At 42.1% G+C, this 57,671-nt stretch carries 51 protein-coding genes and 2 tRNA genes (2 of these 53 only partly in view); 31 read left to right on the top strand and 22 right to left on the bottom strand.

The window, feature by feature from the left end; all coding sequences use genetic code 11:
* Nucleotides 1-778: the 5' portion of a sulfate ABC transporter substrate-binding protein gene (locus D1367_RS21955; protein ID WP_118168241.1), read on the bottom strand. 380 nt of this gene lie to the left of the window's left edge; 778 of the gene's 1,158 nt are visible here — the first part of the coding sequence; it begins with the start codon at nucleotides 776-778; the stop codon falls past the left edge of the window.
* Nucleotides 779-1,280: 502 nt separating this feature from the next.
* Here D1367_RS21955 and D1367_RS21950 point away from each other — a divergent pair.
* The 8 genes from D1367_RS21950 (at nucleotide 1,281) to D1367_RS21915 (ending at nucleotide 8,756) form a co-directional block, all read left to right on the top strand.
* On the top strand, nucleotides 1,281-1,496 hold the full coding sequence (locus D1367_RS21950; RefSeq protein ID WP_118168240.1) for an antitoxin family protein: 216 nt from the start codon (nucleotides 1,281-1,283) through the stop codon (nucleotides 1,494-1,496).
* Nucleotides 1,497-1,503: 7 nt separating this feature from the next.
* Entirely contained in the window at nucleotides 1,504-1,929 is a 426-nt protein-coding gene (locus D1367_RS21945) for a type II toxin-antitoxin system VapC family toxin (protein WP_118168239.1), read from the top strand.
* A gap of 248 nt (nucleotides 1,930-2,177) precedes the next feature.
* The gene (locus D1367_RS21940) at nucleotides 2,178-2,774 is read left to right on the top strand and encodes a cytochrome b/b6 domain-containing protein (RefSeq protein ID WP_118168238.1); all 597 of its coding nucleotides are present in this window, start codon (nucleotides 2,178-2,180) and stop codon (nucleotides 2,772-2,774) included.
* Between the two features lie 62 nt (nucleotides 2,775-2,836).
* Nucleotides 2,837-4,273, top strand: coding sequence for a bifunctional orotidine-5'-phosphate decarboxylase/orotate phosphoribosyltransferase (locus D1367_RS21935; RefSeq protein WP_118168237.1), 1,437 nt, complete (start codon nucleotides 2,837-2,839; stop codon nucleotides 4,271-4,273).
* A 416-nt stretch (nucleotides 4,274-4,689) separates the two neighbouring features.
* Entirely contained in the window at nucleotides 4,690-5,775 is a 1,086-nt protein-coding gene (locus D1367_RS21930; protein ID WP_118168236.1) for an AI-2E family transporter, read from the top strand.
* 46 nt (nucleotides 5,776-5,821) lie between these two features.
* The gene (locus tag D1367_RS21925) at nucleotides 5,822-6,010 is read left to right on the top strand and encodes a hypothetical protein (RefSeq protein WP_118168235.1); all 189 of its coding nucleotides are present in this window, start codon (nucleotides 5,822-5,824) and stop codon (nucleotides 6,008-6,010) included.
* Between the two features lie 115 nt (nucleotides 6,011-6,125).
* Entirely contained in the window at nucleotides 6,126-6,488 is a 363-nt protein-coding gene (locus D1367_RS21920; protein ID WP_194198606.1) for a hypothetical protein, read from the top strand.
* A 567-nt stretch (nucleotides 6,489-7,055) separates the two neighbouring features.
* A complete protein-coding gene (locus D1367_RS21915; RefSeq protein WP_118168234.1) occupies nucleotides 7,056-8,756 on the top strand; it encodes a DUF1565 domain-containing protein in 1,701 nt (566 codons plus the stop codon).
* A 180-nt stretch (nucleotides 8,757-8,936) separates the two neighbouring features.
* On the opposite strand, the gene D1367_RS21910 is transcribed toward D1367_RS21915, so the two are convergent.
* Complete coding sequence (locus tag D1367_RS21910; RefSeq protein ID WP_118168233.1) at nucleotides 8,937-9,230, bottom strand: DUF3493 domain-containing protein; 294 nt, start codon at nucleotides 9,228-9,230, stop codon at nucleotides 8,937-8,939.
* Between the two features lie 33 nt (nucleotides 9,231-9,263).
* Between D1367_RS21910 and D1367_RS21905 the strand changes: the two genes are divergently transcribed.
* Nucleotides 9,264-9,335 (top strand) — tRNA-Thr (locus D1367_RS21905).
* Between the two features lie 495 nt (nucleotides 9,336-9,830).
* Here D1367_RS21905 and hpnH read toward each other — a convergent pair.
* Genes hpnH through D1367_RS21890 form a run of 3 tightly spaced genes read right to left on the bottom strand, consistent with a single transcriptional unit; the run spans nucleotide 9,831 to nucleotide 14,629 of the window.
* Nucleotides 9,831-10,850 carry an adenosyl-hopene transferase HpnH gene (gene hpnH / locus D1367_RS21900; RefSeq protein WP_118168232.1) on the bottom strand — a complete coding sequence of 340 codons (1,020 nt, stop codon included), beginning with the start codon at nucleotides 10,848-10,850 and terminating at the stop codon, nucleotides 9,831-9,833.
* A gap of 42 nt (nucleotides 10,851-10,892) precedes the next feature.
* The gene (hpnA, locus tag D1367_RS21895; protein ID WP_118168231.1) at nucleotides 10,893-11,924 is read right to left on the bottom strand and encodes a hopanoid-associated sugar epimerase; all 1,032 of its coding nucleotides are present in this window, start codon (nucleotides 11,922-11,924) and stop codon (nucleotides 10,893-10,895) included.
* Nucleotides 11,924-14,629, bottom strand: coding sequence for an efflux RND transporter permease subunit (locus tag D1367_RS21890; protein WP_118168230.1), 2,706 nt, complete (start codon nucleotides 14,627-14,629; stop codon nucleotides 11,924-11,926). Before D1367_RS21890 ends, hpnA begins: the two co-directional genes overlap by 1 nt.
* A 150-nt stretch (nucleotides 14,630-14,779) precedes the next feature.
* Here D1367_RS21890 and D1367_RS21885 point away from each other — a divergent pair, with 150 nt between their 5' ends.
* Together D1367_RS21885 and D1367_RS21880 are read left to right on the top strand one after the other, a co-directional pair.
* Complete coding sequence (locus D1367_RS21885; protein WP_118171618.1) at nucleotides 14,780-15,634, top strand: ferritin-like domain-containing protein; 855 nt, start codon at nucleotides 14,780-14,782, stop codon at nucleotides 15,632-15,634.
* Nucleotides 15,627-16,307 (top strand): 5'-methylthioadenosine/S-adenosylhomocysteine nucleosidase family protein, encoded by a 681-nt coding sequence (locus tag D1367_RS21880; protein WP_118168229.1) that lies wholly within the window; start codon nucleotides 15,627-15,629, stop codon nucleotides 16,305-16,307. Before D1367_RS21885 ends, D1367_RS21880 begins: the two co-directional genes overlap by 8 nt.
* 233 nt (nucleotides 16,308-16,540) lie before the next feature.
* Here D1367_RS21880 and D1367_RS21875 read toward each other — a convergent pair whose 3' ends face one another.
* Nucleotides 16,541-17,212, bottom strand: coding sequence for a SnoaL-like polyketide cyclase (locus D1367_RS21875; protein ID WP_118168228.1), 672 nt, complete (start codon nucleotides 17,210-17,212; stop codon nucleotides 16,541-16,543).
* A gap of 550 nt (nucleotides 17,213-17,762) precedes the next feature.
* Between D1367_RS21875 and D1367_RS21870 the strand changes: the two genes are divergently transcribed.
* A complete protein-coding gene (locus D1367_RS21870; RefSeq protein ID WP_118168227.1) occupies nucleotides 17,763-19,475 on the top strand; it encodes a putative bifunctional diguanylate cyclase/phosphodiesterase in 1,713 nt (570 codons plus the stop codon).
* Nucleotides 19,476-19,563: 88 nt separating this feature from the next.
* Here the strand turns inward: D1367_RS21870 and D1367_RS31870 are convergent, their stop codons facing one another.
* Entirely contained in the window at nucleotides 19,564-19,716 is a 153-nt protein-coding gene (locus tag D1367_RS31870; RefSeq protein WP_220450972.1) for a hypothetical protein, read from the bottom strand.
* A 207-nt stretch (nucleotides 19,717-19,923) separates the two neighbouring features.
* On the opposite strand from D1367_RS31870, the gene D1367_RS21865 reads away from it, so the two are divergent.
* The 8 genes from D1367_RS21865 to D1367_RS21830 all read left to right on the top strand — a co-directional run bounded on the left by D1367_RS21865 (nucleotide 19,924) and on the right by D1367_RS21830 (nucleotide 27,143).
* Nucleotides 19,924-21,069: a site-2 protease family protein gene (locus tag D1367_RS21865; RefSeq protein WP_118168226.1), complete on the top strand. Its 1,146-nt coding sequence runs from the start codon at nucleotides 19,924-19,926 to the stop codon at nucleotides 21,067-21,069.
* Between the two features lie 862 nt (nucleotides 21,070-21,931).
* Entirely contained in the window at nucleotides 21,932-22,453 is a 522-nt protein-coding gene (locus D1367_RS21860) for a phycocyanin subunit beta (protein WP_118168225.1), read from the top strand.
* 89 nt (nucleotides 22,454-22,542) lie between these two features.
* A complete protein-coding gene (cpcA, locus tag D1367_RS21855; protein ID WP_118168224.1) occupies nucleotides 22,543-23,034 on the top strand; it encodes a phycocyanin subunit alpha in 492 nt (163 codons plus the stop codon).
* A gap of 162 nt (nucleotides 23,035-23,196) precedes the next feature.
* Nucleotides 23,197-24,009: a phycobilisome linker polypeptide gene (locus D1367_RS21850; protein ID WP_118168223.1), complete on the top strand. Its 813-nt coding sequence runs from the start codon at nucleotides 23,197-23,199 to the stop codon at nucleotides 24,007-24,009.
* A gap of 158 nt (nucleotides 24,010-24,167) precedes the next feature.
* Nucleotides 24,168-25,037, top strand: a complete 870-nt coding sequence (locus D1367_RS21845; protein WP_118168222.1) for a phycobilisome linker polypeptide — start codon at nucleotides 24,168-24,170, stop codon at nucleotides 25,035-25,037.
* A gap of 123 nt (nucleotides 25,038-25,160) precedes the next feature.
* A complete protein-coding gene (locus D1367_RS21840) occupies nucleotides 25,161-25,424 on the top strand; it encodes a phycobilisome linker polypeptide (protein WP_118168221.1) in 264 nt (87 codons plus the stop codon).
* Nucleotides 25,399-26,244, top strand: a complete 846-nt coding sequence (locus tag D1367_RS21835) for a HEAT repeat domain-containing protein (RefSeq protein ID WP_118168220.1) — start codon at nucleotides 25,399-25,401, stop codon at nucleotides 26,242-26,244. Before D1367_RS21840 ends, D1367_RS21835 begins: the two co-directional genes overlap by 26 nt.
* A gap of 104 nt (nucleotides 26,245-26,348) precedes the next feature.
* Nucleotides 26,349-27,143 (top strand): HEAT repeat domain-containing protein, encoded by a 795-nt coding sequence (locus D1367_RS21830; RefSeq protein WP_323808674.1) that lies wholly within the window; start codon nucleotides 26,349-26,351, stop codon nucleotides 27,141-27,143.
* A 1,012-nt stretch (nucleotides 27,144-28,155) separates the two neighbouring features.
* Here the strand turns inward: D1367_RS21830 and D1367_RS21825 are convergent.
* Nucleotides 28,156-28,812, bottom strand: coding sequence for an HD domain-containing protein (locus D1367_RS21825; RefSeq protein WP_118168219.1), 657 nt, complete (start codon nucleotides 28,810-28,812; stop codon nucleotides 28,156-28,158).
* Between the two features lie 413 nt (nucleotides 28,813-29,225).
* On the opposite strand from D1367_RS21825, the gene pruA reads away from it, so the two are divergent.
* Both pruA and D1367_RS21815 read left to right on the top strand, forming a co-directional pair.
* Nucleotides 29,226-32,237 carry an L-glutamate gamma-semialdehyde dehydrogenase gene (gene pruA, locus D1367_RS21820; RefSeq protein WP_118168218.1) on the top strand — a complete coding sequence of 1,004 codons (3,012 nt, stop codon included), beginning with the start codon at nucleotides 29,226-29,228 and terminating at the stop codon, nucleotides 32,235-32,237.
* Nucleotides 32,238-32,295: 58 nt separating this feature from the next.
* Nucleotides 32,296-32,739 (top strand): GNAT family N-acetyltransferase, encoded by a 444-nt coding sequence (locus D1367_RS21815; protein WP_118168217.1) that lies wholly within the window; start codon nucleotides 32,296-32,298, stop codon nucleotides 32,737-32,739.
* A 522-nt stretch (nucleotides 32,740-33,261) separates the two neighbouring features.
* Here the strand turns inward: D1367_RS21815 and D1367_RS21810 are convergent.
* Together D1367_RS21810 and D1367_RS21805 are read right to left on the bottom strand one after the other, a co-directional pair.
* Entirely contained in the window at nucleotides 33,262-35,595 is a 2,334-nt protein-coding gene (locus D1367_RS21810) for a calcium-binding protein (RefSeq protein ID WP_118168216.1), read from the bottom strand.
* Between the two features lie 343 nt (nucleotides 35,596-35,938).
* Entirely contained in the window at nucleotides 35,939-37,741 is a 1,803-nt protein-coding gene (locus D1367_RS21805) for a GAF domain-containing sensor histidine kinase (protein ID WP_118168215.1), read from the bottom strand.
* A 502-nt stretch (nucleotides 37,742-38,243) separates the two neighbouring features.
* On the opposite strand from D1367_RS21805, the gene D1367_RS21800 reads away from it, so the two are divergent.
* Entirely contained in the window at nucleotides 38,244-39,170 is a 927-nt protein-coding gene (locus D1367_RS21800) for a cobalamin-binding protein (RefSeq protein ID WP_118168214.1), read from the top strand.
* A 481-nt stretch (nucleotides 39,171-39,651) separates the two neighbouring features.
* On the opposite strand, the gene D1367_RS21795 is transcribed toward D1367_RS21800, so the two are convergent.
* The 3 genes from D1367_RS21795 to D1367_RS21785 all read right to left on the bottom strand — a co-directional run bounded on the left by D1367_RS21795 (nucleotide 39,652) and on the right by D1367_RS21785 (nucleotide 40,944).
* Nucleotides 39,652-39,954, bottom strand: a complete 303-nt coding sequence (locus tag D1367_RS21795) for a TMEM165/GDT1 family protein (RefSeq protein WP_118168213.1) — start codon at nucleotides 39,952-39,954, stop codon at nucleotides 39,652-39,654.
* A gap of 110 nt (nucleotides 39,955-40,064) precedes the next feature.
* Complete coding sequence (locus tag D1367_RS21790) at nucleotides 40,065-40,493, bottom strand: TMEM165/GDT1 family protein (RefSeq protein ID WP_118168212.1); 429 nt, start codon at nucleotides 40,491-40,493, stop codon at nucleotides 40,065-40,067.
* A 100-nt stretch (nucleotides 40,494-40,593) separates the two neighbouring features.
* On the bottom strand, nucleotides 40,594-40,944 hold the full coding sequence (locus D1367_RS21785; RefSeq protein WP_118168211.1) for a YkgJ family cysteine cluster protein: 351 nt from the start codon (nucleotides 40,942-40,944) through the stop codon (nucleotides 40,594-40,596).
* A 262-nt stretch (nucleotides 40,945-41,206) separates the two neighbouring features.
* Between D1367_RS21785 and psb30 the strand changes: the two genes are divergently transcribed.
* Nucleotides 41,207-41,338: a photosystem II reaction center protein Ycf12/Psb30 gene (psb30, locus tag D1367_RS21780; RefSeq protein WP_100902773.1), complete on the top strand. Its 132-nt coding sequence runs from the start codon at nucleotides 41,207-41,209 to the stop codon at nucleotides 41,336-41,338.
* Between the two features lie 356 nt (nucleotides 41,339-41,694).
* Here psb30 and recJ read toward each other — a convergent pair whose 3' ends face one another.
* From recJ to D1367_RS31105, 5 genes are all read right to left on the bottom strand, one after another.
* Nucleotides 41,695-43,785, bottom strand: a complete 2,091-nt coding sequence (gene recJ, locus D1367_RS21775) for a single-stranded-DNA-specific exonuclease RecJ (RefSeq protein WP_118168210.1) — start codon at nucleotides 43,783-43,785, stop codon at nucleotides 41,695-41,697.
* Between the two features lie 202 nt (nucleotides 43,786-43,987).
* The gene (locus D1367_RS21770) at nucleotides 43,988-44,413 is read right to left on the bottom strand and encodes a hypothetical protein (protein WP_118168209.1); all 426 of its coding nucleotides are present in this window, start codon (nucleotides 44,411-44,413) and stop codon (nucleotides 43,988-43,990) included.
* A 277-nt stretch (nucleotides 44,414-44,690) separates the two neighbouring features.
* Nucleotides 44,691-45,422, bottom strand: coding sequence for a RadC family protein (gene radC / locus D1367_RS21765; protein WP_118168208.1), 732 nt, complete (start codon nucleotides 45,420-45,422; stop codon nucleotides 44,691-44,693).
* 278 nt (nucleotides 45,423-45,700) lie between these two features.
* Nucleotides 45,701-46,639, bottom strand: a complete 939-nt coding sequence (locus D1367_RS21760; RefSeq protein WP_118168207.1) for a phosphoribulokinase — start codon at nucleotides 46,637-46,639, stop codon at nucleotides 45,701-45,703.
* A 580-nt stretch (nucleotides 46,640-47,219) separates the two neighbouring features.
* Nucleotides 47,220-47,549 (bottom strand): hypothetical protein, encoded by a 330-nt coding sequence (locus D1367_RS31105; protein ID WP_181984917.1) that lies wholly within the window; start codon nucleotides 47,547-47,549, stop codon nucleotides 47,220-47,222.
* 55 nt (nucleotides 47,550-47,604) lie between these two features.
* Here D1367_RS31105 and D1367_RS21750 point away from each other — a divergent pair, with 55 nt between their 5' ends.
* The 4 genes from D1367_RS21750 (at nucleotide 47,605) to D1367_RS21735 (ending at nucleotide 51,712) form a co-directional block, all read left to right on the top strand.
* Nucleotides 47,605-48,267: a class I SAM-dependent methyltransferase gene (locus tag D1367_RS21750; RefSeq protein ID WP_118168206.1), complete on the top strand. Its 663-nt coding sequence runs from the start codon at nucleotides 47,605-47,607 to the stop codon at nucleotides 48,265-48,267.
* Nucleotides 48,268-48,422: 155 nt separating this feature from the next.
* Nucleotides 48,423-49,799, top strand: coding sequence for an AAA-like domain-containing protein (locus D1367_RS21745; RefSeq protein ID WP_244944955.1), 1,377 nt, complete (start codon nucleotides 48,423-48,425; stop codon nucleotides 49,797-49,799).
* 132 nt (nucleotides 49,800-49,931) lie between these two features.
* Nucleotides 49,932-51,455, top strand: coding sequence for an AAA-like domain-containing protein (locus D1367_RS21740; RefSeq protein WP_118168205.1), 1,524 nt, complete (start codon nucleotides 49,932-49,934; stop codon nucleotides 51,453-51,455).
* A 23-nt stretch (nucleotides 51,456-51,478) separates the two neighbouring features.
* Nucleotides 51,479-51,712, top strand: coding sequence for a hypothetical protein (locus D1367_RS21735; protein WP_118168204.1), 234 nt, complete (start codon nucleotides 51,479-51,481; stop codon nucleotides 51,710-51,712).
* A gap of 251 nt (nucleotides 51,713-51,963) precedes the next feature.
* Here D1367_RS21735 and D1367_RS21730 read toward each other — a convergent pair.
* The 3 genes from D1367_RS21730 to D1367_RS21720 form a co-directional block, all read right to left on the bottom strand.
* A tRNA-Ala gene (locus D1367_RS21730) sits at nucleotides 51,964-52,036 on the bottom strand.
* Nucleotides 52,037-52,101: 65 nt separating this feature from the next.
* Entirely contained in the window at nucleotides 52,102-52,830 is a 729-nt protein-coding gene (locus tag D1367_RS21725) for an HAD family hydrolase (RefSeq protein WP_118168203.1), read from the bottom strand.
* Complete coding sequence (locus tag D1367_RS21720) at nucleotides 52,827-53,714, bottom strand: class I SAM-dependent methyltransferase (RefSeq protein ID WP_118168202.1); 888 nt, start codon at nucleotides 53,712-53,714, stop codon at nucleotides 52,827-52,829. Before D1367_RS21720 ends, D1367_RS21725 begins: the two co-directional genes overlap by 4 nt.
* A 508-nt stretch (nucleotides 53,715-54,222) precedes the next feature.
* On the opposite strand from D1367_RS21720, the gene D1367_RS21715 reads away from it, so the two are divergent.
* Both D1367_RS21715 and D1367_RS21710 read left to right on the top strand, forming a co-directional pair.
* Nucleotides 54,223-55,404, top strand: coding sequence for an RtcB family protein (locus D1367_RS21715; protein ID WP_118168201.1), 1,182 nt, complete (start codon nucleotides 54,223-54,225; stop codon nucleotides 55,402-55,404).
* 86 nt (nucleotides 55,405-55,490) lie between these two features.
* The gene (locus D1367_RS21710; RefSeq protein WP_118168200.1) at nucleotides 55,491-55,790 is read left to right on the top strand and encodes a hypothetical protein; all 300 of its coding nucleotides are present in this window, start codon (nucleotides 55,491-55,493) and stop codon (nucleotides 55,788-55,790) included.
* A gap of 19 nt (nucleotides 55,791-55,809) precedes the next feature.
* Here the strand turns inward: D1367_RS21710 and D1367_RS21705 are convergent, their stop codons facing one another.
* Complete coding sequence (locus D1367_RS21705; RefSeq protein WP_118168199.1) at nucleotides 55,810-57,111, bottom strand: dihydrolipoamide acetyltransferase family protein; 1,302 nt, start codon at nucleotides 57,109-57,111, stop codon at nucleotides 55,810-55,812.
* A 442-nt stretch (nucleotides 57,112-57,553) separates the two neighbouring features.
* On the opposite strand from D1367_RS21705, the gene D1367_RS21700 reads away from it, so the two are divergent.
* Nucleotides 57,554-57,671, top strand: partial view of a hypothetical protein gene (locus D1367_RS21700; RefSeq protein ID WP_118168198.1) — the start only. The gene runs 353 nt beyond the window's last position; the window shows 118 of its 471 coding nt (coding positions 1-118); its start codon is at nucleotides 57,554-57,556; its stop codon lies off the right edge, out of view.

Below are 57,671 nucleotides of genomic sequence, written 5' to 3'. Positions count from 1 at the left end.
CCTCGCCTTTTTGGAAAAATGAATCGCTAGCTTCGCGGGCATCTTTCGTTAATACAGGGATGTTCTTATAAACTTTGGTGACATAATCTAATGCTGCGGTTTCGTCACCACCTGTTAAACTCACAGAACTCCATAAAGCTAAGAATTCCCAGATAGCAATACCAGAAGTTTTTGGGTTTGCTGCAATTATTTTCACATCATCTTTTGCCAAGTCTGACCAAGTCTTAATATTTTTGGGATTACCTTCACGAGTAACGATCGCAGCTACAGATTTACTGACAATACCATTTCTCGGATATCTGGTTTCCCAACCTGATTTAATCAAACCTGCTTGCTGAATTTTGATTACATCTAGGGGAAGTGCCAAATGTACTATATCTGCTTCTTGCGAACCGTCAATGACTGTAGCCGTTTGAGCGCCAGAACCCCCATAAGTCGCCTCAATCGTGACGTTTTGGTTGTGTTCTTTCTTCCAGCTTTCGACAAATTTGGGAATTATCTGGTCATGTGCAGCTTTGGTGACAGAGAAAGATACAAGTTTTAGCTTAACATCATTTTTGCTGGCTGAACTACTTCCCGAACAGGAGGCAACTGCTATACTCAAAAAAGTACCTATTAGAAACAGGCTGACAAAGCTTTGTACAGTACGTTTATTCAACCAATTTCTAATTGTGTGTTGATATGAGAGTTGTATAATCTGCAAAGCTTTCATGACATAAGACTGCATTCTCTCAGTTAGCAATTTACTTAAATGTGTGTATTGTTGCACCTTGCTCATCAGAATCACCCCTAAATCTACGGCATTTCTAAACAGATACCGTATTAGAGATTATAGGGTATATAGAATAATATTTATCATCTGGCTTCGATTTTTTTTACAAGTATCAATAGTAGGGTCTAAACTTTGCGTTCTGCCAAACTTCAAAAGCTGATTTGTTTACAGCATACATACATTATTTTTGTATAGAATTACCACAATAATTTATTGTGAAGAATTGGGGAAAAGCTTAAAAAGTTTCTCCCTTTTGTCCATAAAAGACCTCTCCCTGGTTTTACTACCCAAAATCTGTCCCTCTGCAAAGCGGAGAGCGAGAGAATTGAACTTTAAAGAAGTTCGTCGCACTTACGTAACATTAGTTCAGTTGGTGGCTGAGGCAATTATCAAAAATCGATATAATTCGTAAGATTGATATAAGTATCTTCACTAGTAATTCAGCCGTAGACTCTACTCGTATTGTTACAACCAGCTTAGGATAGACTAAAAGCAATTTTTGCAAACAATGGTAGAAAAAATCACAGCTGTCTTTAATGGCAAAGTGTTCTATCCGGCTGAACCGATCGCACTGCCAATCAATACCCGCGTGCGAATCAGTATTGAAATTTTACCGCCAAGTGAACATGAAACGGTATCATTTTTGCAAACGGCGCGATCGCTCAACTTAGATGGGCCACCTGATTGGTGTACCAATATAGATAAATATTTATCCGGTAAATAAAGTCTCCATGCATTCTGAAGTCTTTCTTGATACATCATTTGCCATTGCCTTATCAGCACCGAGCGATCGCTTACATGACCGAGCGTTACATCTGGCTAAAATGTTACAAGCGGCAGAAACTCGTTTAGTGACAACACAGGCGGTGATGTTGGAAATTGGCAATGCCTTATCCCAACAACCTTATCGTCAAGCGGCAATCATATTATTAAATTCTTTAGTAGCAGACTCCAAAGTAGAAATTATCCCCCTCTCCCAAGAACTCTACGAACGTGCTTTCGAGCTATATCAGGAACAAACAGAGAAAGAATGGGGATTTGGGGATTGCGTATCTTTTATTGTGATGCAGTATAGCGGAATCACGGAAGCCCTGACTGCTGATGAGCATTTTCAACAGGCAGGTTTTCGAGCATTACTACGAGAAAATTTGCCTTAAAGATTGGGGATTAGTCATTAGTCATTGGGGATGGGGAAGAGGGCTTGGGGACAAGGATAATTTCAATTTTAAAGCTGACAGACTACTAGGCATACCTAAACTGACAGTTAAAACAGCAGATGGTAAACCATCAATGTCAGAATACTGAGTCATAGAATGGGAAAATAAAGGTGAGTAATGCCTACCCCCAAACTTCCTAGGCCATTTACCCAAGACAGATAAACAGCAAATTTTATCAGTCAAAATCTATGACTTTGAACCCCTCCCAAACTCGAAAGCCACCCAACCAAGCGATCGCAGCCAAAATTTTTCACTGGTGTAACATCATTAGTCTATTTATCATGCTCACCAGTGGACTACAAATTTACAACGCCAACCCTGTTTTTGGGGGACGTGCAGGTTTGCACATTCCTCCGATATTTACTTTAGGAGGTTGGCTTGCAGGAGGTAGACACTGGCATTTTGCAGCAATGTGGATATTTTCGCTGAATCTCCTGTGGTATGGAATTTACATTTTAATTACTCGGCGCTGGCGACATCGGTTTGTAGGTGCTAATGACTTCAAAGCATTACAAAAAAGTCAAAATTCCAAACGTCTAATTTATGCTTGGCATCGGATTGTTTATACAGCAATTATTCCTATTTTGCTGCTGGCGTTATTTACAGGAATAGGAATGTATAAACCTGCTCAATTTCCCTGGATTGTCGATTTCTTTGGCGATTGGCAAGCATTGCGAATTGTTCACTTTGCCTCCGTGCCAATGGTTATCTTATTTGTAGTAATTCACTCTCAATTAGGGCGGAAAGCTGGCGGTACTGAATTAACAGAATCAATGTTTTGGTAAACAAACTATGGTCATGGAGATAGGAAAACACGGAAAATTGACTCTTTTTTTAAACTAAAAATATGAACTTTTTTGATAAATTGAATCGGAATATATTGCAAAATCAAAGCTTACTATTTGTAGGACTTGATCCAAATCCAGAGATGATGCCTGTGCGTTATGAATCGGAAGAACTCATCACTGGTTTGTGGAAGTGGTTGCAATTCATTATTGCTGAAACTTCTGATTTCGTTTGTGCTTATAAACCGACGCTTGGTTTCTACGAAGCATTAGGTATTCCCGGTTTAGAATTACTGTACAAAACTTTAGCAGCTATTCCAGCCCATATTCCAGTAATTTTAGATGCCAAACATAGCGACTTAAATACTAGTACCATTTTTGCCCAAACTGTGTTTAGACAATGGCAAGTGGATGCAATCACTCTGAGTCCCTATACAGGACAAGATCATGTAGCACCTTTTTTGGTCTATCAGGGTAAAGCGGTGTTTATTTTATGTTGTACTTCTAATCCAGGTGCAGAAGCTTTACAGCAATATCCTACAAACGAGTCACCCCTTTATTTACAGGTGGTAAAAGAATCAAAAACTTGGGGAACTCCAGAACAATTGGGTTTGGAAGTGGGAACTACAAATCCTGAGATTTTAGCACTTATTCGAGCGATCGCGCCTGAACGAATTATTATGGCGCGTAGCATCTGGGCGGAAGGCGCAAACCTGAAGCAAATTTTAGAAGCAGGTTTGAATGCTAACGGTGATGGTTTACTAATTCCTGTTCCTCAAGATATGTTGGGAAACACCCAACTATCTGAAGAAATCCAGTCTCTACGCACAGAAATTAATCAAATAAAAGCTGAAATTATTCACGAAAATTCCACATGTCCTGTGTGGTTTCCTGATGTTTGTTTCCTAAATCAGCACCCCCACCAGGATTTGATTTTACAACTTTATGATATTGACTGCATTATGTTTGGCAGCTTTGTCCAAGCATCAGGAGCTATATTTCCTTATTACATCGACTTACGCAAAATTATTTCCAATCCCCAAGTTTTTAATCAAGTTCTCACAGCTTATGAGGATATTTTGAAGAATCTAATTTTTGATAGATTAGCAGGTATTCCCTATGGTTCTTTACCTACTGCGACTGGTTTAGCTTTGCGCCTTCATTGTCCGATGATTTTCCCTCGAAAAGAGGTAAAAGCACATGGAACTCGGAGAGTCATTGAGGGTAACTTTCATCCTGGTGAAACAGTTGTAGTGGTTGACGATATTCTCATCAGTGGTAAAAGTGTCATGGAAGGGGCAGGAAAGTTGGAATCAGCAGGATTAAAAGTTGATGATATTGTAGTATTTATCGACCATGAACAAGGGGTGAAAGATAGGTTACAGCAAAATGGTTATCGCAGCCACTCAGTTTTAACTATTTCGGAAATTACTAATACTCTGTATCAAGCAGGCCGAATAAATGAGGAACAATTTTTAGCTTTCGCTGAAAGTTACTAATTGGAATAATGGGGAGTGGGGAATGGGAAATAGGGAATGGGGAAAGATTTTTATTGTCTAAGTAAGTAGGCGAGAATAAATCAAAGTAATACCAATTTGAAAAAAGAATGCGACAAATACACCATTTGTAGAGACGCGATTCATCGCGTCTTTACCCAAGGATGTATTGCAATCATTAATTGAATTGGTATAAGTTAAGTAATGTAAAAAATATTGAAATTAGTTTGTAGTGAGGACTTTAGTCCTAAAATAAGGACTAAAGTCCTCTCTACGAGACGCTGGGCGTAGCTTGCTTCCCCGCAGGGGTACACTACGAACCTTTAATTATTTACACCGCTCTACTTACTTTCTCTGGAGCAGATTTAATTACTCGGTTCAATCTAGTAACTAGAATCATTTTAGCTTTTAAATTAATTATGAATTTTTCACTGAATCAACTGCTTAGATGGTTAATTTTTACGCTGTTATTTCCTCTAGTCTTTCTCAATGGTTGGCTAGCATTTTTGCTTGTTAAAAATTTTCAACCTGTCGTAACAATTCTTTTATTAGCTACTTTGCTTGCATTCGTTTTAAACTATCCTGTTACCATTCTCCAAAAGCGAGGAGTGAAACGTGGTTATGCAGTAGCATTAGTTTTTATATCAGCAGTGATAATTATTGTTGCTCTGGGTATCACTTTGGTTCCCATTGTTTTAGAGCAATTTAATGAGATGGTGAAAGTCCTTCCCCAATGGATTAATTCTAGCGAAGAAAAACTTCAGATTTTAAATGATTGGTTTTTTAGGCACAAATTAAATGTGAATTTAAGTCAGTTATTAAGCCGATTAACTGAGCAATTACCTAGTGAATTAGAGTTTCTTTCAGATAAACTTTTAAGTATTATCATAGATACGATTGATAGTATCTCTGAGGCATTAATCACAATAGTACTGACTTTCTATCTGTTGTTAGATGGCCCAAGGATTTGGGAGGGGATATTTAAAAAGTTACCTGGAAATTTTGCTCAGAAGGTAAGCCAATCTATTCAACAAAACTTTCAAAATTACTTGATTGGTCAGGGAAGTTTAGCTTTGCTGATGGGAGTTTCATTAACATTATTGTTTTTGGCTTTTCAAATCCAGTTTGCTTTACTTTTTGGTTTGGGGGTTGGGTTTTTGAGTTTAATTCCCTTTGGCGATGTCGTCAGTCTTGTTGTAATAACTTTAATAATAGCCACACATGACTTTTGGCTAGCAGTGAAGATTTTTGCGGTAGCTGTTGTCATTGATCAGGTAATTGATCAGGCGATCGCACCTCGTCTTTTAGGTAAATTTACTGGACTAAGACCAATATGGGTGTTAATTGCTTTGCTTGTAGGAACCAATGCTGGCGGAGTCTTAGGTTTGCTAGTTGCGGTACCTGTAGCTGGTTTTATCAAAGATATAGCAGATGGTTTTAACTCTAGTTATTCTGAGAATCAAGAATCACCAGAGATGTTAACCGAAAAATCAATATTGCCATAAAATTATCCAATATTATCGGCGAACACGGCGACAGTGAGGTTCCTGTTTGGAGCAAGGTGAATATATTGTCACCACAGATAGAGGGCTTTATGCTGAGTGGCTGTATCAACAAATCTTGAACTGTGGTTGGCATCCTTTTATGCGGATTAACCTTCAGGGGCAGTTTAAAATTAAAGGTACTGTTTCTTGGCTACCTCTAAATCAATACGGTTCAGTTAAGGATTTTTGGTACTAATTTTAGACCTGTAGAGACGCGAAATTTCGCGTCTTTACCAAGGTTTTTGGGCTTAACTGAACTGTATTGACCTCTAAATACTCTTGTTCCAGAAGTTGGTGAGTCATTTGAGTCATTGGTAACTTGTTTCAAAAGTAACCCGATTGAATGTACATTGTTAGCCCGTCATGACGAGGGCTATACCGAACCTTGGTTAATTCTCACCGATTTACATCCCGAAATTGCGGATGCTTGTTGGTATTCGATGCGCTCTTGGATTGAATGTCTATTTAAAGACGGTAAAAGAGGTGGTTTTGCTTGGCATCAAACTAAAATGACAGATACCAAACGAGCCGAGAGACATTGGTTAGCGATCGCAATCGCTACTTTATGGCAGGTTAGTGTTGGAGGTGCTATTGATGCCAATTTGCCTATTAGTAGTTTAGACGAATTACCACAAACCAATCAATTAGTCCACTTAAGTGGACTTCAGCTATGAGCCGCTGAACTTTAGTTCTGGGCGGGATTGCCTGTCTGTATGACAATTTAACTCTGACAAAAATGTGGGTAAAAGAGTTGAAACGTATGTGGACAAAACTTGTGTATACACCGTAGCCCACAGTGAGAGAGGCTTTGATTCTTGCTCCCCTTCCCTTGTAGGGAAGGGGTTGGGGGTTAGGTCTGAGAGAAAGTTGCACACGGCGTTAATTTAGTAGACAGAATGAGCGCTTATACAAGGCAGCGAGGGGCTTATTGACACATTCGCTTCTCCCGAAAGTGCTTAGTAGAGCTTGGCTGAGATACAGCTACCATCTCAATTAATAAGACTTGGGGTAATATCCCATCGTCACAGCTAGGCAAACTTTGGCTATAGCGTACTAGTAGAATTTTCTAAATAAAATAATATAACTAATGTATAAGTTCTGTGATCTATCTAAGGAATTTAGCGGAATCAATGCTAATCATCCAGTATAGTTTTGCATGGGTTTGATAGCAGCTACAAGGCTGCTTGCTACCTTCAACCTTGTCCGACACACAGTAATTCAGCACATCATAGACTCAAAAAATGAAATACCGGGGTTTTCACATTTCTCTAGCGAAAAATTTTCGCCTTCTTTCTAAGAGCTATCTCAGAGATACTTTTACTTTACGCGTGGGAGCCGGACTAACAGCCTTGCTAGTTGTTTCTAGTGGGTCAATAATACTACCTGGTGAGGTTAATGCTGGTGCGAGTCACCTAGAAGGTATTGCCCCGACTTTGACAGCGCAAGCCCCTGCAACAGCCGCAGTAATTTACGTGAATCCAGCGACTGGTGCAGATAGTGCTGGTGCTGGTACAACGTCATCTGCACCCTACAAAAGCATAAGTTTCGCTCTAAGTCAAGCCCAACCAGGTGCAGTTATTCAATTAGCACCTGGGAACTATAACCAAGAAAGTGGCGAAACCTTCCCACTGTTGCTTAAACCAGGGGTAACACTGCGGGGTGATGAAGCTACTAAAGGTCAGGGGATATTAATTACAGGTGGAGGCTTTTACACTAGTCGCAGCTTTGCCAGACAGGATATTACCATCCTTGCAGACCAAGATACCACGATCGCAGGTGTCACCGTCACCAACCCAAATAGCCGGGGTACGGCTGTGTGGGTGGAGTCAACTAATCCGAGTATCAAAAACAGTACTTTTACTAACAGTGTCAGAGAGGGTGTTTTTGTTACGGGTACAGCCAATCCCAAAATCGAAGGTAATGTCTTTGTGCAAAACAAAGGCAATGGAATTTCCATTACTAGAGCTGCTCAAGGAGAAATTCGGAATAACTTATTTCAGGATACTGGTTTTGGTCTAGCGATCGGTGGCACTTCCACACCCCAAATTGTGGAAAACCAAATTGTCCAAAACCAAGACGGTCTTTATATCTCCGAATCAGCAAAGCCCGTATTGCGTAAGAATGTTATTCAGAACAATAAACGGGATGGTGTAGTAGCGACTGTCAACGCTTTACCCGACCTTGGCACCAACGAAAATCCTGGTGGTAATCTTATTCGCAATAACACTCGTTATGATGTGAACAATGCCACTAAAACCGGTCAAATTGTCGCTGTTGGCAATGATATCGATCAGAAAAAGATTTTCGGCTCAGTAGATTTTGTTGCCGCAACTGTTAACCCACCCCCTGGAGGGGCTGTTGCATTTAAAGATGTACCAGCAAATTACTGGGCAAAAACTTACATCGAAGCTTTAGCCTCCCAAAATATTATTGCTGGCTTTCCTGATGGCAGCTTTAAACCCAATGATCCTGTAACCCGCGCTCAATTCGCCACTATTGTCACTAAAGCCCTAACACCACCAACCAAACGCGCAGCAATCAAATTTAAGGATGTAGCAAGCAATTTCTGGGCTAACGCTGCAATTCAATCTGCTTACCAAAGTGAATTTGTTTCTGGTTATCCCGATGGCACTTTTAAGCCACAACAGGAAATTCCTAGAGTTCAAGCATTAGTATCTTTAGCTAATGGTTTGGGCTTAACTGCGAGTAATCAGAATGTCCTTTCCTTTTACACCGATGCTGCCCAGATTCCTAATTATGCGATCGCTCCTGTTGCTGCCGCAACTGCACGGCAACTAGTTATCAACTATCCCACAGTCAAGCAACTCAATCCTAATCGTGAAGCGACTAGAGCCGAAGTTGCTGCCTTTGTTTACCAGGCACTCGTCAATGCTGGACGTGCTCAACCAATTCCTTCATCCTATTTGGTAACAGCTCAGTAAATTTCTAGTACCGCATGGCGGAAGTCAAAAGTCAAAAAGCTTATGGAGCAGACTTTTTGGTTATTTAGAATGGGTGGTTTATTTACGCCGTACTGTACTAGTAGTCTGTCTCATAAGTTCTGATTGATTAGTTTGTTACCAAAACCCTGTAGAGACGCGAAATTTCGCGTCTTTACAACTTCAGGAATTAGGATTTTTACCCGAATTCGAGCGTTGTTGCCAACGCTGTTCCCAGCGCCAAAGGAAGACCATTAAGGCAACGATCGCTATTTGGAGAGCTAAACTAGGTATTGCACTCTCAACATTGCGTCCGGCAAGCACTTGGAAGAAAAAGACGAATGCACCGAGTGAGCCAGAAGCACCGAAAGCGATGTAGAAAAATTGTCGTAAGCCGCGATAAGGTGCGGCTATTTCTGCTTTGAGGCTGGCGTATTGTTCAGGGTTAAGGCGATTTTTGCGATTTTGATCTACCATGATTAAATCATGTTATACTCTTAGATTGTGTACGCCGATGTGGCTCAGTGGTAGAGCAGCTGATTCGTAATCAGCAGGCCGTGGGTTCAAATCCCATCATCGGCTTTGATGAAAGTATTACTTAACACTAAAGTTTGACATAAATCAAGTGTACAGTGACTAATTATTTCTCGTCGGTGACAGATTTCAAGCTTGGTGGATTATTGCAGCAGAGGAGTTGTGCCATTACCGTTAGTTGGGGCATTGGCAATTGCAGCTTGAGTAGGTTGAGTCGTAAGAACCGCTACAACTGGAGTAACTTTTGAACGCATCGCGGCAGTCCCTACCCTCAACTCTTAGTAGGGTAGGGACTGCCGCGATGCGTTCAATAATTGTGACTACATCTTTTTCGCTACGAACCAAAACATAATCCTTAAGGTGCGACGCCGAATAGCCCACCGCAGGCATCGCACTCTTGTTTTGTGTAGCATTTACTACTTATTAATGGTCTATTGCATTAATTTTGATGAGTTCGTAGTAAGCACAAAGCGTGCTGAAAAATCTAGGACTAAAGTCCTTACTACGAACTTTTTCACTTATCAAAACTTTTGCGATAGACTACTAGCCCCTGCCAAACACACTGCCAAGGGCACGCGCCATATTTTGCGGTTGCATTGCATCCATTGCGGCGGTGGGTTCGTAGCCGCAGTGAACCATGCAATCGGCACACTTGGGATTACCACTCTTCTGGCCGTATTGACTCCAGTCAGTTTGTGCTAGTAATTCCCTGAAGGTAGAGTAATAACCTTCGTTCAGCAGATAGCAAGGTTTTTGCCAGCCGAGAACGCTATAGCTAGGGCTACCCCAAGGCGTGCATTCGTAGTCTTTTTCACCGGTGAGAAAATCTAAGAAAAGCGGATTGTGATTGAAGTTCCAGTTTTTTTCACCAGCTTTGTATGGAGCCAGAATTTGCCGGAAGAGGGCGCGTGTTTGTTCTCGATGCAGAAAATGATCTTGATCTGGTGCCCACTCGTAACTGTAGCCGGGAGAAATCATCATTCCGTCAGTATTTAGTGTGTCCAGAAAGTCGAAGAACTCTTGCATATCTTCAGGTTGAGTACCCTCAAAGATAGTGGTGTTAGTGGTGACACGAAAGCCTTTAGCTTTAGCGGCGCGAATAGCTTTAACAGCAATATCAAAAACACCTTTGCGATCGACACATTGATCGTGCAACTCCCGCATTCCATCTAAATGCACACTAAAAGTCAGGTAAGGAGAAGGTTGAAACTTATCCAGGCTCTTTTCTAACAACAAGCCATTGGTACACAAGTAAATATATTTCTTGCGCTCAATTAATCCCTGAACAATTTCATCAATCTGGGGATGTAGGAGAGGTTCTCCCCCAGGAATTGAGACAACCGGTGCGCCACACTCTTCCACTGCGGCAAAGCACTGTTCTGGGGTGAGATTTTGCTTTAAAATTTCCTTTGGATGTTGGATTTTACCACAACCAGTACAGGCTAGATTACACCGAAAAAGAGGTTCCAACATCAATACTAAGGGGAAGCGTTTACGTCCTTTCAAACGCTGGGTAACAAGATACTTCCCAATATCCATAGCTTGTTGTAAATTAACTGCCATTGTTGCGATCGCTCCTCTTTTAGATATAAATACACCACGTTTTCAACCCCAAGATTTATCTGTGGGGTCTTCAATTTTTAATTCTCCAGAGGGGTTGACATACCCCTGAGCAACAAACCAATCTACAGCATCCTTAAGTGCCGCTTTTAGCGGAGATTGAGGTAGACCTAACTCTCGTACAGCCTTAGCGGCATTGTAATACATAGGTTGTTTCGCCATCCGAACCCCATCCAATGGCACTGAGGGCGATTTCCCCAAGGGTGCGAGAATCTTTTCATCAACCCAGGCAACACTAAGGGGTAACCAAGCGGGTACTGTTCGTTGAGGTGCTATTAAACCTGTGATATCGGCGAGTTGTTCGAGTAGTTCCTTGAGACTGAGGTTTTGATTACCTAAGATATAGCGATCGCCTGATTTACCCCGTTGCAAAGCCAGTAAATGCCCCCATGCTACATCCCGCACATCGATAAAATTCAAACCAGTATCTAAGTAAAAGGGCATTTGCCTTCGTAAAAATCGTAGAATTATATCACCTGTGGGGGTAGGTTTGATATCCAACGAGCCAATCGGGCTGCTGGGATTTACTATAACTACCTCTTGACCTTTAGCAAAGGCTTGTATGGCTTCTTGTTCAGCGAGAAACTTAGATTTTTTGTAGTCACCAACCAACTTTTCTAAGGGACTCTGATGTGTTTCATCCACAACTTCCCCAGATGATCCTACCCCAATTGCCGCTACCGAACTAGTATAAACCGTGCGCTCAATGCCAGCTTTGCGGGCTGCTGCCAACACATTGCGCGTACCCAGGACATTGTTATGGTGGAGTAACTCTCGGTCTGTTTGCCACAGGGAATAATGGGCTGCTACATGAAATAAATATTCACAACCTCTCATCTGTTGCCAGAGATTTGGATCGTTCAAATCGCCTTTGACAATTTCCACCTCCAAACCGCGTAGATTCTCCAAATTGCTGTTTGAGCGCACCAGGGCTTTGATATCATATCCTTGTTGGAGTAACAACCGTACTAAGTGGGCACCAATAAAGCCCGTACCCCCAGTCACAAAAACTTGCATCAACCTTTCTCCCTGGTCTGAAATCGGGGAAACCAATCATCTAAAATGGCGTAGACTACCGGCACAACAATCAAACTGAGGATAGTTGAAGTTACGAGTCCACCAGCGATCGCTACAGCCATAGGCGATCGCAATTCCGAACCAGCCCCAAAACCTAATGCGATCGGTAGCATTCCTAAAAGTGTAGAGGCAGTGGTCATCATAATTGGTCTGAGGCGCACTGGCCCCGCCCTGAGAATCGCCTCTGTGCGGTCTAATCCAGATTTGCGGAGTTGGTTGATGTAATCTACCAGTAAGATGGCATTTTTGTTTGCTAGTCCTAACAAAAATACAAAGCCAATCAGTGAGATCATGCCAAAGTCACTCTTGGTGAAGAGTAAAGCCAACATAGCGCCGACAATTGACAAGGGCAAAGAAACACCAATAACTACTGGGTCTATCCAGCTTTTGAATAGCAGAATCAGTACCACGACAATGCACAGTGCTGATAAAAGCAAAGTACTACCAAAACTACTAAATACTTCACCTTGGCGGGCAGAATCTCCTCCCAAGTCTAAAGTTACACCAGCAGGTAATACTGCTTTTGCTTGTTCCACTATTTGGTCTGTGGCACTACCCAAGGACAAATCTTTGCCCAGATTGGCACTAATATAGGCAACTCTTTGATTGTTGAGCCGCTCAATTTGAAAAACTGTACCCTGTGCATTAGTTTCACTTGTGACAGTGACATCAGCAAATCCCGGTAGTTTTTCGATACGCTCTTTAATTGCCTTGGCAGCTTTGCTGAGGCTTTGGAGGTTATCGCCTCGTAGTGATGCCTGTAAGGGTTTTTGTCCACCAGTGTCAACAAATTGAATATCTTCCACGCTGGTACTTACACCAGGGAGATTAGGCAAAGATGAGCGTAATTGGTCTTGTACTTCCCCAGTCTTGATGTTGCGGTTTTCTTTGAGCTTCACATAAAGCGTACCTTTATTTGGCTCACCCTCACGAGAACCAACAGTAGTAAACACAGTTTCCACTACTGGAGATTTTCTCACCACATCTTCTAGTTTTTTGGCAACCTCTAGAGAATCATTCAAAGGGTTGGGGATGGGAATTGGGGATGAGAGAGATAGGGGAGATGGGGGAGATGAGGGAGATGAGGGAGAAATTCCTGCTCGTCCTTGCAAAAATTGCTCAGGGATTTTTGGTAAGGGGGCGGTATAAGTAATATTGAACTCGCCGCGATCTAATTTAGGAATAAACCCTTTGGGAATGAATAGACTCAGTGCCATACCTGCAACAAAGCTGAGTATAGCTAAGGTGACGACTGTTTTGCGGTGGTTTAAAGACCAGTGGAGTAAGTTTCTGTAATATTGAGTAAAATTCGCCCAGGTGTTTGTTTCCTGGCGTCGGGGAGTTGAAGTAGCAGGTTTTAACCAGTAGGTAGCTAAGGCGGGTGACAAAGTACGCGCAACCAATGTTGAAGCAATCATCGCTGCTGAAACCGTGATTCCGAATGGCTTAAAGAACTGCCCGATTACTCCTCCCATCAAACCAATGGGTAAAAAAACCGCTACTGCTGTAGCAGTGGTGGCGACGACTGTTAAGCCAATTTCATCTGTAGCTGAAAAGGCGGCTTGGCGGGGAGTTTCCCCCTCTTCGATGTGCCGCATGATGTTTTCGACATCGATGATCGCATCATCAATTACACTACCGATAACTAAGGCCAAGGCCAGCAGCGTAATCGTCTCCAGGTTGAAGCCGAAAATCGCCATGACGATAAACGTCGCCAACAAAGACGTAGGAATCGCTAAGGCAGAAATTAGGGTGGCTCGCCAATTCCATAAAAAAGGAAAAATTACCACTATTGACAACAAAATTGCTTCCATCAGCGCATCAATTGTTGACTTGGTGGCTTGGCGGATATATTCTGCTTGGGTGGCAGCTAAGGTGAGTTTGACATCCTTGAGGGTAGAGCGTAGCCTTTGGACTTCTTTCTCAACTCGACTCACTACTTCCAAAGTGTTAGCATTGCCACGTTTGATTACCTGAAATGCCAGTGCATCTTGCCCATTGAATCGGACTAATGTTGCACCTGCTTGGGGAATAGCTGCACTCGCATTCAATGGATTTACGGGAGGAGTTGCAGTAGCACCACCCAACAGTGAGACTTTTAAGACACCTGGCAGTTTAGCGATCGCACTCACAATCTCGTCTTTCGCCAACTTTGTCAAATCTGTAAGATTCCGCGTGGGACTCTCAATGGCATAACTAATGGCGGCTGACTCATTTAAATTCAGGGGAATAATTTTAGAAGTCGCTCCTTGAGGTAGAGTCAACTGCTTGAGGGCAGTTTCAACTTCTTTGGTTGATGTTTCTAAATTCGTCCCAACGGCGAAAGAAAGAGCAACGGCTGTTTGACTAGGATAAGTGGATGAGCGAATATTCTCCAGTCCTTCTAGGGAGCGGAGGCGTTCTTCCAGGGGTTTAGTGAGCTTCGCCTCTGTATCCAGGGCAGTTGTCAGGGGGGCTGTAGCATTCACAACCACCACTGGAAAGGTAATATCTGGAAACAAAGCATACTTGAGGGAACTGAAAGCCAGAACACCAGCTACCGTTACGGCAATCCAAAAACTCACCGTCAGCCACGAATATTGAATCGCCAATTTAGAAATATTGAAGACTTCTCGTGCGGATTTGGAGTTATGAAGTTTTACCATCTTGGAAAATTATCGTGTAGGTGACACAATTATTTAGTCATGCTACAGCAATCACCTTCGGTTTGCGAATTTTTGTTACTACTAAACAGCAATATTACTTATTGTTACTCAGATATGACCCAATCTTTAATACAAAAGGAAACTTCAAAGATGAAACTTGGTTCTGTTGAGCATAAGGAATTATTCTGTCAGAGCTTTATGGAAAGCTACAGGGAATACGATCCTGAGAATCTGCCATGGCCAGATTTGGACGATACAGCCTTGACTTTGCTACGCAGTATTCCCTTCTGGGATAAAGCTTTGGATACAGAGCGACAAGCCGGAGCAGTAGTTAGTGGTTACGCAGCGATGGTGAATGATCCTATTTTACAAAATACGATCGCTCTCCAAGGTAAAGAAGAATTACGCCACGCCCGCTTACTTCAAACATTAATTGACCGTTACGGTATCCAAATACCAAAACGTCAACCTATTGAAGTTCCCCAAAATATTGAGCCAGTCTTTACGCACTTTGGCTTTGAAGAGTGCCTGGATACCTTCTTTGCTTATGGGCTATTTGCGATCGCTCGTGAATCTAATGTGTTTCCTGAGTCAATCTTCACAATCTTTGATCCGATCATTGACGAAGAGACACGCCATATTGTCTTTTTTGTCAACTGGTTTACCTATACACAAATTCATCGTGGTCAGGGATTTACGCCTCTGCGGAGTATCAAAACCCTCTGGTACTACGGCAAGGCACTCAGTAATTTGATTGCCGTCTTTGGCAATGATGACCCTAGTAAGACTGGCTTCGCCGTTACGGGTACTGACGTTTTTAGCAAAGACCTCACAATCGAAAAGTTTCTCAGCATTTGTCTATCAGAAAATCAGCGCCGGATGAGCAAGTATGATCCGCGACTACTGAAACCGCAATTACTACCCAGACTTGCCAGTATCGCCCTCCGCATCCTTGAGTTAATACCCAAACGTAAACTTGAAACTGTCGAGAGGGCTAGTGCCTAATTTTTTGCCCACTACCACAATTCTGGTACCTCAGGGAGCAGAATATAAAGCTGTCTGTCGCGGATTAAGCGGCATTACTGGTTCCATCCCAACGATAGTAGCTATACCTGTTGGGATGAAGCCTTTACTTAAATACCTACAACAAGGACAATTTTTAGCTCCATCCAGAGTGCTGATTATGGGTATATGTGGTAGCTTGAGCGATCGCTATACAGTTGGTGATATTGTCCTGTATGAAGATTGTGTTTATCAAGGGAAGCGGCTAGAGTGCGATCGCACTTTCACAGCACAATTACACTCTGCAATATCAGAAAAAGCCTCATTAGTCAAGTCTATGACAAGCGATCGCGTAATTTCGTCTGCTGCCGAAAAACGCTATTTGGGTGAGACTTTGGCAGCTGATGTTGTTGATATGGAAGCATTTACCGCCCTAGAGTTTTTCAATGCAGATGGAGTTGCAGTGGCAATGCTGCGAGTAGTCAGCGACGATTGTCAGCACAATATCCCCGATCTCACACCAGCAATTAACTCTGATGGCTCCCTAAATCCTTTGCCTTTAGCGATGGCAATGCTTCGACAACCTCTTGCAGCTATTCGGCTGATTCGAGGTTCATTAACAGCATTAAAGGTGTTACAGGAAGTTACAAATCGACTCTTTTCTAGCAATCAATAGGCGACTAGAAGTCGCTACTACACAAACTTTCGTCCACCTCCGTGGACTAATACAAAATCAAAGGTTTGCTAATCTGCGGAGGCAGATTTTGTCTCATGTAGTCAAACTAGTGCGACTTCTATAGCAATCCTAAATCATTCATGAAAAGTTAGATCCCCGACTTCTTTAAGAAGTCGGGGATCTGGACACTGCGAATTTTCACAAATCAGATAGGATTGTTATAGCTGCCAGGGCTACTCCTTTTGGGAATGGAAGGGACAACCCCCTGCGGTTAATTTTTGAAGAAAGACATTATTATCAAAATAATGCTCTAAAGACTCAATCTTTAAATCATCACTCAGGCGAGCAATACTAACTCCTACGATTTCTATTGTTTCTCCTGTGGGTGCATAGTCTTTATAGGAACCATTAAATGTTCCCCAATGTCGCCACTTAAAAGTAACATTAGGTGGCCCCGAAAGAACTTCTGTTAATTCCCAAAGGAAGCCATTAGCAAAAGCATTATGAAAAACCTCAAATGAAGATTCAAAGGTTTCTGTTTCAGAGCTATACTGCTCACTTTCACCCAGGAACAGATTATAAGTACCTTCGACTGCGACATCCTGAGCAGTATATTGTTGTCCTCCATTGGTACTCATCTTAAACTTATCAGTAACAATCGAAAGCCACTGTTGAGGATTAGATTTATTAGAAGCTTCCATCTCAAAATTTCGGACTAAGTTTTGTGCGATTGCTTCTAAAGAACCTTCTGGATGCTGAAATTGACTCTCTTGATGAAGAAATTCATTGGTGTAAGAATAATCCGGGCGTTTTCCTTCTCGCCACTGTACTTCTTCATCATGAGCAATGACTATATCTCTATCTTGTACCCAGAGCGGCAATTCTGTAGTTTTTTCGCTACTCATACAAGTTGACTGGCTATAAACATCGTTTTTCAGAATAAAGTTTTATGGATACAAGTAAATCAAAAAATCTAAAAAAGTAAAAAATATTTATAATTAACTCAATCAACTTGACTTTTTGCACAAATCCGAATAATACCAATTATCTAATAGGCTGCACAAAATTAGGCTTGGCCAGACTTGAAGCTTAACCCAGATTTATCGCAATAAGAGAAGAAAAAGGGGTCAAAAACTGGTTTTGAGCCTCAGTATGCTTTCAAAATTCAAGCCGGAATTTTATATGGTCTTTGATATCACATGAAGACAAACTAATAAATATTAATAGAATATCAGCATTAATCTAGCTACGTATTAATGCTGACATTCCTTATTAAATAAGTTTTACAGAAACTTTATCGTTATATATATCAAGTAGAAAACTAAATTGGGAAGCATAATATATAACCTTATGAGGGTTGGGTTCCACGAGAGCTTATTCCACTAAATTGCGAATTAAAAACACTTTTTGTCAGAATAGCTCGGAACTAATTTGCTCTCCTATCAAAAATTATTTATGAACCTCAATCACAAACTCTACCTCTACTCATTCCTAGCTAATTTAGGATGGCTCAAGAAAAGTTACACCGCTAAAATTATGTTGGTGGCATTTTTGGGCACTCACGTACCACTTTTGACTTTACTTTTGAGTTTCGTCATCTCAAACTCCTATTCTTGGGAGATGGCAGCGCGAGTTATGATTATTGCTCTGTTGGCGACGTTAGCGGGTACAGCCGCCACCCTCTACGCGCTAAACCATCTGCTCAAACCGGTCATTGTGACATCTGCTGCATTGCAACATTATCTGAACACCAAAACTCTACCTGAATTGCCCACAGAATTTGCTGATGAAGCGGGTACATTGATGGCAGATACCTCACGAACTCTTCACAAATTAGATGAGTTAATTCACCACATCACTAATTATGATAACTTGACTGGATTGCCCAATTGTGATTTATTCTGTGATCGCCTCCGTGAAATTTTATCCAAACCTGAAAATAACCAGCGTCTTGTAGCTGTCTTTTTGCTAAGTATTGATGATTTCACTGGTATAAGTCATGGATTGGAGCATAAGGCAATAAATTTGTTGTTAAGAGCAGTTGCCCAGAGGTTATCAACCTGCATAGCACAAACAGATATTCTTGCCCATTTGAGTGGAGATGAATTTGCTCTTGTCCGAATGGAGATTGCTTCTTTTGAAAGTGTGATTAAGCTATCTCAGCTGCTGTTGAGTACCCTGAGCAAACCTTTTTCTATTGAGGGTAACTCGATTCATATCACCGCTAGCATTGGGATAACAATTAATGGCATCAACGATCACAACAGCGTAGAGCAACTCTTGCAACAGGCTCACATAGCGCTTTACCAAGCGAAGCAGCAAGGGCGTAGCCAATACGAATTCTATTCGCCGGAAATTAATGCTCAGTTGCAGAAACGATTGACATTAGAAAATGAATTACATGGGGCGCTTGAGCGTAACGAAATGCTGGTTTATTATCAACCTCTAATTGATTTACATAGCGGACAAATTACAGCTGTGGAAGCGTTGATTCGCTGGCAGCATCCTACTTTAGGTATGATTTCTCCAGCAAAATTTATTCCGATCGCAGAAGCTAATGGTGCGATCGTACCAATTGGCGAATGGGTTTTGCGAACTGCTTGCGCCCAAAACCGTGCTTGGCAGCTTGCTGGATTTACCCCAATTAGGATGTCTGTGAATCTGTCATCTCGACAGTTTGAACAACCCTATCTGGTTGAGGTGATCAACCAAATTCTTGAGGAGACTGAACTCCAAGCATCTGATCTCGAACTGGAAGTAACAGAAAGCTTCTTAATGGGTAACATTGAGCGATCGATTAAAACCTTAAAACAATTACGAGAACTGGGTATATGGTTGGCTCTAGACGACTTCGGCACCGGTTATTCCTCCTTGAGCTACTTGAAGCGCTTTCCTGTGAATATACTGAAGATTGATCAGTCATTTGTGCAGGATCTTATGTCCAATCCTGATAGCGCCGCCGTTACCAATGCCATTATTGCCCTCGCAAAAAGCCTCCGGTTGAGTATCACCGCAGAGGGTGTAGAAACCCAAGAACAGCTTGACTATCTGAAAATGCAGGGATGTGAGGAAGGTCAAGGTTACTACTTCAGTCGTCCTGTCCCTGCTGATATAATTGCCCCGATGTTGCAGAAAATTTCTCAGCAGATGGAGCTTTTAGTTGGGTGAGGAAAAGTCGTTTTGATTCCAAAAATTGGATAACTTATTTTTTGGAGTTCCTTGATAGGATTTCACTTAGGGAACTCCAAAAAATAAATTATTCCACATTCAAGTCGTTGACTGTTGACTGTTGACTGTTGACTGTTGACTGAAAAACTCGTGAACCGTCAACGGTCAACAGTGAACAATAGCAATGGAATATTTTTTTACTTGGAAGTCCCTTAACTTTGATACAAAACGTCGTGTGCAACTTTTTCTTAGCCCCCTTTTTAAGGGGGTTGGGGGATCTAAAGTTTGAGTCACATCACGCGAAGATCCCCTCATGCCAATAACCGCACCTTTACAGACGGACACCACTACCGTCATCAAGATTAAAATCTCTTAACCTTTCGTTACACTGAAGACATCGAGAAGGAAAAAAGTAAACTTCTCAAAGCTGAAATCAAAGGTGAACGACATGAATGGCACAATTCGCGTTGGTAATCTCTTCGGAATTCCCTTCTATATTCATCCGTCATGGTTTTTAGTTCTGGGTTTGGTAACTTGGAGCTATAGCAGTGGACTGGCGGCACAATTTCCCCAATTATCTGCGGGATTAGCTTTGCTACTAGGACTGATGAGTGCGCTGATGTTATTTGCCTCTGTCGTCGCCCATGAATTAGGCCACAGTTTTGTTGCGATTGGTCAGGGAATTGATGTCAAATCTATCACACTATTTATATTTGGCGGTTTAGCTAGCTTAGAAAAAGAGTCGAAAACCCCAGGTGAAGCTTTTTGGGTAGCGATCGCCGGGCCCTTAGTTAGCTTACTACTGTGCGGTATCGTTACAGCTATTGGTGTTACTACTGCTGCATCAGGGCCGTTAGCTGCAATTCTTGGTGTTCTAGCTTCCGTTAACTTAGCATTAGCCCTGTTTAATCTGATTCCTGGCTTACCCTTAGATGGCGGAAATATACTGAAAGCCCTAGTTTGGAAAATCACGGGTAATCCTTATAAAGGTGTGACCTTTGCTAGTCGAGTTGGGCAAATCTTTGGTTGGGTAGCAATTCTTTCAGGTATACTTCCCTTAGTATTATTTGGCAACGCCGGTAACTTCTGGAACTTGTTAATAGGCTTCTTCTTGTTGCAAAATGCTGGTAATGCTGCTCAATTTGCCAGAGTGCAAGAAAAACTCACAGGTTTGACAGCCGAAGATGCTGTAACTCCTGATAGCCCGATTGTATCTGGTAATCTTACCTTGAGAGAGTTTGCCGATGAGCAAGTTATAAGTGGGCAAAACTGGCATCGGTTCTTAGTGACTGATGATGATGGACAATTAGTAGGTGCGATGTCTACGACGGGCTACGCCTACGCAATTGATAATTTACGAACCATCCCAACAGCACTGTGGTCAGAAACTCAAGTAAAAGAAGTCATGCGACCAATTACCGAATCTACCACAGTTCAATCCGATCAACCTCTGCTGGAAGTTATGCAGCTACTCGAACAACAAAAGCTATCTGTGCTTCCCGTGATTCGTAAGAATGGTGTCCTAGTTGGAATCTTAGAAAAAGCTGCTATTATCCAGCTACTTCAAAACCGAACCCAGTCTAATCCTACATAGTTCAACAGACCTCTTGCAATAGAAGGGTTATGAAATCAATTCGCAATTCGTAATGGGCTTCGCCCCGCTACGAAGAGAGCAATTCGCAATTAAACTAAGCCCGACACAACGGGCAGAGGGTTTCAAGCTACCAAGAGAATACAAGGATTTTTTCGCTTGACTTCCGGCGAGGTTTTGAACCCTTACTTTTTCGATAAAAGTTCGTAGTAAGGACTTTAGTCCTTGATTTGAGCGATAAATCGCTCACTACAAACCCTTCATAACTAATGGCACAGACTACTAGTGCTCTGTCTCATTAATTCTGATTGATTAGTTTGTTACCAAAACCCTGTAAAGACGCGAAATTTCCCGTCTCTACAACCCCGCAAAATTAATGGGACAGACCACTAGCGGCAAGAGCCGCAATTGATCTGTATTTCCAGTCGGAGACTGGAAACGAGATTTGAAAAGGGTTTGAGCTTAACCCTGTTTTGTCACTCTCGGAAAACAATAAAGCAATCTGCGATCTTCAATCTCCAATCTTCTCTGTCAATAGCTAAAAGAAATAAATCTGTGAAGTTATGTAAACTAAATTAACAAACATAACAATAATTTGTAATAAATAATGACGCGGCAGCATTGTATAAAGATAACTTAGAAGGAAAAAACAACATCTTAATCAGGTTTTCCAGTCATTCACAGAAGTTTGAAGTTTTTTAACAAAAGTTTTAATCTGAAAGCCTGGAGATCGTAAACTTATTCCGTGGATGTCTGTTTTGAACCTTTCGTAACTCGTCAGGCAGTACTGACATCAAAAACAAACTGAATCATTCAGTTTTGAGTCCAATTATTCTTAACCAAGCAAACTAGGAGATTTAAGGCAATGGTTTTAGATGCATTTGCAAAAGTAGTTTCCCAAGCTGATACACGTGGGGAATATCTCTCCGATGCACAATTGGATGCATTGAGCGAACTAGTCAAAGATGGTAACAAGCGTGCAGATGCTGTTAACCGTATTACCAGCAATGCGTCAGCTCTAGTTGCTGCTGCGGCTCGTGATTTGTGGGCAGAACAACCCCAATTGATCACTCCCGGTGGTAATGCTTACACCAGCCGTCGTGCAGCTGCTTGTATCAGAGATTTGGACATCATTCTTCGCTATATCACTTATGCGATCTTTGCTGGCGATTCCAGCGTGTTAGATGATCGTGCCCTCAATGGTTTGCGGGAAACCTACTTGGCATTGGGAACTCCAGGAGCTTCAGTTGCTGTTGGTATTCAAAAGTTGAAACAAGCTTCTCTGGCTATTGTCAACGATACAAACAACATCACCAGAGGAGATTGCAGCGCTCTATCATCTGAAATAGCTAGCTATTTTGATCGTGCTGCTTCAGCAGTAGCTTAAGGCAGATACTGCTGCTATTGACTGAGATAATCGTCCATTAGGACAAAACAAAATTTCAACAATCAAGTTTGTAAAAGGGAAATACCAAAATGACAAAAACACCTTTAACGGAAGCAATCGCATCGGCTGATTCTCAAGGCCGCTACCTCAGCAGCACCGAAATTCAAGTTGCTTTTGGTCGCTTCCGCCAAGCACCAGCTAGCTTACAAGCAGCAAAAGCATTGAGCGCTAATGCTCAACGCTTGACCGAAGGTGCTGCTCAAGCAGTTTATAGCAAGTTCCCTTACACCACTCAACAACAAGGCCCCAACTTCGCGTCTGATGCACGCGGCAAAGGCAAGTGTGTACGTGATGTCGGCTACTACTTGCGGATTATCACTTATGCTTTAGTTGTTGGTGGCACAGGTCCCTTGGACGATTTCTTGATTTCTGGCTTGGCTGAAATCAACCGGACTTTTGATCTGTCTCCTAGCTGGTACATTGAAGCTCTCAAGTACATCAAAGCTAACCACGGTCTAAGCGGTGACCCAGCTGTTGAAGCCAATTCTTACATCGACTATGTAATCAATACTCTAAGCTAGAGTGTTTCTTTAGCCCGGAGAGAAAATCAGCTCTTATGACAAGTGAGTTCTATGAGTTGTTTACCTCTCCGGGCAGTTTTATATTCAAAAGACTGTTAAAAGACTAGAAAAAATTTTTCTAAAAAGTTTTCAGTTTTGCAGTAAAAACTGAGGAGGGTAAAGATGGCGGCTTTGGGACAAGCAGCAAGATTAGGGATTGGAGAATTTGAAAACTTACCATTAGTAGAACTACGTCCCGATAGAACAGAAGCGGATGTAGCAGTGGTTATCCGGGCGGCTTACCGTCAGGTTATGGGTAATGAATATCTCCTGGAAGGAGAACGTCTTGTCAGTGCAGAATCACTGTTGCAGCAAGGTGGAATCTCAGTTAGGGGATTTGTGCAAGCCATTGCTCAATCGGAACTCTATCGGGATAAGTTTTTCTACTCCAACTCCCAAACTCGGTTTATCGAGTTGAATTATAAACACCTATTGGGGCGGGCCCCGCAAGATGAGTCAGAAATTTCGTACCATGTTGAGCTTTACAACTCACAAGGTTATGAAGCTGAGATTAATTCCTACATTGACTCATTAGAATATCAAGAGAGTTTTGGCGAAAATATTGTGCCCTACTATCGAGGCTTTAAAAGCCAGGTAGGACTGAAAAACGTTAGCTATGGCCGACTGTTTCAACTGTATCGGGGTTACGCCAATAGCGATCGCGCTCAAGGACAAAAACAAGGGCGGCTAACCTGGGAAGTAGCTAAGAATCTAGCTTCACCCATTTACCCAGTCTCTTCGGGAGCCTTAACAGGTCTTTCTACAGGTGGTCGCGGGGAAACATACCGCATCAGAGTGTTACAAGCAGCTTCCCCGAATTCAACTGTAGTGCGGCGTGGTACTGCGGAATTGCTCGTACCATACGAGCAACTTTCTAGTAAATTGCAGCAGTTGAATCGCAAGGGCAGTAAGGTTATTAGCATTACAGCCGTATAAATAGGGAATCGGGAATTAAGGAGGAGTTAGAAGTTGTTAGTTAGGAGCCAGGAGTGAGAAGTAAGGAGTTTTGAATTCCTAACTCTACTCCTCCTCTTAACTCCTAACTCCTAACTCCTAACTTTTCCCAACTACTAACTTACAAAGGAAAATTACCAATGGCTATTACAACAGCAGCTTCCCGTCTGGGAACAGAACCTTTTAGCGATCAGTCTCCTGTGGAATTGCGTGCAAATGCAACCAAAGAAGACATTGAGAGAGTAATTGCTGCCGTCTATCGTCAAGTTTTAGGCAACAACTACATTTTGACATCTGACCGCCTCACAAGTGCTGAATCTATCCTGCGCGATGGGAAAATTACAGTGCAAGAGTTTGTGCGTCAACTAGCTAAATCAGAACTGTACAAATCCAAGTTTTTCTACGACAATTTCCAAACTCGCGTCATCGAACTGAACTATAAACATTTGTTGGGTCGTGCTCCTTATGATGAGTCTGATGTGGTCTATCACCTAGACTTGTACCAAAACAAGGGATATGAAGCCGACATAGATTCTTATATTGATTCGCCAGAGTATCAATCTAACTTTGGTGAAAACATTGTGCCTTACTATCGTGGCTTTAAAACCCAAACAGGACAGAAAACTGTGGGATTTAGCCGGATATTCCAACTTTATCGCGGCTATGCCAGTAGCGATACCTCCCAACTCAAAGGCAAGTCCTCGCGCCTTGCTAGCGAACTCGGTCGTAATAGTGCATCAGTTGTTGTTCCTCCCTCTGGTGGCCCTTCCGGTTTTTCCTACGTTGCTCCTGAAAAAGGCGTTACCCCCAACAGTACTTTCGGTGGTGCAGGAACTTTTGGTCAAGAAGGCAGACTCTACCGCATTGAAGTTGCAGGTGTTTTTGGGGCTGGGTATCCTAGCACACGCCGGGTCAATCAAGCTGTTATTATACCCTATGAAGGACTATCTGCTTACTTCCAGAGAGTGGTAAAACAAGGTGGCAAAATAGCCAGTGTGAAACCACTTTAGTGTCAATAATCATAAGGACAAAGAGAGAAGTCTGAGCGAAGGCTTCCGAGCATTAGAACTTCTCCCAAAGGAAAGACCGCGCGAACTTAGACTAATAACAATTTAGAATTGGGAATTAATTTTATGGTTGGACAAATTAGTAGTAGAACAAGTAGTCGCTACTTTCGGTATGAAGTAGTGGGTCTACGCCAAAGCGAAGAAACCGACAAAACCAATTATCCCATTCGTTCTAGTGCCTCTGTATTTTACACAGTGCCTGAAAACCGGATGAATCAAGAAATGCAGCGCATTACTCGCTTGGGTGGCAAAATAGTCAGCATTCAGCCATTGAACGCTGATACAACACATAGCGAACACAGCCATGAATCCCAGTCTGGAGAACATTAAAGATTTATCCGTGACAGATGACAATGCCGACGGTGGATCTTTAACTGTAGAGCAGGCTCTAGCTAATCTTGAAAGTGCAGATTTAGGTCTGCGGTTTTATGCTGCGTGGTGGTTGGGAAGGTTTCGTATAAGTGAACCAGCTGCGGTTACAGCACTGATCAAAGCCTTAGAGGATGAAGCCGACAGGACACCAGAAGGCGGATATCCTCTACGACGAAACGCAGCTAGAGCCTTAGGGAAACTTGGCGATCGCCAGGCAGTATCACCTTTAATTGGGTGTTTAGACTGCTCAGATTTTTATGTGCGGGAAGCGGCGGCACAATCCTTAGAGATGCTGGGCGATCCGGTTTGTATTCCGGCGCTAATCAAGCTATTAGCAGTAGGTTTGCAGGGAGAGCAGCTTATATCAAAGCAGCCTGATTTATCTCAACCCTACGACGCTATCTTAGAAGCCTTGGGAACATTGAGAGTGACTGAGTTTGCCCCTATGGTAAAGGCATTCTTAGAGCATCCAATAGAATTGGTGCAATATTCGGCTGCACGAGCCATGTATCAATTAACCCAAGAACCAGTTTATGGAGAACGACTGGTAAAAGCTCTCGGGGGAGAGAAATTGCAATTGCGTCGAGCAGTGTTAGCAGATTTGGGAGCGATTGGATATCTACCCGCAGCAGATGCGATCGCACAGACTCTTGCTGAAAATAGTCTAAAGCTAATTTCTCTTAAAGGATTACTAGAACATCAAGTAAATCACATAACACCAAGCACTTTCTCTGAAGGTGCGATTAAAGTGATGAATTTGATGGACTCGCTGTTGTAGTCATAAATTCTAGATAATCAGTTGTTATTAATACGTTATAACCAAATCTTTACCACACATAAACCCCCAAGCTAACTGTAAAATCAGGGCTAGGGGGTTTATGTATGATGGCAACTACGGATACCTTAAGCTACAATTGGCTGACGACAAATTACTCAAGAGAAATTATTATGAATAACAGCGATCTGGCCCAAATATTGATCCGTGCTGTAGAAGAAGCAGATTCCTCGGATCGTTTATTAGACGCAGTTCAGGAGTTAGCAGCAGCTGGTATAGAAGAAGCTGTTCCTTGTCTAATTGCAGCTTTGGGCTATAACAATCCAGGGGCGGCGGTGGCGGCGGTAGATGGGCTGATTGCGATCGGGGAAGCCGCAGTGCAGCCATTATTGCAGCTAATTGATGGCTACAACTATGGTGCTAGAGCCTGGGCTATTCGTGCCTTAGCGGGAATTGGCGATGTCCGGGCGCTGGATACCTTGTTAGAGGCAGCAAAAACCGATTTTTCCCTGAGTGTGCGGCGGGCAGCTGCTAGGGGATTAGGCACTTTGCGCTGGCAGCAAGTACCGCCGGAGAAACTAGAATCTATTCAGACTCAGGTATTAGAGGCGCTATTACTAATTTCTCAAGATCCAGAGTGGGTAGTGCGCTATGCGGCAGTGACAAGTTTAGAAACACTAGCGATCGCCATAGCAGCTACTTTACCCGATCAAGCGTCGCGGATTACAAATCAACTTCAGCAAATGCTTGATACAGACGTTGATCTCGGAGTTCGTACCCGTGTCAAGTTTGCACAGGAAAAAATTCAGCCGCAACAGCCGCAACAACATCAAGAAGTCTTTGCACCTAAAATAAAGCTACAAGACACTGAAGTACCTCATCGTGGGGGTAGCAGACGTTAATTAATTGATAAGAGGCAGGGGGCAGGGGAAAAGCTACAAACCTTGCCCCTTATGGGTAAAAGCCTCTCTGCTCTCAATACGGTTCGGATAAGATCCCCCCGCCTGTGGCGACCCCCTTAGAAAGGGGGTAATAAGAATAAAATTAAAAAATAACTCCAATGTAGGTTGGGTTGAGGAACGAAACCCAACATAATCAAGGCTTTGTTGGATAACACTTACAGAAGTTTTCATGTATTTGAACCACATCTGTTGTAGGGGCACAGCAATGCTCATAGGTGTCAACTTAACGTGAAAGCCATGTCCCGCAAGGAACTGAAGTTCCTTGCTAATAGCTCAAGTCTTCTATTGATGACTAAATAATCTGAAAAATCTTTAGTCTACTTTAGTAGACTTTAGCTATTAGCCTAGAACTTTAGTTCGAGGCGGGCGAGTCAGCTAAGAGTTAAGCTACTTTTTGCTTAAGTTGACACCAATGAGCAATGCTGTGCCTCTACCGCGTGGTCTATTTACCTGAAAATAGCTTTAAAAGGGAACAGGGAACAGGCAAGAGGGAACAGGGAAATCCCCATAATTAAAATTAGGGGATTTGTACAAGGACGTATTTTTTCTTGCGCTGCGCGTCCCCTTAAAAAATGTTTTTATTTTTTTTCATAAATAAATTTAGGGGCTTTAGACCCAAAATTCGGGCAGGTTTTCAAAGCTGTTCCCTGTTCCCTCTTAAGAGTTCCCTGCCCGAAGGGCTTGGTAAGTTCCAGGACTTACGCACTGTACAAAATAACTATCTTGTGTACCAACGTAAATACGTTGTTTCAGGCTTTTGTCTATCACCCTTGATTGGGCGCGATCGCCAAAATATCATTGAAAAATCTAGCTATAAGCCTTGAAAATTATACCTGCTATTTTGGCTTTTCTGTCAATGCGTAAGTCCTAAGTTCAACCCAACCTACAAATCTTCAAAACCTATGCAGTATTGTCCTCAATGGCTATCAAGACTCCCAAGCCAAACAGTTAATTACCAAATTCCTTCATATAAAGACTGAATTTCTCCCTGGATATTGCCACGGGCACATGGTTCAGCGAACTCTGACATTAAAGGGGTAAAGTAGATATGCGATCGCTGTAAAAATCGTTCTAAAACCTGCTGACGACCTGTGATATAATCCGCCTCTGCCATCCAGCCATATTCCTGGCGAATAGCATAGGCGTATTCTCCATACTGCACTGGGTTAGTAGCCAAAATCGCTAAATCTGCATCAAGTAGAACTTGGCTATCATAGTCATCCACCGCAGCTTGGTGGTCTTTAGTATTCAGAATCAGACGGGTAACAGTAACTATAGTACTTTCTGGAATACCCAAATTACTCAGTAGATCAAAAGCATAGTCTGCACTTCGTTGTTCATTATCTTGAGCTTGAGTGTCATACACTACATCATGAAACCAGGCAGCTAGTTGAACAGCAGCCAGATTGGTAGTGTAGCCTTGCAAAATCTGAATTGTGCTGAAAACGCGATCGATGTGTTTCAGTGTATGGTAGTAGCGACCAGGGGTAGAGTAAGCTGCAACCAAGGGATTAAAAGCTTTCTCAGCCGCTACCTGGTCAACACCAAAGGGTTGGAGTGTGTGTTGCCAGTTAGAAAATAAGATATGCGTGAGGTTTTCTGTAGGCATAAACGTAGTATCCACACTCTTAGTATGACTGAGCTAGTCTCTTGTGTTGCAACATCTGTCAATCAAGTTAGAAATAGATCAACAAAAGGATAACATTTGTTATTGAATTGGGCATTGGGCACTTGTACTGAGCGACTTGTGCCGAGCGTACCCCTGCTCTTAAACAAGCTACGCGTAGCGTCTCCAAGAGTTGCCGAGGTAAGTCGAAGTATTGGGCATTGGGCACTTGTACTGAGCGAAGTCGAAGTATTGGGGAAAGAATTCTTATAACTCCAAACTCCTAACTCCAAACTCCTAACTCCCCACTCCTAACTCCCCACTCCCCACTCCCCACTAGATATATGAAAGCGTCAAAATAGAAGACACAGGCTTTGTACAAAAAGCCTTGCCTTGATTAACGGAGTTCATTATCAGTGGTATTACAAGTAGAAACAAGCACCTACGAAGCTAAAACCCAAGAAATTGCTAAACAACTTCTAGCAGCAACGCAGGAAAATCGTTCGTTTTTTTCTTCCCTGCGGGATCAAATGCGCTGGGATGATAAATTACTCGCTTGGGCGATGAGTAATCCTGGGTTGCGGGTGCAACTATTTCGCTTTATAGATACGCTACCTGCTTTACACAGTAAATCAGAAATTGCCTCACATTTACAAGAATATTTAGGCGATGAATCTGTAGAATTACCGGCAGCTTTGAAGGGGATGCTAAACTTTGCTAACCCAGACTCGATGCCAGGACAAGTTGCTGCGACAACCGTTGGTACAGCCGTTGAAACTCTTGCTCATAAATATATTTCTGGGGAAAATATTAAACAAGTCATCAAAACAGTTGAACGACTACGAAAAGAGAAAATGGCTTTCACCATCGATTTACTTGGTGAAGCAGTAATTACCGAAGCCGAAGCGCAGTCTTATCTAGAACGCTATCTAGAATTAATGCAACAATTGGTGGAAGCATCGAAGAATTGGGCAGCTATCCCGGCTATTGATGAAGCTGATGGCGAAGCAATCTCAAAAGTTCAGGTTTCTGTTAAATTAACGGCGTTTTATTCCCAATTTGACCCATTAGATGCTAAGGGTAGTGAGGAGAGAGTTAGCGATCGCATTCGTATTCTCTTACGTCGTGCTAAAGAATTAGGCGCATCTGTCCATTTTGATATGGAACAGTATGCCTACAAGGATATAACTCTTAGCATCCTGAAAAAACTGCTCTTAGAAGAAGAGTTTCGGCAACGCACAGACATTGGCATAACTATTCAAGCATATCTGCGTGATAGTGAGCAAGATACCAAAGACGTAATTTATTGGTTAAAAGAACGCGGCTATCCCCTAACAATCCGCTTGGTGAAAGGCGCATATTGGGATCAGGAAACTATCAAAGCAGCCCAAAAGCATTGGCCACAGCCAGTTTACAACGACAAAGCCGCAACTGATGCTAACTTTGAAACCATCACTCAATTGTTGCTAGAAAATCATCAATATGTGTATTCTGCCATTGGTAGCCATAATGTGCGATCGCACTCTCGCGCCATTGCCATAGCTGAAAGTTTAAATGTCCCCCGCCGTCGCTTTGAATTGCAAGTCCTCTACGGTATGGGCGATAAAGTTGCCAAGGCGTTGGTTGACAGGGGTTATCGAGTCAGAGTTTACTGTCCTTATGGTGAATTATTACCTGGAATGGCGTATTTAATTCGGCGGTTGTTAGAAAATACCGCCAATAGTTCTTTTTTACGCCAAAATCTCGAAAATCGACCGATTGAAGAATTATTAGCACCGCCAATCGTCAAAGAGGAGAAAAACTCTTTAACTCCTAACGAACAGACGCGATTAATCGCGTCTCTACAAACTCCTAACTCTGATTTCCTCGGTGCTGCTGATACTGATTACGCCCAGGAAGAGGTGAGAACAAAGGCGGCGCAAGCTTTCCAAAGCGTTCGCCAACAGTTGGGTAAAACTTATTTACCCCTAATTAATGGCGAGTATGTTAATCCACCGGAATTTGTTGATTCTCTCAATCCTTCTAATTTCAGTGAGGTAGTTGGTAAAGTTGGGTTAATTAGCGTTGAACAAGCAGAACAGGCGATGCAAGCTGCTAAAGCGGCGTTTCCTGGTTGGAAAAAAACACCAGCGAAACAACGCGCTGATATTTTGCGGAAAGCTGGTGATTTGATGGAACTCCGCCGCGCTGAACTTTCAGCTTGGATAGTTTTGGAAGTTGGGAAACCAGTTAAGGAAGCTGATGGAGAGGTTTCGGAAGCGATAGATTTTTGTCGGTACTACGCTGATGAGATAGAACGGTTAGATAAAGGTGTGAATTACGACATACCTGGCGAAACTAATCGTTATATTTACCAGCCACGAGGAATTATTGTGGTAATTTCTCCTTGGAATTTTCCGCTAGCGATCGCTTGTGGAATGACTGTTGCAGCTTTGGTTTCAGGCAATTGTACTCTCCTAAAACCTGCGGAAACATCTTCTGTAATTGCAGCAAAATTCACAGAAATCTTGGTAGATGCTGGTTTTCCCAAAGGTGTATTTCAATACGTACCTGGCAAGGGTTCGCAAGTCGGCGCTTATTTAGTAAATCATCCAGATACTCATGTAATTGCTTTTACAGGTTCCCAAGAAGTCGGCTGTAGAATTTACGCAGAGGCGGCAATCTTAAAACCCGGACAAAAGCACATGAAACGGGTGATTGCGGAAATGGGTGGCAAGAATGCCATTATTGTCGATGAAAGTGCTGATTTAGACCAAGCTGTTGTGGGGGTTGTGCAGTCAGCATTTGGTTACAGTGGACAAAAATGTTCTGCTGCTTCCAGGGTGATTGTACTGCAACCGATTTATGATGCCTTTGTGCAACGGTTGGTAGAAGCGACAAAATCCTTGAACATTGGGGAAGCAGAGTTACCAAGTACACAAGTTGGGCCAGTAATTGATGCTAATGCCCGCGATCGCATCCGTGAGTATATTGAGAAGGGTAAGGCAGAAGCACAATTAGCCTTGGAATTACCAGCACCCGAACAAGGATATTTTATCGGCCCAGTCATCTTTAGTGAAGTATCGCCAAATGCGGTAATTTCCCAGGAAGAAATTTTTGGCCCGGTGCTGGCGGTAATTAGAGTCAAAGATTTCCAAGAAGCCTTAGCAGTCGCCAACGGTACAAACTACGCCTTAACTGGAGGACTTTATTCTAGAACACCTTCGCACATTCAGCAGGCGCAGGTAGAATTTGAAGTTGGGAATTTGTACATTAACCGTAATATTACAGGAGCGATCGTTGGGCGGCAACCCTTTGGTGGATTCAAACTTTCTGGAGTAGGTTCTAAAGCAGGCGGCCCTGATTACCTTCTGCAATTCCTCGAACCACGCGCGGTAACAGAAAATATTCAACGTCAAGGTTTTGCACCAATTGAAGGTGCAGATTAAAGCTTGTAGGGTGGGCAATGCCCACCTTTTTTTATATACTAAATACAGAAATAATTTGATGAGTAATTTAGTCATAAAAGTTGCTGATTTACCTGAAGAATTTCCAGCGATCGCAGCAATTAGAAAATCAGTTTTTCAGGAAGAACAAGGGGTAGATCCCGCTTTAGAGTTTGATGGCAAAGATGAAATATCTCAGCATTTGATTGCTTATTTAGATCAGAAAGCTGTGGGTACTACCAGAATTAGATATTTGGATGATAAAACTGCCAAAATAGAAAGACTTGCTGTTTTGTCTCCAGCTAGAGGGCAGGGTATTGGTAAGAAAATTATGATTGAGGCACTAGAGGTTATAGCTAATAAAAATATTCCAGAAGTTGTAATCCATGCCCAAGAGTATGTAAAAGTTTTGTACAAAAAATTGGACTTTGTAGAAGAAGGAGAAATATTTGAAGAAGCTGGGATTCCCCATGTGATAATGAGAAAATTTTTCCAATTAGAATGATTTAGGATTGCTAAATTGATTGGTTAGTGAACACGATTTTCATTAATACTAGGACTTACGCACTGTACAAATGCATCATAATGTGAATTAACTAAAATGGGTTCTTTCAGGCTTTTCGTAATTATCCTGCCATCGTAAATGCTGTAGGGGCACAGCATTGCTCATTGGTGTCAAATTAAGGTGAAAGCCATCTTAGAACAAGCTTTTAGATATGTCTCGTTCCCCTGCTCCGACTGGGAATGCCCGTCGTTGAGGCTCCGCCTCTAGACTTGCGGCAGAGGCGCAATTGAAGTGCATTTCCAGCCCAGAGGCTGGAAACGAGATTTGAAAAGACTTTTAGCTTAAGTTGACACTTATGAGCATTGCTGTGCCCTTACGAAAGATGTGGTTTTTAAACTTGATATATATTTTATATTTGGTATTTCTTGTCAATGCGTAAGTCCTAAATACTATCGAATGCGAGGTGCTATTTATAGACATCTCGCATTTTCAGAATTTATTATTTTTATCTGGCTAGAATAATCAATATTCAGCAGTCACATAAAAAACTTTTTCGCTTAGTGACACTCCACCAAATAATTGTGCAAATTTTACCTGAGTAAACGCATCTGCACTGCCATCTTGATCAAAGTACAATGCACCTGTACTGTTATCATAAATAAATCGTTGAGCGATCGTTGTTGCAGATGTTCCAAGGGTAAACTGATTCGCTGAGAGTACACCTATTGATAATTGCCCACCAAAACCAGCAGCCCGTATCTCAATATATTCATTAGTTGCGTTGGACTCATAAGGACTATCAACGCCTTCATTCGTTGCGTTATTGAAGTCATAAATACGATCAACGCCTTCATTGTAACTATTGAAAACAAAGGTATCAGCACCATTCCCACCATAGAGGGCATCATTACCTTTTCCACCTATCAGAATATCACTGCCAGCGCCACCGTTGAGGGTGTTATTGCCTGAGGCTGCAAGGGCAGAGAGAAAATCATTGCCATTGCCCCCAGAGAGTAGATTATCGCCTCTTGAATTGTCAACCTTCAAGGTATCTTTACCAGCACCACCGTTGAGGGTGTTATTGCCTTTTGAAGTGCCAACGGCAGAGAGATAATCATTGCCATTCCCGCCATTGAGTAGGTTATCGATTGTTGAATTGTCAGCCTTCAAGGTGTCGTTACCAGAACCACCGTTGAGGGTGTTATCGCCTGTTGAAGTATCAACGGCAGAGAGGTAATCATTGCCATTCCCGCCATCAAGTAGGTTATCACCTTCTGAGATGTCAGCATTCAAGGTATCGTTACCAGCACCACCTTTAAGGGTGTTATTCCCTGACGCAGTAAGATTGTATCCTACCTCGTCGCCGAAGTAGCCAGAGGCAGAGAGATAATCATCGTCATCGCCTCCAGAGAGCAGGTTATCGCCTTCTGAAATATCAACATTCAAGGTATCGTTACCAGTACCACCGTTGAGGATGTTATTACCAACAACTTTATAGATTCCTAAGAAGCTTTCAAATTCACCAGAGGCAAAAAGAGAATCATTACCATCGCCTCCTGAGAGGAGGTTATCGCCTGTTCCCTGAACATCTAAGATATCGTTACCATCGCCACCGTTGAGCGTGTTATTACCTGAGGAGTCAGAGAAGCCTATTCTACCGTAGTCGCAAGAGGCAGAGAGATAATCATTGCCATCGTTCCCAGAGAGTAAGTTATCGCCTCTCGAACCATTAGCATCTAAGGTATCGTTACCAGTACCACCGTTGAGGGTGTTATTGCCAACAATGTAATATACAAATGAGCCGTCGAATTTGCGGTAGCCAGAGGCGCTAAGAGAATCATTGCCATCGCCCCCAGAGAGTAGGTTATCACCTGTTGAACCTTTAACATCCAAGGTATCGTTACCATCGCCACCTTTGAGAGTGTTATTGCCTGAGGTGAAATAGATGGTTTCTGCAAAATAGCCGAATTCTTCAAAAGAGAAATAGTGAGAGGCACTAAGAGAATCATTACCATCGCCCCCAGAGAGTAGGTTATCACCTGCTGAACCGTAAACATTTAAGGTATCCTTACCAGCGCCACCTTTGAGGGTATCATTGCCCACACCACCAATCAGAGTATCATTGCCCGTACCACCAAGCAGCAGGTCGTTACCAGTATTACCTTTGAGGGAATCATCACCCACATCACCCATGAGAGTATCATTTCCCGCACCACCGCGCAGCAGGTCGTTGCCACTCAAGCCATTGATGCTATCATTACCGCCCTGGCCATTGATGACATCATTTGAGTTATCAAAGCCGATGACATAGTTATTCAGGTCGTTAAAAAAGGTGACTGTGTTCTTATTAAATGGGTTCTGTTGGGTAGAGTTGGCATTAACGACATCAAAGCTGTCCTTGATGCTGGTTTGTCCATAAAACAGGATATTGCCCAGAGTTGATAGATTATCTAGGTTTTCCAGGGTAAAATTTTGCAGGGTGACTATTGGCTTCTCAAATAAAAAGGGACTTATATCTTGTGAGTCGTAATCCGTCCCAATTACCTCTCCATCATCAGTTATGTCTCCATCAAAGCTAATTTCCAGATTGTTACCATTCTGTGTAAGTAGGAGATTTCGGGCAGTAAAGCCAATGTCTTGAAATATCAACGTATCAACTTCGGTAATGACTGCTGCCGATGGATTTGGACTTGTACCAATACCACTGAAATCAGTGATATTGTACATGTACATGTTGTAATATAATGTGTAAATAAATTTATCTTGCCCACCTCCACCAGTGAGTGTGTCATTAGTGCCATCATACTGGCTAACCACTAACGTATCATTACCTTTAGTTCCAATGATATTTGCCATAATTTTTACCTTCTTGAATAGAATATTTTTGGAGTAACTTCAGTTTTCAACCTGCTGTTAGTGCTGTTGTAAAGCACAAAGAATTCGCAGAGAGTTGACGGTTTCGGCAATACTTTAATGTCTATAACCTAATACTGAATATTTACTTAAATGTCTATACTTTAAGACATATCTTTACATTGTTGGCTGATAAATGTATATAAAAATACTTATCTTCGTGTAATTTTCATAGTTTCAGATCGATCGCAGTGATATCTGCGGCAGGTTATGCCTACGCTATGATGGGGATAAAGCGATCGCGTGGCGATCTTTCCACTACAAACCTTGAATTATTCACGCAGCTCTACTTATCTTGCTGATATCCTTCATTTTGCGCTGTTTGCATGTCAACTAGATTTGGTAGAAACAGAGTGAACTGACTACCTTCTCCTAAAGTCGATGTAACAGTTACATCTCCACCATGCAAACGCGCTAATTTGCGTGTTAAAGCTAAACCCAAACCAGTGCCTTCATACTGCCGATTTAACCGACTATCAAGCTGTTTAAACGGTTCAAATAGAAATTGAAGCTGATTTGAGTCAATCCCAATTCCAGTATCTGAAACTGTAAACGTTATCCCTTGCGGTACTTTTTTGACTACCAGCGATACCTGACCGGCTGGGGTGAATTTAATCGCATTGGTGAGCAGGTTGAGTAGCATTTGCTTAATGCGCCGTTCATCACCAATACAAATATCCTCTTCTACGTCAATTTTACAGGTGAGTTGCAATCCCTTTTCTGAGGCGCGATCGCGCACTGTCCAAATGGCATAATTACATAAATCTGATACTGGCAAAGGTGAGAGTAACAGTTCCTCTTTAGCTGCTTCTATCTTAGATAAATCAAGGATATCGTTAATCAGTGTCAGCAGATGTTCACCACTACTATATATAGAACTTACATATTCGTTCTGCTTTTCATTGAGAGAGCCAACTATTTCTTGTTGCAACAACTGCGACAAACCCATAATTGCATTGAGAGGTGTCCGCAACTCATGACTCATGGTTGCTAAAAATTCACTTTTTGCCCGACTGGCCGCTTCTGCTGCTTCTTGAGAGGCAAGAAGTTTCAACTCTGTTTCTTTACGTTCAGTAATGTTCTCAATCATCGCTAGAAAAAACTCAGGTTCACCATTGCTCCCTGGTATAACAGAAACAGAGATATGAGTCCAAACTAAGCTACCATTTTGATGCAGGCAGCGTCTTTCCATCTCAATCCGATGTCTTTCGGCAAACTGTTCCTGATATTTGTCGGGTTGGAAGCCTACCCTCGAAGTTCTTTTTAAGTCTGTGCGAATTCTTGACAGAAGTTGTTTGTAAAGTTTTAAATCTCCCCTTTGTGTGGAAATGTAATCTGTAAAGCGCTTGCCGGATAACTCTTCTCGGCTATATCCTAAAATCTCACACAGTGCCAGATTAGTATCGACTATCTGCGCTTTCATATCTATAAGTCCAATGCCGATAGAAGAACGCTCAAAAATCGCCCGAAATTGCGACATAGTGAGGCGCAATGCTTCTTGTGCGAAGTTTCGCTGCTTCGCTTCTATAGCCAACGTCACAAAATCTGCAATCGAGCCAGCAAAAGTCTCCTCCTCCAAAGTCCATTGGCGTTCTTCGCCTATGTGTTCGTGACACACTACGCCAACCATTCGACCCTCTAGCCAAATCGGTGCATCCAACAGGGATGTGATACCCCAAACTGAAAGATAAGATTCGGATAATTCTTGGGTTCTTATATCGTTTATGGCATCATCTACGGCAATGGTACGTTCTTCTTCTAAAGCCTGGAAATAAGTGGGATAATTTTTTTCTAAAAGTGAGTTACCAAAGCTATGCTTATTGGTGCTTACATCATATAAATCGATGCATTCAAGTTTTGAACGCTCTTGATTATATAACCATACACCAACTCGCTTCACCAAGAGCGTCCGAGCAGCAGTCTCTGTGATTTCCCTTAAGGCCGCATTAAGATCACCTTGCTGAAATGTCTTGCTTCTTGCCAGCTGTACCAGCGTCTGGCTTTGTTTTCGCCGACGATTTTCTTTGATTTGTAAAGCCTCTTGGGCCTGCTTGTGCTCTGTAATATCTCTAGCTGACACCACCTGCATTAGTTGACCTCAAGAAGAAATAATTTTACCTTGCAGTTCTATAGAAAAAGTAGAACTATCTTTGTATCACTACAACTACTGGATATGGTTTTTCACAACCGGAAAATATAATTTTTATAATCAAATTTTATGATTTTAGCTAACGAGTTCATAGCTAGATTTTGCTGATTAATTCTGTTAATTTATGGCGGTAATTTTTGCTAGGTGATAATTAGCAGTTCAAATCATTTTACTCTCAAGTAATTCTACTATAAAGTAATTCCACTCTCTCTCAAGTAAAGATACTGTTAATTAATATAATATTTTGAATTTCTGTCTGGGGAGTGGAAAAAATTTTATTAATCTTTAATGTTTAATTCTTAATCTTTAATTCTTAATCCCCAGTTAAATTTATTGCTTAGTGGTGACTAGCAAAACACCCTTGATTCTCCTAGAGAAAGATACCTAATGACTCAAATTCTGCAAAAATTAAGGTAACGGCAGGTTTTACGGAGGTGGAGCGATGACAGATAGTAATGTGAGAATTGTTTCCTTAATTCCCGGTGGAACAGAGATTTTAGCGGCACTAGGCTTGGTTGATGCTATTGTGGGGCGATCGCACGAATGCGATTACCCTCCAGAAATCCTCAATCGCCCCATTTGTACCGAAGCACGCTTAAACTCCAATGCCTCCAGCAGCCAAATTCACAATGAAGTGAACAATTTATTGCAATCTGCTCTCAGTATTTACCAAATCAAAACAGATGTTTTAGAGCAATTGCAGCCTACCCACATTCTGACTCAAGACCAGTGCGATGTTTGTGCTGTCAGCTTACAGGATGTTGAAAAGGCAGTTGCTACACTCATTGACAGTAAACCCCAGATTATTTCTTTACAACCCAATCTTCTGCAAGATGTTTGGGCTGACATTCAACGAGTCGGCAATACCTTCGAGGTAGACTCGGTTAAAGTTCTAGAGAACTTAGAAGCTCGCGTCAGAATTTGTCAACAAAAAGTCCAGGGACTTTCTTTAAATGAACTTCCCACTGTCGCCTGTATCGAGTGGACTGATCCTTTGATGGTAGCCGCCAATTGGATTCCTGAATTAGTTAACTTAGCAGGAGGACATTCTCTATTTTGCGCTACAGGTCAGCCTTCTCCTATTTTGCCGTGGGAAACACTAATAACAACCGATCCAGATGTAATTGTTTTTATGCCTTGTGGCTTTGATTTAAATCGGACTCGCCAAGAAGCCAATTTATTAACTCAACGTCCAGAGTGGGAAAAACTACACGCTACCGAAGCTGGTAGAGTCTACATTACTGATGGCAATTCTTACTTCAATCGTCCAGGGCCGCGACTGGTAGATTCTCTAGAAATTTTGGCAGAAATCTTGCATCCAGAAATTTTTCAATACGGCTACAAAGGAACCGGTTGGGAAACTTTGTAAAGAAGAATTCAGAAGTCAGGAGTCAGAATTCAGTATGAATTCGAGTCTGACTGGGTGATAAGCTAAAAAACATTTAATTTGCATAACCCTTATTAAATATAACTCTTGTGGGGTGGGCATCCTGCCCGCCCAGTATATGCAAGTTTATTTGTGGAACAGCTTATTATGTCCGCTTGATCGCTTATTAAACCTGGAGAACCCCACCCCGCCTGCGAGGAGGGATTCTTTTATTATGGGTAATTTGCCGGACATAAGGGACTTCCAAGTAAAAAAATATTCCATTGCTATTGTTCACTGTTGACCGTTGACGGTTCACTTTCAGTCAACAGTCAACAGTCAACAGTCAACAGTCAACAGTCAACGACTTGAATGTGGAATAATTTATTTTTTGGAGTTCCCTAATATGATATTAGTTTAAAACCTTCGGGGGTTCCAATCTCCCAGAAAGAGTAATTCTGATTCCTGGATTCTGAATTCTTCTTTAAGGTGTTTGTTCAGAATCCGTCGGTGGTTCATTGTTAAATAACAGCAGACGTGCAGCGAGGATGGCAAATCCCACAGCAGCGATCGCTTTTAACAAGCGTGTAGGTAATAATTCTGCTACTGCACCTCCTGCTAATGATCCCAACAGACTTGTCAACAGCAATGCGCCTGCTGCACCAAAAAATACTGCACGCGGAGAATTACTACGCCCTGAAAGTGCGATCGCCGCTAGCTGACTTTTGTCACCCAATTCTGATAAAAAAACTGTAATAAAGCTTAGTCCTAAAAGATGCCAATCCATATTATTAAGGGGGAATGGGGGAGATGTGGTTCGACTTCGCTCACCAACCGGGAGATGAGGGAGAATAACTACTAACTTCTAATTCTTAACTAGTAACTCCTAACTCCTAACTAACCTTGGAATACATCCCAAAAGAGCATTAGGGAAATCACTAACAACATTACGCCTGCTGATTTTTCTACAGTTTTTGGGCTGAGTCGGGTGGCTATCCAACTACCTAAAAGCACGCCTAATAAGCTGGTGGTTATCAGCGCCGCCGCCGAGCCGATAAATACCACCCACGGCGAATGAGATTCTGCACTCATTAACAGGGTGGATAGCTGAGTTTTATCTCCAATTTCTGCTAGAAAAATGGTTACAAAAGTCGTACCAAAAACTACTAGCGCTGATTGCTGCTTTTGGGGACTATCGGCAACTACAGGCTGAACTGGTTTGGCGATCGCAGGAGTTAAGTTAAAATCATTGCTGTCTTTGGGTTCTAGCTCGATCTCAGTCTGAGATATGCCAGAAATGTCCAAAGGAGCAGAATCAAGTTTCACAGGCAATAGTTTTGTTGCGAGGTTGTTTTCATATTTCTATCATATTCTCAGATTGTTGTAATAAATTGCAACTCCAGATACTAAAACCAGGAGTGGGAGTTCACAGCCCAACAGCTTTATTGAAGCGTAGTATTTCCAGACTGCGATCGCCGTATACTCCTTCTATTTGCTGGCGACAGCAGTCGATAGCAAAATCGTTAACTTCTTCTGGTTCAACCCCATACATATCTTGAAACACTTCTGATTCCACACGGCAGAAGCGCGGACGATTTTGGTAGATGCGACATTCTCGCGTGGTATGGTCGAAATTAACGCACCATCCGCCTTCGCCTACCATGCTGAGGTAGAGTTCTAGTTCTGGTGGAGAGAGGTACTCATCCAAATCTGGACGATCTGCTGGATCAAGATTACAGCAGGCTCCACATTGTTTTACACATTGCCAAGTTGACATTTTATATTGGGGAGTAGGAATTGGGGAGTAGGAGTTAGGAGTTAGGAGTGGGAGACAATGGGACAAGAGGTGAGAAGTTGCAACAAGTCTTTCCCAATGCCCAATACCCAATGCCCCATTCCCTCATTTTACGTTTTTATGTCTTTTCTTATAATTTTGTTAAGTAAATTAAATCTAGCAGGCCATAGCCAGATATGATCAATTTCGGGTTTTGTAATTAAGTTATTGAATTTTTTAAGACAATTGGGAGGAGAAAGGAAAAATGGACGCTTTGTTTAACGCTTTTACCAGTATTAATTGGGAAGTAATTTTCCAATTGCTGTCCGTGGGGCTAATTGTGATTGCTGGGCCAGTGGTAATCTTTTTGCTGGCATTTCGCAACGGCAACTTATAAGAGTTATGAGTGCTGATTCAGAGTTAGGAGTGAGGAGTTAGGAGTGAGGAATTAAATTTTATTCTCAACTCATAACTCATAACTCATAAATCAGCACTCACAGTGTCATAGTCACAAGTGTTAATAATTCAAAATTCAAAATCAAAGACATTTCAGATGGGGATTTAAACCCCGATGGTTCTTGAGCAGTTCGGTAAACTCACTGTAAGACCTGTCTTCCCCTACGGGGAAGCAAGCTACACTTAGCGTCCTGCTTTTTAAGGACTGAAACTGATGCTACATGTAAATGTAGGGGTCTTAAACCCTTTAATTTACGATAAGTTAATTAATAACTCCTAACTCCTAACTCCTAACTCTTAACTCTTAACTGATAACGCCTGAAGGGCAGCTTGAATAATACTGTCATACTGTGGTTGAGAAATATCAACTTCTTTGGCGTTTTGCCGATTAATTCCTAGCAAACCAATTATATGTCCTGGCTGCATAGCTAAAACTTTGCCTTCAGAGTTTTTAATTCTTAATTCTGCTTCAATACCGTTTTTATAGAAACCACAAGTATACTGTCGCTGGTTGTATTCAAAAGTTGTGCTTGACGGGGTAGGTGGCGAAGCAAAATATTGTTGAAGCTGAATTGGCAATCTGACACCTATTAACTCTAGCTCAATGGTGGTGTTACCGTTAAAGTAATTTTCTCGTAGTTTGTAAGCTACATCCACTCGCGGTGGTAAGCGGAAATAGTCGCCCCAACGCCAAGCGATCGCTTTAATTTTATACTCTTGATTATCGACATTTTGGGCAATTGTCAGCTTAATGTGGCCCTTACCGACGATTTTTTGCTCAACCACTTGAACATTAGGTGTCCAGAAAACTGGATCGGGGTTGTCCATACCGCAGGGGTGCAGAGCATTAAGCTGTTGATAAAGCTGCTGATTGATGTGATTGAGGTTGACTTCGGCATCAATTTTGAGCAGAGGCTTGAGATGTTGGGGTTCAAGACACTGGTTAGCAAACTCAATCAAACGCGATCGCACCATCTCTAAATTATCTGCGGGTAGAGAGAATCCCCCGGCTGCTTTGTGTCCACCAAATTTCCCTAGTAAATCATGACAATATTCCAAAGCTTCAAACACATGAAACTCTGGAATTGAGCGTGCAGAACCACGTATATGTCCCTCATCCTCATAAGTCCCGATGAACACGGGAACGCCGTAGCGTTCCACCAGGCGGGAGGCGACAATCCCAATAACGCCATGATGCCAATTGGGTTGAACAACAATTAATACACGGTCATCTTGTAAAGACGCGATATATTGCGTCTCTACATAAGCGATCGCTTCTTGTTCAATTTGCTGACACATCTCTTGGCGACTGGCATTTATTTGTTCGCATTGCATTGCTCTTTCTAGCGCCACCCCCATATCATCTGTAGTCAGCAATTCAATCACAGTCTGGGGATTACCAATTCGACCAATAGCATTAATTCGTGGCCCCAGGCGAAAACCGATATCTTCAGGCTTTAGCGATTTTGGATTTTGGATTTTGGCTTTTGGATTGGCGATTTTCTCTTCTGCTCCCTCATCTCCCCTCGCCTGTACGCCGCCTACCTGAATTAACGCCTGCACTCCGGGTAAGTTTGACTTGGGTAAATGCTGTAAACCACGTTTCACCCAACGGCGATTTACACCAGTTAAGGGGGCCAAATCTGCGATCGTTCCCAGTGTAAATAGTGCTAGCATCGGCTGAATCAAGCCCTTAGTCTCTCCTAGCTGTTGCGCTAGAGACACTGCCAAAATGTAGGCGACACCAACACCAGCAACACCCCGATAAGGTGAGGATTCAGCTATTAGTTTAGGGTTGAGAATAGCGTTAGCTGGCGGTAATTTTTGAGGTATATCATGATGGTCGGTGATAATCACTGCAACACCAAGTTCTCTAGCTCTAGCAACTGGTTCAAACGCAGAGATGCCATTATCTACAGTGAGAATTAGCCCTACACCTTCGCTGTGAAATTCTTCAACTATGCGTTTATTAATACCGTAACCTTCGTGCATCCGGCTGGGAATAGCATAATCTACTTGTGCGCCTAAAGTGCGGAGACTACGCAAAAGTAGAGCCGTGCTGGTCATCCCATCAGCATCATAATCACCACAAATAGCAATTTTTGTTTGAGAAGCGATCGCATTTTGCAATAACTCTAAACTAATCGCCAAATCTGGGAAATCTTCTAACGGCGAAGGTAAAACTAAGGACTCTGGATTTAAAAATGCTTGTACCTGTTCTGGGGTTTCCATACCCCGATTAATCAACAACTGGCTGACAATGGGTGAAATGTTTGTCAAAGCTGCCAGATTTTGGGCAAATTCTGGTTTTTGTGGATAAATTTGCCAGCGCTGATCGGGTAAGCGCCTGGTAGGTTTTGATAGCTCAGATATAGGTCGGTCTAGCACAGTACAAGTTAGAAATTAGGAGTTAGGAGTTAGGAGTTAGGAGTTAGAAATTAGGAGTTAGAAATTAGGAGTTAGAAATTAGGAGTTAGAAATTAGGAGTTAGAAGTTGGAAATTAGGAGTTAGGAGTTAGAAGTTTTTAATTAAAAGTTATTTCTTAACTCATAACTCATAACTCATAACTCATAACTTTTAACATTTCTGTTAAAACACGTTGATTCTACCATCATCCATAATATATAACGAGCGATCGCCTGGAGAGCGCCAAGTCGGACGGAGTTCCAGCCGCAATGTGCCAAAGTTAAGTTTCGATACAATTGCTTGTAGTGACAAACCCTTTTCACTCCAAAATATCAAAGATGTATTTGGATCTGTACCCTCTATTTGTTCTAAATTTAATTTCTGCCCTGGACTCAAAGAAATTGCACCAGTCCCAGAGGGTTTTTGGATTTTAATCAGGTTTGGTGTGCTATTTACGACTTCAACTCTGATGTGTTGCCCAGGTGTAAACTGAATTGGGCGAGAACCACACTTAGAAGCACAAGTTCCAGCTAAAGTATTGCTGGGATTATTGATTGATGCAACTACAATGCTTGCTGCAACTAAAGCAAATGAAAAAGGCTTAAACATAATACACAGTATAACTACTAAACTGAAATATTACTTTAAGTTAAGACTATTAAGCCTCAGCATATTTTCCAGAATTAAGCTAATGCAAAGCAACATCAGTTCATCATTCTTTGATAAGCCATTTAATCGTGATTTAGCCAGTCCTTGAGTTGTTGAGTCACTACTGGGTGCCATGTTGCTTCGCTATGCTAGTTGGACTGGTGTAAGTGTGCTTTTACCCCCTGGATGACTAAATAACGTAATTGCGAATTGCGAATGGGCGAAAAAGCGAATTGGTTTAATCCCCCTGCGGATGCTCATCCCACAAGGTTGTTATTTCCCGTAAACTTTGGTGATTGCCATTGCCCAAAATCAGATGATCTAGTACCGGAATGCCCAAAAGCTGCGCCCCTACTAACAACTGACGCGTCAATTCTATATCTTCCTGGCTGGGTTCAAGGTTTCCAGAAGGATGGTTGTGGGCAACTATTACCCGCGTTGCACCTTGACGAATAACTTCCCGAAAAATATCACGGGGAGAGGCTAGGGTTTCGGTTGCTGTGCCAATAGTAATCACTTGCGTACCCAATAAGCGATTCTTAACATCTAATAGCACCACTGCAAAACGTTCTTGTATTTGCCACATCAAATCTTGACTGAGGGTAGCAGCAGCAGCAAGTGGACTATCAATTAATGTGCCATCGTTGGGGCGGGATTGAAAGGCGCGTTTACCCAATTCAATTGCTGCTAAGATACTTGTCGCCTTGGCTGGGCCAACACCAGAAATTTGCATCAACTCAGCAGGGCTAACTTCTCGCATAACTGCCAAAGGATCGCGTTGGTGTTTGCCTAATTCGCTCAAAATATATTGTCCCAAACCCACAGCCGATAGTTTTCCTGGGCCTTGACCGGTGCCTAGAAGAATTGCGATTAATTCTGCTGTGGCTAAAATTTTGGCACCATGCGTCATTAATCGCTCACGCGGACGCTCATTTGTAGGTAGGTCGGCAATTCTGAGGCAATAGGTCATAGAAAACTCAGAGAATAGTCATCAAAGATGGAACTATCTTTATTTATCCCTTGTTTGCTCTCAAAATCATCTTTATTTGAGAAAATCTTTAATTTTAGGAAATTTTCTCTATTTCTGTACATTACTCAACCATTTAGCCGTTTGCAAAGTGCCTTTCCAAAGAACGCAACAAAAGCTTATAGCTGCTGTACAGCCTGCTAAACAAGAAATCGCTGAGGGAACAGCTAAATTTCCTAATTCCCTACTCCCCACTCCCCATTCCCCACTCCCTATCCCAGTTATTGATAAATTTGCGTTGCTTTGAGCATGTGGTAGGTAATTATTAACTGAGTCAAAGCCAAGGGGTAACTTTGCAGTGTTTCTCCAGTTGTACCAGCAATTTTACCCAGTTCGGGATTACTTTCGCGATCGCAAATACTTCGTAAATGGGGCATATCAGAACAAATAATATGCTCTAGCTTATTCACCTGTTCTAAGGTTGCATGACCATCAACTTCTAAGACATCCACCGGCTTACTCATATCTCTGTCTAGTCCCAGGCGGATTGCTGATTCAGAATCACCATAGCCAGAGTTGATAATCTGGGTAAAATCTGGGTGGGGAATTGTCGGACGTAGTACCAAACGCACATTTAAATGTCCATTGGTTTCATCATCTTCCCCGATGGGTGGGTAGAAACTAATTACTATATCAGACCATTGCCGTTGCGGACGAATAAATTGTGCTGAATCTGGTTCGCGTTTTTCTAATTCTGCTAATACCTGTTCATCTGTGTAGCCGCGCTTTTGGGTATCCCGTTTAACTTTCCACTTAGTGCGTAGTTCTTCAGGAGGTGCAAGGTAAACTTTCACGTCGTAAGAATCACGAGCAGCACGAGTAGAATAACCGAGTAATCCCTCAATAATCACGAATTTATTGGGCTTGATATACTGCGGTGGCTCGAATGTGCCGGTTTTATGGCTGTAAACTGGTTTAAGAATTGGCTGTCCTGTGCGTAGCAACGACAGGTGTTGCTGCATTATATCTAAGTGGTTGCAGTCCGGGTGGAGAGCGGTGATGCCAATATCTGCACGCTGTTGGCGATCGTAACGGTGATAATCATCTGTGCATATCAGCGTAACATTTTCTGGGCCGAGTACCTGGGCGATTCCTCGCGTTAGTGTTGTTTTCCCAGCTGCGCTGTCGCCTACAATACCAAGAATTATTGGACGGCTCATCATACCTCCCAGAATACAAGCAAGTTTAGTAATAAAATTTTCCTACAATAGTTTTTATTCTAGAAGGGTTTAGGCAAGTAACTCAAACAAAGGGTTGGTATGCAATATCTCTACATATATAGAATGTCTGTGCGATGCCTACGGTGGTCACTGAGCCTGTCGAAGTGCGGTAAACTACACTTTTGGCACAATAATTACAATCTATAACAGTCCGCTTTGATTTTTGAAATTATTTGTGTAGACAGGGAGTGGGGAGTGGAGAGTGGGGAGTGGGAAAGAGGCGTTGCTGATTCCATGTATGAAAATGATTTTGCATAATACCAAAATCTTTGTAGAGACGTAGCAGTGGTACGTTTCTACATCTAGATTTTACGCAAGGCGTTATCATGTTCTTTGAGGTTTGGCATGATCTAATACCAATTCAATTAATGATTGCAACACATCCTTGGGTAAAGACGCGATGAATCGCGTCTCTACAGATGGTCTATTTGTCGCATTCTTTTTTCAAATTGGTATAAATATCCTGAGCGTAGGCGCAGCCCGTCGTAGACATCGCTTTGCTTATCAAACCGAGTTGCATTTAAAGATAATTTTTGACTTCTAAAAAATTGTTGGCGAGTATCAAAGACTCGTCCACGAGTATCAAAGACTCATCCACGAGTATCAAAGACTCATTCACGAGTATCAAAGACTCATCCACGAGTAAAAAAGACTCATTCACGAGTATCAAAGACTCATTCACGAGTATCAAAGACTCATTCACGAGTATCAAAGACTCATCCACGAGTATCAAAGACTCGTTCACGAGTATCAAAGACTCGTTCACGAGTATCAAAGACTCGTTCACGAGTATCAAAGACTCATCCACGAGTATCAAAGACTCGTTCACGAGTATCAAAGACTCGTTCACGAGTATTAAAGACTCATCTACGAGTATTAAAGACTCATCCCCAATCCCCGATATTATGACAACTCAAACATTAGGACTCGAACAAAACCTCTATGACTACTTACTATCAGTCTCTTTGCGAGAACCAGAGATTTTAACCCAACTGAGACAAGAAACAGCCCAGTATCCAATAGGGAGAATGCAGATTGCTCCCGAACAGGGGCAATTTTTGGCGTTATTGGTGCAGTTGTTGGGAGCTAAGAAAACTTTGGATATTGGGGTATTTACAGGTTATAGTTCCCTGGTGGTGGCATTGGCGCTACCTAGCGACGGTAAAGTGGTAGCCTGTGATGTGAGTGAGGAATTTACAGCGATCGCTCGGCGCTATTGGCAGCAAGCAGGAGTGGCGGATAAAATTCAACTGCACATTGCCCCAGCTTTGGAGACTTTGGATCGGCTACTGGCAACAAAAGAGGCGGAAACCTTTGATTTTGCTTTCATCGATGCAGATAAGAGCAACTATGATGGTTATTATGAGCGATCGCTACAATTAGTGCGTCCGGGAGGACTGATTGCGATCGATAATGTCCTGTGGTCAGGTAAGGTGGCCGACCCCGAAGTGCAAGATAATAGAACTAAAAAGATTCGTGCCTTTAATCAAAAGCTGCATCAAGACCAGCGAGTTAGTCTTAGTTTAGTAGCGATCGCAGATGGCTTAACTCTGGCACTGAAGAAGTAATGTCTCTGAATCCCCATTTCTCTATTTGTTAGAAACCCAGAAGTGTCTTTAATTTTGAACTTTGAATAATGAAATTGTTAATCGGTTGTATATTATTACTAGACCAAAGTGAATAAATGCCTCTATTAACTGTTTAACCTTTAATATTAATATTCGTGGAAGATATTCTGCAAGCAGTAGAAAGAATTTTGCAAGACAAGCCTCTTGCTTCCATTCAATGTTTTGTGCTATCTCAATCGTGGTTGGGCAAAACTTACGATGAAATGGCAGAGGTATCAGGCTACCGCAACAATTACATCAAGGAAGTTGGCTCTGAGTTGTGGCAAGACCTTTCTGTTGCGCTTGGAAAGAAAATAACGAAAAAAAATCTACATTTAGCTTTGGATAAATACCTCCAAGAGAAGATAACTGATCGGGAGAATCAGAGCCAAGAAAAGTTGGGCGAAGAATCTAGCTTAGAAATGGTTTCTCCAGACTTGTCTTTAGCAAGCAAGATCGAATTTCCCAGCGGCCCTGTACCACTAGGTTCTCCTCTTTACATCAATCGCCCTCCTCTAGAAGAACTTGTTTGTAACGAGATTTTACACCCTGGTTGCTTAATCAGAATCAAAGCACCGAGAAAAACCGGAAAAAGTTCTCTGCTGAACCGGATGATTACTTATGCTAAAGAGCAAGGTTATCAAATTGCCTATTTGGACTTTCAAGAAGCTGACGAAGATATTTTTGCTTCTCTGGATAAATTTTTGCGTTGGTTTTGTATCTATATCAGCAGGCAATTAAATCTCCTTCCTTGTCTAGATGATTTTTGGGATACGGAAATGGGTAGCAAGGTAAGCTGCAAAATCTATTTTGAAGCATATCTACTGCAATACATTAAGCAAAGTCCTGTAGTTTTGGCTTTGAATGAAGTCCATCGAGTTTTTGAACATCCCAATATTGCCCAAGACTTTCTGCCAATGCTGCGATTTTGGCACGAAAAAGCAAAGCAGGATCAAATCTGGCAAAAACTCCGAATGGTGGTAGTTCACACCACAGAAATTTATATTCCACTCAAGCTAAACCAATCGCCTTTCAATGTCGGGATAACAATTACGTTGCCGCCGTTTACCCTCAATCAGGTACAGAATTTAGCATTAGCTTACGGGCTACATTGGGCAGCAGACTCCGAAGGGGCAAAACGCCTTGTACCCTTACAAGCAATGGTAGGAGGACATCCCTATTTGGTGAGTCTGGCGCTTTATCATCTATGTCATGAAGAAATAACATTAGAGATGTTACTAGAAAGCGCATCTACACCAGTGGGAATTTACAGTCAGCATTTACGAGAACTGTTGAGCTTACTCCAAAAAGAACCAGAATTAATGTCAGCGATGGAAAAGGTAATTGCAACAGATGAAAAAGTGGAGCTAGACGCGATCGCTGCTTACAAGCTAGAAAGTATGGGTTTGGTTCAATTAAACGGCAATCAAGCTCACGCAAGGTGTGAGTTATATCGCTTTTATTTTAGCCAACAACTGGGACGCTCAGGGTAATAATAGTTCTGGTAAACTGTTGCAAGATAAATAATCAAAATACTTGTTCTCATTCTTAATAGAAATTTTTTCAATTATTTTGATCAAAATTAATTTATGAAAAATGAGAACTAATTTAAAATTTTCAATCAAATGAACAATTATCGATACCAAGTTGGTGGAACCCTGACAACAGACGCTCCTAGCTATGTTGAGCGCAGAGCGGATGTGGAACTGTACGAAGCCTTGAAACAGGGAGAATTTTGCTACATCCTGAGCAGTAGGCAAATGGGCAAATCCTCACTTATGGTAAAAACAAAGCATCGCTTTCAACAAGAGGGCTTTAAATGTGCCACCGTTGATATGACTAATATTGGTTGTGAAAATATAACTCCAGAGCAGTGGTATAAGGGATTTGTAGGTGATTTATGGTTGAGTTTTAAACTGTTAGGTAAAGTCAATTTAAAAAACTGGTGGCAAGAACAAAATGATATTTCTTTGGTTCAGAAACTCAGTCGATTTATTTCCGAAATTCTGTTAGCTCAGTTTCCTAACGAAAGACTATTTATTTTTATTGATGAAATTGATAGTATTCTCAGTCTCGATTTCTCTGTTGATGACTTTTTTAGCTTGATTCGCTTTTGTTATAACCAACGAGCAATTGATCCAGAGTATCATCGGATTACATTTGCAATTTTTGGTGTTGCGACACCTTCAGATTTAATTCGATATCGAAATAATACTACCCCGTTTAATATTGGTAAAGCTATCCAAATAAATGGGTTCACATTTCAAGAAGCTCAACCATTATCTTTGGGGTTAGATATTAAAAATAATCATCCCCAGAAAGTTTTGAAAGAAGTATTAGCATGGACAGAAGGACAACCATTTCTTACTCAAAAGCTGTGTCGGCTACTTGTCAGTTTATCTCAAAATGATATGAGTAGAATGCTAAAAATACCCACTGGCGCAGAAGAATTTTGGATAGAAAGTGTGGTGCGATCGCACATCATCGAAAAATGGGAATCACAAGATGAACCAGAGCATTTACGGACAATTAGCGATCGCATCCTGGGAAACGAACAAATTGCCGCCAGATTGCTGGGAATTTATCAACAAATTCTCCAAGGAGTGAAAGTCCCAGCCGACGATAGTCAAGAACAGGTAGAACTGTTGCTGTCTGGTTTGGTAATCAAAAAGCAAGGTTTTCTCAAAATCAAAAATCGAATTTATCAAGAAGTTTTCAATTTAGAATGGGTTGGAAAAAAATTAGCTTACTTGCGCCCCTACTATGAAACCTTCAATGCATGGATAGCTTCAAAAGAAAAAGATGAATCTCGCTTATTGCGGGGACAAGCCTTAATTGATGCTCAAACTTGGGCAAATGGCAAAAGCTTAAGCAACTTAGATTATCGATTTTTAGCTGCTAGTGAAGAATTAGATCGGCGAGAAATGCAGCACGCATTAGAAGCCGAACGCGCCAAAGAAATTGAAGTACGACTTGCAGAACAACAAAAAAGGCTGATTCAACAAAAGAAAACTGCTACAATAGTGACACTTTTGCTCGTAGGTATGACAATCAAGTTGGTAATTTCTATAGTGTGGGGAGTGTCGCTTTTACGAAAGATTGATGCTTTAGAATTACAGTTAAAATGTAACCATGTGTCCATTAAATAATTATTGTCAGTTTTAAAGAATTAATGACAACAGTTTTCACGGGTGGGGTTTCTAAAGCCCTCCCGCTAGGTGGTGGGTTGAAAGAAGCTTGCTCTATCTTTGGCGGAGTCAGGGGTTCGGAGTTTCCACAGCCCTCGCGTTGGTGGTGGGTTGAAGTTATTATCAGTGGTTTGAAAGGAGCGCTGCGATCGCACGTAAAACGCAGCTATATAGTAGTGGAGCCTCTGCTTGGGTGTAAACAGCAAAACAAGAGGTAGTATATTTTTGTAATTAGACTGCAAATAAAGGGCTTTAAAGCTACTCTGGTAATTCAATAACCTTGAGCCTGCTGTAATAATTAAATTAGTAACCATATATTTAGCCGAGGTTTACAGGCTAATTTTGGACAATAATTCTTTAAAATTGATTTGATTGCTGAAAGCACCGAAAATACGTAACTTATGCGCCTGAACTTGCAAAAAATGGACATTAATTCTTTAAAACTGACAATAATTATTTAATGGACAAATGGAGAATAACGGATTTGAACCGATGGCCTCTGCGGTGCGATCGCAGCACTCTACCAACTGAGCTAATTCCCCAAAATCTGTGCAAAGTCAAGAGTAATATTACTCATTAACTCAATACACCATCACCATATAGTATTCTAACATTCAGTTGCCGATGGCTGAGGCTGTTTTTGAGAATAAACCTTCTGCACGCGTTGGAGTTCCAAATCACTGAGATAATCAACAGTCCAGTTACAGCAGCGCTGGAGCATGTGGAATGGGTAAGTATTGGCTACACCGACAACTTGCATGTGCGATCGCTTCGCCGCTTCGATACCTGCTGGAGTATCTTCAATTGCGAGACACTCGTGTGGTTGCAGATTCAATTCAGGATATTCTTTATTTAGGCGTTTTACTGCCAGTAAATAACCATCGGGTTCTGGTTTACTGGTGGTGATGTCATCACCCGCGACGATAATTTTAAAATATTCAGTTAGTTTAGCGCGATTCAGTACCAATTCTATTTCTTGGCGAATCGCGCCACTAACTAATCCTAGTTTCAGATTCCGCGATCGCACCTGATATATTAAATCTTCTACGCCTGGATATAAAGGCAGTTTCTCGATTTTCTCTAGTTCCACCACATAGGCTTGGGCTTTGCGGTACAGCAACTGAGTTAAATAGCTTTCGTTAGCGACTCTACCACGATTAGCGAGTAGTTGCCCAAAACAAGCGCGATCGCTGCGTCCTAAAGAAGCTTGACGCTCACTCACCCGTTGGGGTTGGAGATTTTCTTCAATGAGAATCTCATCTATCAGTTGCAGGTGGATTGGCTCATCGTTAATGATGACACCATTAAAATCAAAGAGAACTGCCTTTAAACTCATGCGATTATGCCAAATGCGGGAGATCCAAGTCCCTCCAAATTATTATTATCTACTGATGTGGGAGTGTAACGACGGACATTTTCAGTTGCGATCGGTTTAACGCCGCCAGTTACCTGATTTATCCACCATACATCGTGCGATCGCACAGCTTCAAATCCGGCTGCACCCATATTTGCCTCTACGCTACCAGCAGCATACTCACGAATATATGGCTCCTCAAAGACATCATTAAGCCATTCTAACTGACGCAGAGTCTTCTGATTCCCATCTAGAATTAGTACTTGCCCTCCAGCTACCAGCAACCGGAAGCTTTCCCGCAGAATTGCTAGGGACACCGCATCTGGTGTTTCGTGGAATAGCAAAGAAGCTGTCACTAAGTCAAATGTTGCATCTCTGAAACCAGTTTTTTCAGCATTTCCGTGTCGCCAGACTATATCTAAACCAGCATTTCTAGCTTTATCTTCTGCCCTTACCAGCATATATGGTGATAAATCCAAACCAATAACTTCCGCTTCGGGGAAAGCTTGCTTTAGCATTAAAGTAGTGGAACCTGTACCGCAGCCTAAATCGAGTATGCGTCGTGGTTTTACCTTGACGGCATCAATTAAAGCCTGACGGACAATAGTTTCATTAGGCGGTACTACATATTGGGTAATTGGATCGTAACTAACTGCTGCACCGTAATTGAGATATCCGCCTGCAATCCCGTGAAAATTTTGACTGCTGTAGTACGCCGGAATTATCACATCATCTCGTCGATAGCGATCGCACTCTTTCTCCCAGTCAATACTATCAGCGTAACGCCGTAATCCATCTTCATCAATCAAAAGACGCACTACAGGGGATAAAAAACGTTCCCAGATTGTATCTTGACGCACTGCCATATTCTGTCAGAACTTTAAGGGGCTATTTAACAGAGGAATTTTCTTTACAAATTTTAATACATTTGATAAGCATCTGCTTTCACTCTGTGGTAGTGGGTTGACGTTTGTAATCTTATTTGTTACGCTTGTACTACAATCAGTAGTTCTTCAAATTCACGAAAATTGAGCAAGCCAAATTAAAGACAATACAATTTTTAAATTGCTACAACTAACTAGTGGTCTGTCCCATTGATTTTGAGGGGCTGCTAGATCCCCGACTTCTTTAAGAAGTCGGGGATCTGAACATCACTAACCTCTCAAAACTTTTGGGACAGACTACTAGTAGTATGTCAAGTTTAAATTGATGGGTAAGCAAGTTCGTAGGAAAAACTTTAGCCATTATTTTATAAGCACTAAAGTGCTTACTACAAACCTTGGAAAAGTACTAGATAATGGGTTATGAACCATACAGATAATTATCAGTACAATCTACCCAATCTAAAATTTAAAATCCAAAATAAAAAAAATTATGCCCTACGAAAAGTTAGAAATTACCACACCAGCACCCGTCTTCTCTTGGGCAAATCACTCTTTGGGGCCAGAAGAAACCAAGATGGCCAAGAATGTGGCATCATTACCATTTGTGTTTAAGCATGTCGCATTAATGCCAGATGTTCACTTAGGGAAAGGTGCTTTAGTTGGTTCTGTAATTGCAACCAAAGAGGCAATTATACCCGCAGCTGTCGGTGTGGATATTGGTTGCGGAATGAGCGCTATCAAAACATCATTTACCGCCGCACAACTCGAAGGTAAACTGAAGAAAATTCGCCTGGATATTGAAGCAGCAATTCCGACTGGATTTAACGAAAACAAAGACGTTGAAAAATCTGTCAGCAACTGGCAACACTGGGATGATTTTAAAGACTTGCATCGCGGTGTGCAAGACCTACAAAGTAAAGCAATGAAACAGATGGGTTCTCTGGGTGGAGGAAACCATTTTATTGAAGTGTGCCTTGATACAGAGAATCAAGTTTGGCTGATGCTGCATTCTGGTTCGCGTAACATCGGCAATAAACTCGCCCAGTGTCATATTCATACAGCCAGAGAATTAGCAAGGATGGCTGGTAATAAATTGCCTGACCCTGATTTGGCTCATTTTGTCGCTGGTACGCCAGAATTTCAAGCATACTGGCATGATTTGCAATGGTCACAAAACTATGCGCGTGTCAACCGTGATGTGATGATGGCGCGTTTTAAGCACATAGTTGAGAAGCATTTAGTCGGTGGGAAGGCAACTAAACCTTTATTGCAGGTTAATTGTCATCACAATTACGCCGAAAAAGAAGTGCATTTTGATGAGGATGTTTACGTTACTCGTAAAGGTGCAGTCCGCGCCCAGACTGAAGATTATGGGATTATTCCGGGTTCCATGGGGGCAAAGTCTTTCATCGTTAAGGGTAAAGGTAATGCCCACAGTTTTTGTTCTTGTTCTCACGGTGCAGGGCGTTTGATGTCTAGAAATAAGGCTAAAAATGTCTATACACTTGATGATTTGATAGAGCAAACAAATGGTGTGGAATGCCGCAAAGATGAGGGCGTGTTAGATGAAATTCCTGGTGCTTATAAACCGATAGAACAAGTTATGGAAAATCAAGCGGATTTGGTTGAAGTTGTAGCGACGCTTAAGCAAGTTCTTTGTGTTAAGGGATAAGTTTGTCGGGTGGGTAATGCCCACCTTTTTTATTTTTTAAACGCAGAGGGACGCTGAGGTAAGCGCAGAGGTACGCTGAGGAAGAAATGATTGTTTTAAGTGAATCGACTGAACAAATAGAGCCATCTGCCAGCGCTAGCGAAAATAAATTAATGGCTGAAGCTGCCCAATTATTAGGATTTCCTGTGTTTGTCAAAGGCGCAGTTCAATCTATAAAAATGCAAGGATGGAAATCTTGTGTAGCGAATAATCTGGAGGAATTAGTCAGACTGACAGAGTGGTTATTAAAACTTAAAGATCGTTCACGAGGTAGAGTTATTAAGTATTGTTTGTTGTTAGCGCTACTCTACGAAAAACTGCTGTTCGCTGATAGCGCTAACATTTAAATTTGGTGTCTTTTCAAAATTACATTGTCAAAGATTGAGGATTTGTCTCAATCAATTTCGCTAAATCTTGCAAGAACGCCGCAGCATGGGCACCATAAATAATCCGGTGGTCAGAAGTAATATTTACTTGCATTTGTTGGCGCACGCCAAATAAACCGTCAGATGTTGCTACTACTTGCGGGCGGGATGCCCCGATCGCTAAAATTGAACCTTGTCCAGGCGGCAAAATCGCATCAAATTTATCCACGCCAAACATCCCCAAATTGGACAGGGTAAAAGTACCACTGTTGTATTCTTGGGGCTGTAGTTGTTTTGCCCTGGCACGTTCTACCAAAGACTTCCAAGTACGCGATAGAGAATATATATCAACTGCGTCTGCATTTTGCAGCACAGGTGTAATTAATCCGCCATCATCCATCGCCACAGCTACAGAAATGTTGATATCAGAATGATAAACAATACCCTGGTCTGAGTAACTAGCATTTAACAATGGGTGTTTTTGCAACGTTACCGCTACAGCTTTCGCCAGTAGCGCTGTCATTGTCACACCTTTGGATTTAATTTGTTTATAAAGTTTGTCTAACCCATCAGTAGTAATTGTATAACCGACACGGAAGACGGGCACGGATATGGTAGCTACCATGTTCCGCACTACCGCATTTTGGAAGGTAGTTAGAGGCACGATTTGACCAGGAACAGCCGCTACTGCTGGCGCGGGTGCGGGTGTGCGAGGTGCTGGGGGTGCAACTGGGGCGCTGGTTGGTACAGGCGCTGGTGGGGCAACTGGGGCAGGTGCAGGTTGCTTGCCCTGATTAGACAATGCTTCCACATCTTCAGCGACAATGCGACCGTGGGGGCCACTGCCTTGGAGTGTAGTTAAATCAACTTTGAGTTCTTTGGCTAATTTGCGGGCCCGGGGTGAAGCTACAAGCCTTCCTTCTTTGTGGTTAGACCCGTTTTGAGACGCTAAGGCAGGTGTGGCAGCTGAAGCTGTGGCGGGGACTGGTTCAGGGGAAGAGGTAGTAGTAGCAGCCGCGCCGCCGGAATTGGCAAGAGATTTAGCCTGTTCAATTTCAGCTTCCGTTTCGGCGATGAAGGCGATCGCAGATCCTACGGGGGCAGTTTCACCAGCTTCAACTATGATATGAGCAAGAAAGCCTTCATAAAAGGTTTCTACATCCATATCTGCCTTATCTGACTCTACAACCACCACTGTTTCGCCTTTTTCCACTTTGTCCCCTGGCGATTTCACCCAGGAAACGATTTTGCCTTCCGTCATGGTGGAACTCAGCGCCGGCATAAATACTTCGTGAATGCTCATAGGGTGGTTTGGGAATCAATGGTTTATGGACTTTAACAGCTTTTATCAGATCGAATTGTATCTTGGTGGGAGAGTTTTGGACTGGAGATTTTATATTTTAATTGGGGAGTAGGGAGTGGGGAGTGGGGAATGGGGGGGAGTTCCTAACTCCTAACTCTTGTACAGACGCGATTAATCGCGTCTCTCCAGGAACCTAAATATAACTTAGAGGTCTATAATACAGAGCTATGCTCGATGGTTAGCCAATATCTCGATCTCGTTTTAGTCGTTGACTTGGAACAACCATCACGAGTTTCTCACAGATTAAATGGGATTGCTATTTATATTCCTCATAACCACTGCTTAAGATACAGGAGCTTCTCACAGGTAGAGGATATAGGATACAGTTCAATCTAGAATTCAAAATTGGTCATAAACCTATTTGAAATTCCTGTTTACTTTTATGTCGGCAAAGTTGAAATTCTTTTTGATTGTGATACTAAGTATCTTTGCGACTGCTAGCGCTGGAGTTTATATTATCCAGGGCCAGCCATTTGCACCGATTGTTGAGACTACTGATG

The organism is Nostoc sphaeroides (assembly GCF_003443655.1).
Classification (GTDB): Bacteria; Cyanobacteriota; Cyanobacteriia; order Cyanobacteriales; family Nostocaceae; genus Nostoc; species Nostoc sphaeroides.
This window is presented reverse-complemented; position numbering and strand designations above follow the sequence as displayed.

What these genes read in the sequence shown, in the direction of transcription:
- D1367_RS21850 (WP_118168223.1), top strand. Translation starts at nt 23,197, where the DNA reads ATGGCGGCTTTGGGACAAGCAGCAAGATTAGGGATTGGAGAATTTGAA.
- D1367_RS21860 (WP_118168225.1), top strand. Translation starts at nt 21,932, where the DNA reads ATGGTTTTAGATGCATTTGCAAAAGTAGTTTCCCAAGCTGATACACGT.
- D1367_RS21950 (WP_118168240.1), top strand. Translation starts at nt 1,281, where the DNA reads ATGGTAGAAAAAATCACAGCTGTCTTTAATGGCAAAGTGTTCTATCCG.
- D1367_RS21740 (WP_118168205.1), top strand. Translation starts at nt 49,932, where the DNA reads ATGAACAATTATCGATACCAAGTTGGTGGAACCCTGACAACAGACGCT.
- D1367_RS21910 (WP_118168233.1), bottom strand. Translation starts at nt 9,230, where the DNA reads ATGGTAGATCAAAATCGCAAAAATCGCCTTAACCCTGAACAATACGCC.
- D1367_RS21935 (WP_118168237.1), top strand. Translation starts at nt 2,837, where the DNA reads ATGAACTTTTTTGATAAATTGAATCGGAATATATTGCAAAATCAAAGC.
- D1367_RS21930 (WP_118168236.1), top strand. Translation starts at nt 4,690, where the DNA reads ATGAATTTTTCACTGAATCAACTGCTTAGATGGTTAATTTTTACGCTG.
- D1367_RS21945 (WP_118168239.1), top strand. Translation starts at nt 1,504, where the DNA reads ATGCATTCTGAAGTCTTTCTTGATACATCATTTGCCATTGCCTTATCA.
- D1367_RS21720 (WP_118168202.1), bottom strand. Translation starts at nt 53,714, where the DNA reads ATGGCAGTGCGTCAAGATACAATCTGGGAACGTTTTTTATCCCCTGTA.
- D1367_RS21815 (WP_118168217.1), top strand. Translation starts at nt 32,296, where the DNA reads ATGAGTAATTTAGTCATAAAAGTTGCTGATTTACCTGAAGAATTTCCA.
- D1367_RS21770 (WP_118168209.1), bottom strand. Translation starts at nt 44,413, where the DNA reads ATGTTTAAGCCTTTTTCATTTGCTTTAGTTGCAGCAAGCATTGTAGTT.
- psb30 (WP_100902773.1), top strand. Translation starts at nt 41,207, where the DNA reads ATGGACGCTTTGTTTAACGCTTTTACCAGTATTAATTGGGAAGTAATT.
- D1367_RS21865 (WP_118168226.1), top strand. Translation starts at nt 19,924, where the DNA reads ATGAATGGCACAATTCGCGTTGGTAATCTCTTCGGAATTCCCTTCTAT.
- D1367_RS21715 (WP_118168201.1), top strand. Translation starts at nt 54,223, where the DNA reads ATGCCCTACGAAAAGTTAGAAATTACCACACCAGCACCCGTCTTCTCT.
- D1367_RS21830 (WP_323808674.1), top strand. Translation starts at nt 26,349, where the DNA reads ATGATGGCAACTACGGATACCTTAAGCTACAATTGGCTGACGACAAAT.
- D1367_RS21760 (WP_118168207.1), bottom strand. Translation starts at nt 46,639, where the DNA reads ATGAGCCGTCCAATAATTCTTGGTATTGTAGGCGACAGCGCAGCTGGG.
- D1367_RS21810 (WP_118168216.1), bottom strand. Translation starts at nt 35,595, where the DNA reads ATGGCAAATATCATTGGAACTAAAGGTAATGATACGTTAGTGGTTAGC.
- hpnA (WP_118168231.1), bottom strand. Translation starts at nt 11,924, where the DNA reads ATGCAAGTTTTTGTGACTGGGGGTACGGGCTTTATTGGTGCCCACTTA.
- D1367_RS21710 (WP_118168200.1), top strand. Translation starts at nt 55,491, where the DNA reads ATGATTGTTTTAAGTGAATCGACTGAACAAATAGAGCCATCTGCCAGC.
- D1367_RS21800 (WP_118168214.1), top strand. Translation starts at nt 38,244, where the DNA reads ATGACAGATAGTAATGTGAGAATTGTTTCCTTAATTCCCGGTGGAACA.
- D1367_RS21845 (WP_118168222.1), top strand. Translation starts at nt 24,168, where the DNA reads ATGGCTATTACAACAGCAGCTTCCCGTCTGGGAACAGAACCTTTTAGC.
- D1367_RS21915 (WP_118168234.1), top strand. Translation starts at nt 7,056, where the DNA reads ATGAAATACCGGGGTTTTCACATTTCTCTAGCGAAAAATTTTCGCCTT.
- D1367_RS21940 (WP_118168238.1), top strand. Translation starts at nt 2,178, where the DNA reads ATGACTTTGAACCCCTCCCAAACTCGAAAGCCACCCAACCAAGCGATC.
- D1367_RS21870 (WP_118168227.1), top strand. Translation starts at nt 17,763, where the DNA reads ATGAACCTCAATCACAAACTCTACCTCTACTCATTCCTAGCTAATTTA.
- hpnH (WP_118168232.1), bottom strand. Translation starts at nt 10,850, where the DNA reads ATGGCAGTTAATTTACAACAAGCTATGGATATTGGGAAGTATCTTGTT.
- D1367_RS21835 (WP_118168220.1), top strand. Translation starts at nt 25,399, where the DNA reads ATGAATCCCAGTCTGGAGAACATTAAAGATTTATCCGTGACAGATGAC.
- D1367_RS21890 (WP_118168230.1), bottom strand. Translation starts at nt 14,629, where the DNA reads ATGGTAAAACTTCATAACTCCAAATCCGCACGAGAAGTCTTCAATATT.
- D1367_RS21750 (WP_118168206.1), top strand. Translation starts at nt 47,605, where the DNA reads ATGACAACTCAAACATTAGGACTCGAACAAAACCTCTATGACTACTTA.
- D1367_RS21785 (WP_118168211.1), bottom strand. Translation starts at nt 40,944, where the DNA reads ATGTCAACTTGGCAATGTGTAAAACAATGTGGAGCCTGCTGTAATCTT.
- D1367_RS21725 (WP_118168203.1), bottom strand. Translation starts at nt 52,830, where the DNA reads ATGAGTTTAAAGGCAGTTCTCTTTGATTTTAATGGTGTCATCATTAAC.
- D1367_RS21875 (WP_118168228.1), bottom strand. Translation starts at nt 17,212, where the DNA reads ATGAGTAGCGAAAAAACTACAGAATTGCCGCTCTGGGTACAAGATAGA.
- D1367_RS21840 (WP_118168221.1), top strand. Translation starts at nt 25,161, where the DNA reads ATGGTTGGACAAATTAGTAGTAGAACAAGTAGTCGCTACTTTCGGTAT.
- D1367_RS21805 (WP_118168215.1), bottom strand. Translation starts at nt 37,741, where the DNA reads ATGCAGGTGGTGTCAGCTAGAGATATTACAGAGCACAAGCAGGCCCAA.
- D1367_RS21885 (WP_118171618.1), top strand. Translation starts at nt 14,780, where the DNA reads ATGAAACTTGGTTCTGTTGAGCATAAGGAATTATTCTGTCAGAGCTTT.
- D1367_RS21795 (WP_118168213.1), bottom strand. Translation starts at nt 39,954, where the DNA reads ATGGATTGGCATCTTTTAGGACTAAGCTTTATTACAGTTTTTTTATCA.
- cpcA (WP_118168224.1), top strand. Translation starts at nt 22,543, where the DNA reads ATGACAAAAACACCTTTAACGGAAGCAATCGCATCGGCTGATTCTCAA.
- radC (WP_118168208.1), bottom strand. Translation starts at nt 45,422, where the DNA reads ATGACCTATTGCCTCAGAATTGCCGACCTACCTACAAATGAGCGTCCG.
- D1367_RS21705 (WP_118168199.1), bottom strand. Translation starts at nt 57,111, where the DNA reads ATGAGCATTCACGAAGTATTTATGCCGGCGCTGAGTTCCACCATGACG.
- D1367_RS21825 (WP_118168219.1), bottom strand. Translation starts at nt 28,812, where the DNA reads ATGCCTACAGAAAACCTCACGCATATCTTATTTTCTAACTGGCAACAC.
- D1367_RS21735 (WP_118168204.1), top strand. Translation starts at nt 51,479, where the DNA reads ATGACAACAGTTTTCACGGGTGGGGTTTCTAAAGCCCTCCCGCTAGGT.